This is a genomic window from Beijerinckia sp. 28-YEA-48, assembly GCF_900104955.1.
Classification (GTDB): Bacteria; Pseudomonadota; Alphaproteobacteria; order Rhizobiales; family Beijerinckiaceae; genus Terripilifer.
Map to the genome: position 1 here is coordinate 3,131,459 of NZ_FNSI01000001.1, position 56,546 is coordinate 3,188,004.

A 56,546-nucleotide genomic window follows, 5' to 3' on the forward strand; every position below is an offset into this window, starting at 1 on the left:
CCAGATTGGGGAGATGCTATGATAGCGGGCCACCAGAATGACCCGCTTAATTCGCGCCTAGAGGCTCATGTCTGCCAGAGCATTGCGCATCGCGGTACTCTGGATACCGAAGAAGCCGCCGTAGGGCACATCCAGATCGACAATGACAAACATCACGCTGGCAATCGAGACGACGCCGATTGCCAGGACTATCCAGCTTAGCTTCCGCCGGGGAACCTGCAATCCAAAGCTCAGGAACACCAGTGACAACCAAAAGCTGATGATGCGGATAAAGCGGCCAGCTGATGGCCGCTGTGCATCCTCGATCACCGCCCAACGGCTCACCTGCATGAGACCGAAATCCGTGCGACAGCGGGCTGCGGTGTTTGCGGAGGCCGCATCGGCCCCGCCGGCAGCATCAAGACCTCTGGCGACCGCACTCATGAGGCGGGTGAGTTCGGAATCTTCACCGGTCACCGCCATGAACCGTGTATCGGGCATGCCGGCAACGACGGGGATAGGCTCACGAGGCCATGTACTCGCGATGACTGCGGCCGTGTACTGCCGCAGCTTCAACCGCGTTTCGTCGAGCGGCGGCCCCAGATCCCGCAGGCAATGGCCGAGCCTAGCGAGTTGGCCTGCATAGAGCGAACGATTTCGCTCTGCATCGCTAAAGGACGTGCGTGACGAGGACAACTGAAGACTCAAGACCAGGGCTGCGAACGTCACCAGCAGGCCCGTTACAAGCCTGAGCGCATCCATGTTCTCCTTCGAGAGATGGTTCTCGTCTAACCTGCCGCGCAACAGCGCGCCGACGAGTGCACTGAAGCAAAAAAGCAGAAGGAAGCCGAAACCTGCGAGCATTTCCATACCATCCCCCTTAATATTGGGAGATAAAAGCAGAACTCACTGGGCAGCAACTGACAGTGATTTAAACCGGCGCGATCGTCTCCGGATCGTCATCGCCTTCACCGCTCTTGTTGACGGGCTTCGAGACGATCCATTCCTGCATGGCGCGCGGCGGCTTCTACAAAAGACCTCGCCGCCTTCGCCGTTAAACGAATGACCTAAATCGGGCCCCCTACCACACGAACTTTGAGTCGAACGATAGCCGATGCAATTCGTCCTCCGAACTCCCAAGTCGTTTTATATGCTATTTCATCAAGCCCTAATTTTTCGGATTCGTAATAGGCTCGGTATTTGTTCAGCATACGAAACTTGCCGAGCTTAGAGGGAGTTATGATTTCGCGCCTTAAAAGCATTCCGCTAAGGCGAAAATCTCGAATACATCCTCTAGTGGGCCTTTCTTGGCCAATCCTCTGGATTTTCCTCCCTTGAACGCTAGTTACCGTCCACTCAATCGTTTGATCGGCACCGTCGTACAGAAGCAGCCCAGGCGCCTGACAATATGTTTCAGTCGCAAACGCGATAGTCGGGAAGCAAACAGCGGCGGCTAAAATGGCGATAGTCTTTGACATGGTACCCCCCGGACGGAAGGTACGATGGCGCCACGAAGCATGCAACGAATCGACCTACGATCAATCAGAAAGCGGCTGGATCGTCATCGCCTTCGCCGCTCTTATTCACGCGCTTCGACACGATCCATTCCTGCATGGCGCGCGGCGGCCTCATCAGCAGTTCCTTCCCGCCGGAACCGTTAGGCGAGCGCGTGGGTATGCTTCAAGCCACGCGCTGCCGCGCGTGATCAACTTGATCAGTTCTCAGTCAGAAGTTGGTCGGCCCGGTCGCTCATCGCACGGCTTAATTCGAGGCAGGCTCCAGCAGGGCCTGCTCGATGGCGGTGATGATCTGAGGATCGTCCGGCGCGACATTGCTGGCAAAGGCCGCCGCGATATGGCCGTCCCGACCGATGAGGAACTTGTGAAAATTCCACGCCGGCGCCTCCTTCGGGCGCTCGCTCACCGCCCATTTGTAGAAGCGATGGGCCGATGGTCCTTTGACGACCGACTTCTCGGTCATCGGAAATTGCACTTTGAAGCTTTGCGCCGTCGCCGTGATTTCCGCCGGGCCGCCCGGCTCCTGGCCGCCAAAATCGTTGGAGGGAACGCCGACCACAACCAGGCCGCGATCGCGATAGCGCTCATAAAGCGCTTCCAGCGCTGAATATTGATTGGTGTAGCCGCAGAAACTCGCCGTGTTGACGACCAGCACCGGCTTGCCGGCGTAATCAGCGAACCGCACCTCGCCGCCGTTGAGACCGGCGAAGGAAAAGGCATAGGCGGTCATGCGGCTGAATTCCTGCGCCGACAGGCGCGCCGGCAAAACGCTGACGGCAAGCAGGCCCAGCATCCCCCTGCGATCGAGTTGCATCTGATCCTCCACCATTACCGCTTGATGCAGTCTATACGCCGACAGAGGGGTTTTGGATGCCGCGGTGATGGCTTTTGTCGGTTCCGCCGAAAGCTTGATCAAAACCGTGATCAGAAACTTGGCCAAACTCTCCGAGCATGCAAATGTCAAAACAACAATATGGGGGAGGAAACAATGGTCTCGAAATGGCCCGGACAGGCTTTTGCGCTGATATCTCTAACGGTGGGCACAGCTCTGGGCGGGATTTGGCCCCTTGCCGCCATGGCGCAAAGCGACGGCTACTTCAAAGGTAAAACCTTCACCATCAATGTGGGCGGCACGGCCGGCGGCGGCATCGACATCGGCGCCCGGATGGTGGCGCGCTACATCGTCCAATATCTGCCGGGGCACCCCACCGCGCTGGTGCAACTGGTGCCGGGCGCGGGCGGCGTGCGCCTCGTCGAGCAATTGTTCTCGGTCGCGCCCCGGGACGGCACGGTGATCGGCGCTTTCGCCACGGGCCCCTTGATCGAACCGCTGATCTCCAGCCGCAAGGTCGCTTATAAAATGACCGACTTCACCGCCGTCGGCGCCCTGGAAAACGACGTCAATTTCTGCGCCACCTTCCACACCTCGCCGACCAAGACGCTGGAGGACGCCAAGACGCGCGAAACGACCATGGCCGGCACCGGCGCGGCCTCCTCGACCGACATCTATCCGCTGGCGCTGAATGCCACGCTTGGCACCAAATTCCGCGTCATCACCGGCTATGTCGGCACCCAAGAAACCATCATGGCCATCGAGCGCGGCGAGACGGATGGGCGCTGCGGTTGGGGCTATTCGAGCCTGAAATCCTCGAAACCGGACTGGCTGCGCGACAAAAAAATCAATTTCCTGGTGCAAATGTCCCTAAAGAAGCACCCGGACGCCCAAGACGTGCCGCTGGCGCTGGACCTGATGCGCACCGAGGCGGACCGCCAGATGATGCGCATCCTGGTGGCGCCGCAGGAAGTCACCCGACCCTATCTGGCGCCGCCCGGCCTGCCGCCGGAACGGGCGCGGGAGGTGCGCGCCGCCTTCTGGGCCGCCATGCAGGACGAGACCTACCGAGCCGAGTATACCAAGGTCATGGGCGAGGCGCCGACGCCAACCTCCGGTGAGGACATGCAGAAGCTGCTGGAGACCATTTACGCCACCCCGGAGCCGGTAGTGGACAGATTGCGGACGATTTTGAAGCCCTGACCCGTCGGTTTGGCGCGGAAATCGGGCCGTTTTTGCGGTCGACTTCCTTGCGAAAGCGCCTGCGAACTGTTAGATAGCCCACGTTTCCGGGGTTTCCGCTCCGGGAACAGAACCGCTTTCATGCGCTGGCACCACGCCGGCCCGCCGCGAGGCGGAGGTTCGTCTGGGAACGGGCGATCTCTGGCGCAGGAAAGTCACCCGTAACTCAAACCCAAGCCGGCGATTCGGTCCGTGCCCCCGCGAAAGAAGCGACCCGGACCTCCCAGGAGAAACAATGGCAAATACGTTGTCTAGCTTTGCGCCGTCGCGCGAAGATTTCGCCGCCATGCTCGATGCAAGCTTTGGCGAGAACGATGCCCTCGAAGGGACCGTCATCAAGGGAATCGTGGTCGCCCTTGAGAAAGACGTGGCGGTCATCGATATCGGCCTCAAGACTGAAGGCCGTGTCGCGATCAAGGAATTCACCGGCCCCGGCCGCGATCAGGAACTGAACGTCGGCGACGAAGTCGAAGTTTATCTCGAGCGTATCGAGAACGCGCTCGGTGAAGCCGTCATCTCGCGCGACAAAGCGCGCCGCGAAGAGAGCTGGGTCAAGCTCGAGAAGGCTTTCGAAGCCAAGGAAAAGGTCGAAGGTATCATCTTCAACCAGGTCAAGGGTGGTTTCACCGTCGACCTCGACGGCGCCGTGGCCTTCTTGCCGCGCTCGCAGGTCGACATCCGTCCGATCCGCGACGTCTCGCCCCTGATGGGCCAGCCGCAGCCGTTCGAGATCCTCAAGATGGATCGCCGCCGCGGCAATATCGTCGTGTCGCGCCGCACGGTTCTCGAAGAGAGCCGCGCCGAACAGCGTCACGAGATCGTTGGCAAGCTCGAAGAAGGCCAGATCATCGAAGGCACCGTCAAGAACATCACCGATTACGGTGCGTTCGTTGACCTCGGTGGCATCGACGGCCTGCTGCATGTCACCGACATCGCCTGGCGTCGCGTCAACCATCCGAGCGAAGTGCTCAACATCGGCCAGACGGTTCGCGTGCGCATCGTGAAGATCAATCACGAAACGCACCGCATCTCGCTGGGCATGAAGCAGCTGCTCGACGATCCGTGGCAGGGCATCGAAGCGAAGTACCCGCTCAACGCCCGCTTCCATGGCCGTGTCACCAACATCACCGACTACGGTGCGTTTGTTGAACTCGAGCCGGGCATCGAAGGCCTCATCCACGTCTCCGAAATGTCGTGGACGAAGAAGAACGTGCATCCGGGCAAGATCGTTGCGTCGAGCCAGGAAGTCGATGTGCAGGTGCTCGAAGTCGATCCGGTCAAGCGCCGTATCTCGCTCGGCCTCAAGCAGACGCTGCAGAACCCGTGGGAAGCCTTCGCTGAGAAGTTCCCGAAGGGCTCCGTGGTCGAAGGCGAAGTCAAGAACAAGACCGAATTCGGTCTGTTCGTCGGCCTCGAAGGCGATGTGGACGGCATGGTCCATCTCTCCGACCTCGACTGGAAGCGTCCTGGCGAGCAGGTCATCGAAGAGTACAAGAAGGGCGATGTTGTCAAAGCCCAGGTGCTCGACGTCGACATCGAGAAGGAGCGCATTTCGCTCGGCATCAAGCAGCTCGGCACCGACCCGTTCGTCTCCGCCACCACGACCTCGGAAGAGGGTGGCGAGATGCGCAAGGGCAGCGTCGTGACCTGCGAAGTGCTGGAAGTGAAGGAAGGCGGCCTGGAAGTGCAGATCGTCGGTACCGACCTGCAGACCTTCATCAAGCGCAACGAACTCGCGCGCGATCGTGGCGACCAGCGTCCGGACCGGTTCTCGGTCGGCCAGAAGCTCGACGGCCGCATCACCGTGTTCGACCGCAAGGCGCGCAAGGTCACCGTCTCGATCAAGGCCCTCGAAATGGCCGAAGAGAAGGAAGCCATCGCGCAGTTCGGTTCGGCTGACTCCGGCGCCACCCTCGGCGACATCTTGGGCACCGCGCTCAAGGCTCGCGAGAACGCCGAAAAGAAGAAGTAAGCCGGTTTCACCGGCCATAGAGACCCGCGCGGAGCGATCCGCGCGGGTTTTTTATTTGTGCCTGGATGATCGCTTCACGAGGCTTTTCTTTATCCGCGCGGGATCAACTCTGTGCGGGCTTTTTGTTTATCCCTGTTCGTCCTACGATTTGCCGTAATTTGCCGCCAGTCGAGAAGCTTGTCTTCGACGCGCCGCACGGGAGAGTTGCATGGCCACTGAATATCCCGCCGATTATCTGATCGACCGCAGCCGGCTGCGCCGCAAGCTGTCGTTCTGGCGCGTCGCCACCGTCGCCCTCTTCCTGGTCGCCGCCGGCGTGGGCGCCTATCGCTGGAGCGACGGCCTGAGAAGCGCCACCAGCAGCAGCCATATCGCGCGGTTGAGCTTGGGCGGCGTGCTCACCGGCAACCAGGACACCCTGAAGCTCATCGACGACATCGGCAAATCCAACGCCGCAGGCGTCATCGTTTCGATCGAAAGCCCCGGCGGCACGACAACCGGCGCCGAGCGCATCTATGATGAACTGCGCCGCCTGTCGGAGAAGAAGCCAACCGTCGCCGTTGTCGGCACGATGGCGGCGTCGGGCGGTTATATCGCGGCGATGGGCACCGATCGCATTTTTGCTCGCGGCACCTCCCTGGTGGGCTCGATCGGCGTGCTGTTCCAGTTCCCGAATGTCTCGAAAGTGCTCGATACCGTCGGCGTCAAAATGGAGACGATCAAATCCTCGCCGCTGAAGGCCTCGCCCGACGGCTTCGAGCCGACGAGCCCGGAAGCGCGGGCCGCCATCGCCTCCATCGTCAGCGATTCGTATGATTGGTTCAAAGGACTGGTGAAGGACCGCCGCAAACTGGACGATAAGGAACTGGCCGTTGTCGCCGATGGCCGGGTGTTCACCGCCCGCCAGGGCCTGCCGCTGAAACTGGTCGACGAGATCGGTGGCGAGCGGGAGGCGATCGCCTGGATGGAGCGTGAACGCCATGTCGCCAAGGACTTGCCGGTGCGCGAGTGGCGCCGTTCGTCCGCCACCAACTATCTGGGCCTGTTCGGATCAGCCGCCGATCTGGCCGATGCGGCCGGCCTTGGCAGCATCGCCCAGGTGATCCGTTCGGTGGGCAGCAATGCGGAAGCACACATGCTTGACGGTCTGGTGGCCGTCTGGCATTCTTCGGACCTGTATTGACGATTGAAATGATTGCAATTATTGCCAATTTGCAAGCTCAAGCTCGACCGAAGGAATGGCGCCAATGATCAAGTCCGAACTGGTCCAACGAATTGCCGATAAGAACCCCCATCTCTATCACCGGGATGTCGAGAATATCGTCAATGCCATCCTCGGAGAGATCACCAACGCGCTGTCGCGCGGCGATCGTGTTGAGTTGCGCGGCTTCGGCGCCTTCTCGGTGAAGCGTCGTGACGCGCGCGTCGGCCGCAATCCGCGCACCGGCGAACATGTGTCCGTCGAGCAGAAATCCGTGCCCTTCTTCAAGACGGGCAAGGAAATGCGCGAGCGTCTCAACACGCAGGGCTGAAGACAGTCGCGCACGGAGCAGCAGTGATGAAACGTGCGCTCAGGTGGCTGGTCTTTCTGCCCTTTGCCATTATCGCCATCGTCTTCGCGGTGGCCAATCGACATAACGTTCCCTTCGTTCTCGATCCGACCGGCTTGCTCGGCGACTGGGCAATGCAGATCCAGGCGCCGCTCTTCCTGATCGTTTTCGTCTCCATCATGATCGGCGTGGTGCTGGGCGGCTGCGCCACTTGGTTTGGCCAGAGCAAGCATCGCCGGGCGGCCCGGGACGCGCGCAGCGATGCGCGCCATGCCCGCGACGAGGCCGCGCAAGCGAAGGCGCAATTCGCCGCTTTGCCGCTGATGTCGCCGCCCTCCAAACGCTGAGCGCGACACACTTATCTCAAGCTTTGCAATTTTCCCTCAGGCGCGCTTCATTGGCGCAAAGACGCGTGCGCATTGCCGCGTCGAGACCACCGGGAGATTTCATGCGCGCCCAAGAACGCATTTGCCGCAAGCCCAGCGGACTGGTTGGGCTGGTCGCCCTGGTACTGGCGCTGGCCACCGCGCCGCTGGCGATGGCGCAACCAGTCGATCGGCTGGCTGAACTCGTCGCCGGCCCGCAGCGCAGCCCCGCCAACACGGCGCGCGATCCCTATCGCAAACCCTATGAAGTGCTGAAATTTTTCGGCCTGCGCCCCGACAGCACGGTGGTGGAAGTGCTGCCTGGCAGCGCCGGCTATTGGACCGAGATCGTCGCGCCCTATGTGCGAGACAAAGGGCTCTACATCACCGCCGGCCGTGACGAAAACGCACCGCCGGGCTATCTGCAAGACCATGCCCGCATGCTGAAGAAATATGCCGATGATCCGGCGACCTTCGGCAAAGTGCAGGTGACGAAATTCCTAGCCGATCGCTACGAGATCGCGCCGCCAGGCAGCGCTGACCTCGTGCTGACGTTCCGCAACCTGCACAACTGGCTCGACCGCAACGAGATCGACGGCGCGCTGAAAGCGTTTCACACGGCGCTGAAGCCCGGCGGTATCCTCGGCGTCGCCGACCACCGCGGCCGCGCCGACATGACGCAAGAAGCGCAGATGCGCACCGGCTATGTGCGCCAGGACTTCGCCATCGGCCTGATCGAGAAGGCCGGTTTCAAACTGATCGGCACGTCGGAAGTGAAAGCCAATCCGAAAGACACCAAGGATTATCCAGAAGGCGTCTGGTCACTCCCGCCCACCTATCGCGAAGGCGACAAGAACCGCGAGAAATATGCCGCGATTGGCGAGAGCGACCGCTTCGTGCTGATGTTCATCAAACGATAGACTCACCGATCAGGGGCGCTTCACCGTGAGAGTAGCGCTGCATGATTGCCGCGCATCCATCTTATATTTTGTCCCGAATAGCATTCTACCGCTTGCTCTGGATCCCCGCTCAACCGCTACGCGGCTGTCGGGGATGACACCTGTCCCGATCGTAGACAGTCGCAGGCGAGACGACGAAATCAAACCTGTGCCGGCTCGCGCACGTCGATCACCGTCAAACGTTTAAGATCGCCGCCACGTGTTTCCCAGTTGATCGAATGCCCGGCGCGCATTCCGATGAGCGCCGCGCCAATGGGCGTGAGCACCGAGATCTTGCCCAGCGAAATGTCGGCTTCGCCGGGATAGACGAGCGTCACCGTCTGCACTTTGCCGGTCGTGTCATCACGAAATTCGACTTCGCTTCCCATGAAGACGGTGTGCGCGGGATGCCGTCCCTTGGCAAGAATATGCGCGCGATCAAGCTCTCCGGTGAGGATAGCCGCGGCATCCTGCGCCGCCCCGCTCGCGGTGCGCGCCAGAGTCGAAAGCCGTTCATGGTCTTCGGCAGTCAGAACGATCCGCGGTTTGCGATTGTCCGTGACGGGGGTGCGTTCACTCATCATTTTCATCTCCTGTTCAATGCGTTCAATGGTCGAAACGATCCGATCCGCGCGGCAGCAGCAGCCAGCCGGCACCCGCGACGCTTGCAAGCGCAATGCGGGCCGCGGCAGCGGCCTGAGGGATCGAAACGATGGAATGTTGGGAAAAGCGTCGTGTCAGATGTCAGAATGGCTGGAATGCAGCATGGCGTGACAAACCCCGAGCCCGGAGCGACGACGCACACCCGAACCCGAGGCTAAAAACCTGCGATGAGATTACCGGAGCGCAGAAGGCCCGCGCGAAAGGCTGCAAAGTTCAACATGACGAGATAAGACTTGGGTATTCACCGGCAAAAGTCAAATGCGACATTTCGCCGATGCAATTCCCCTCTTATTCAGCCGCTTGCTGCAATACGCGCCATTGGCTGAGCAGAGCCCGCAGCGCCGCTGGGCGAACCGGCTTGTTCAGCAGGCGCACATTCTGTTCGGTGCAGAGATCGCGCACTTCCGGCGAGCGGTCAGCGGTGATCAGAACGGCCGGCACATATTTGCCGAGGCGCTCGCGCACCGCCGCGATACAGGCAAGGCCATCGCCTTCGTCCAGATGATAATCGGCCAGAATGACATCAGGCGCGTCATCGTCTTGCATCAAGGCCTGCATGGTTTCCCTGACGTCGGCTGCTGTCAGCACCGTACAGCCCCACCCCGACAGCAAGATCTGCAAACCATCGAGAATGCGCGGCTCGTTGTCGATCGCCAGAATCTTCATGCCATGCAGCGGCAAATGCGGGCTCGGCGCCTGTGACGACGGTTGCGCTTGGTGCAACACCGGCCCACCGATGGCGATCGGCACGGGCACGCGGAACACGGAGCCTATGCCCGGCCGTGATGACAGCGAGATCGGGTGATCGAGCACACGGCTGATACGTTCGACGATGGAGAGGCCGAGCCCGAGGCCGCGCGCCGTGCGCGCTGCTGCATCGAGCCGTTCGAACTCACGGAAAATATCGCCCTGCTTACTCTCGGGAATGCCGATGCCTGTGTCCCAAACCTCGATCCGCAGGTTCCCACCACGCTTTCGACAGCCGACGATGACCCGGCCCTTCGGGGTATATTTGATCGCGTTGGAAATCAGATTTTGCAACAGGCGACGCAACAGCCGACGATCGGAGAGAACGCTCAGCGAACACGGCATGAAGGTCAGCTTCAGGCTATTTTCCGCGGCCAAAGGCGCGAACTCGACGCGCAATTGCGCCAACAGATCCTCGATCGCAAAGACCGACAGCTCCGCCTTCATGGCGCCGGCATCGAGCCGCGAAATATCGAGAAGCGCGGTCAATATTTCCTCGACCGCTTCGAGCGACAGATCGAGATTGCCAGCGAGAGCGACCGACCCGTTCTCACCTGATATGACGCCTTCACGTGCCCGCTCGAGCAAGGATGTCGCGTAAAGCCGCGCCGCATTGAGCGGTTGCAGAATGTCGTGACTGGCGGCGGCGAGAAAGCGCGTCTTCGATAGGTTCGCTTCATCGGCCAAAAGCTTGGCCCGCTCGAGTTCATGGTTGAGCCGCACCAATTCCTCGGTGCGTTGGCGAACGCGCTGTTCAAGCGTCTCGTTGGTGCGCTCCAATTCCTCTTCCGCCGCCACGGCCTGGGTGACATCCGTATAAGTCGTGACGATGCCGCCGTCGGGCATGCGGGCGGAACGGACTTCGATCGTATCGCTTGAATGATGCAGGCGCAGACGCACTGGATCCGCTTCATTGACGAGCAATTCGATGCGAGAAGCGACATGGCTATCGATCGGGCCTGCGCCATAGACGCCGCGCTCGGCATTGAAGCGCACGACCTCCTCGAGCCCGATGCCAATACGCAGCCGATCAGGCGGGATATTGAAGAGATCGCGGAATTCGCGGTTCCAACAGATCAGCCTGAGATCGCGGTCGAACACGGTAATGCCCTGACGGGCGAAGTCGAGCGCGTGCTGCAGGAGATCGCGGTTATATTGCAGGGTCGCCGAGGATTCATCGATCAGTTTGAGGGCCGCTTCACGCGATAGATTGCGCCGGCGCAGCAGCAGCGACAGGACGAGGCGTGATGACGAGGCGCCGATGGCGGAGGCCAGAAGATGTTCGGCGTAGCGCAGCAGATGAATATCCGCTTCCTGCGTCGGCGACAAAGAGGCGCCGCGCGCGCGCATGAACTCTTCAAACGAACGGCGGGTCTGTGGGCCGCCGAGATAGCGCGCCACCGCATCCTCAAGCTCGCTGACGGTGACATTGGCGCCCCAAAGCCGCAGGGTCTGCGACATCGGCGCCGCCGGCGAAGCCCCGACGAAGATGTTGGCCTGCAGGCGTTCGATCGTCGTCGTGTGTCGCGACAGGGAGAAGAAGACGAACGCCAGGAAGTTCGCTGACAGGCTCCAGACCACGCCATGCACCAGTTGCGGCAGCTCGACACCAAAGAGCGCCGTCGGCTTGAGCGGCGCCAGGCCGAGCGGCCCGTTGGCGACGATGCTGGCGAGCCAGGAGGTCTCGGTGGCAAGCGAAGGCAAGAGCAGCGTATAGGCCCAGATGACAATGCCGGTCAGCAATCCCGCCATGGCGCCGCGCGCCGTCGCCCGTGTCCAGAACAGGCCGCCAAAAAAGGCCGGCGCGATCTGGCTGATCGCCGCGAAGGAGAGCAAGCCGATCGAGGCCAGAGCCGAGGGCGCCGAATTGACGAAATAGACGTAAGCCAGCGCGATGATGACGACGATGGCGCCACGTCGGATCATCAGGATGAGCGACACGGGATCGCCGGCCTCGACGCGCTCGCGCGTTGAGCGGCCCCGCAGCAAAAGCGGCATCACCAGCTCGTTGGAGATCATGATCGACAAGGCAATGGACGCGACGATCACCATGGCGGTAGCCGCCGACAGGCCGCCCACCATGGTAATGACGGCGATCGTACTGGCGCCGGCATGCAGCGGCAGCGCCAGAACCGTCATGTCGAGATCGAGCGAGCCATCGAGAAAGGTCAAGCGACCGGCAATGGCGAGCGGAATGACGAAAAGATTGATGAGGACGAGATAGAGCGGAAACAGCCAGGCCGCCGTCTTCACGTCACGTTCGTCGCGGTTCTCGACCACGGTGACATGAAACTGGCGCGGCAAGAGAATGATCACGCAGGCCGATAGCAAGGTGGTGACGATCCACACCGGCGCATCGGGTTGCTTGCCGATATCGGCCTTGATGGCGACATTTTCAGCTGCCCTGAGGCTCAGATCGCCAAGCCCATCGAACATCCACCACGTCGCGTAGACGCCGACCAGGATGAAGGCGATCAGCTTGACCAGAGATTCCATGGCGATGGCGAGCACCAGGCCATCCTGATGCTCGGTCGCGTCGATGTTGCGTGTGCCAAACGCCATGGCGAAACAGGCCAGCAGGAACGCGACGATCAGAGCCAGCGAGCCTGCGGTGCCGCCCGACACCACGACCTGACCCGCATCGAGCGAATCGAGCACCATGACGATAGAGCTGGAGATCGCCTTCAACTGCAGGGCGATATAGGGCACGGCGCCAATGACGCAGATGATCGTGACCAGCCGGGCGACCTGATCGGACTTGCCATAGCGAGAGGCGACAAAGTCGGCGACCGAGGTGATGTTCTGCGCCTTGGCCAGCCGCACGATGCGCAACACCAGCGGCGACAGCAGGCCGATGACAATGAACGGCCCGATGTAAATCGGCAGGAACTCCAGCCCGCTCTGAGAGGCAAGGCCAACGGAACCGAAGAAGGTCCAGGAGGTGCAATAGACCGCCAGCGTCAGCGCATAGATGATCGGCCGGGCGCGGGAGGAAATGAAATGACGCCCTGAAGTGTCGCCGTAATGGGCCACGGCAAAGAGGCCACACAGATACACCAGCCCCGTCAGAATGGCCGCGCCGCCTGCGCTCATGGTTCTGTTCGTGCTCCCTCGCCGTTGGCCAAATTCCTGACCAAAGCCCCTCGCCGAGAATTTAGCACTGTTTAGCACAGGCGGCGACGGTTGGCGGGTTTGCCGGCCTGCCGACCGATGGTAGCCTGTCACCTTCGCTGTCGGTCGGCGGCGGAATCAGGGTTGGAGGCCCGAACGGGGGATCTCAGATGTTAGAAGAATTCAAAAAATTTATTATGCGCGGCAATGTCATCGACTTGGCGGTCGGTGTCATCGTCGGCGCGGCTTTCAGCAAAATCGTCGACTCCTTGGTCGGCGACCTCATTATGCCCATCGTCGCAGTGCTGACGGGTGGCGGCGTCGATTTCTCGAACCTCTTCGTCCCCTTGTCCAAGGCGGTGACGGCCGCCGGCCTGGAGGAAGCCAGACGACAGGGTCCGGTCCTGGCCGTCGGCAATTTCATTACGGTCGCCATCAATTTCATCCTGCTGGCCTTCGTCATCTTCCTCTTCGTCAAGCTGGTGAACAAGATGCGTGGCCCGGATCCGGCCCCCGCCGCGGCCCCGCCCCCGCCCCGTTCGGAAAAGCTGCTCGAGGAAATCCGCGACGCGCTGGTGAAAAAATAGGCTGCAAAACAAAAGGGCTCCCGCGGGAGCCCTTTTCAATTCGGCTTTCGTAAGCCCGAAGTTACTCGGCGGCGACTGCGCCAAAGCCCGCGGCCGAGATATTTTGCGGCACCTTGCGCGGCAGGCCGAGACGTTGCCAGACATCGCGCACCGCTTCCACCAGATGCTCGATGTGGGCTTCGGTGTGCAGCGGCGTCGGCGTGATGCGCAGACGCTCCGTGCCACGCGCCACGGTCGGATAATTGATCGGCTGGATGTAGATGTGGTGGCGCTCCAGCAGCATGTCGCTCGCCGTTTTGCACAGTTCGGCGTCGCCGACGAACAACGGCACGATGTGGGACGTGTTGTCCATCAGCGGCAGATTGGCGTCGCGCAGCGCCGCTTTGGTGAGTGCGACCTGGCGCTGATGGCGCTGGCGTTCCTCGGTCGAGGCCTTCAGGTGGCGCACGGCGGCATGGGCGCCCGCGGCGACCGCCGGCGGCAACGCCGTGGTGAAGATGAACGACGGCGCATAGCTGCGCACGGCGTCGATGATGATGCTGTCGGCGGCGATATAACCGCCGAGGGTGCCAAAGCCCTTGGCGAGCGTACCCTCGATCACGTCCATCTGCTTCATCACGCCTTCGCGCTCGCAGATGCCACCGCCATGATCGCCATACATGCCCACCGCATGGACTTCGTCCACATAGGTCAGGGCGCCGTATTTCTTCGCCAGTTCGGCGATGCGACCGACCGGCGCGATATCGCCGTCCATCGAATAGAGGCTTTCGAAGACAATCATCTTGGCCCGCTCGGGGCCGGCCGCGTCGAGAAGCTCTTCCAGATGCACCAGATCGTTGTGGCGGAAGATCTGCTTCTCGCAGCCCGAGCGCTTGATACCCTCAATCATCGAATTGTGGTTCAGCGCGTCGGAGATGATCAGGCAGTTGGGCAGCAGCGGCGCGATCGTGCCGATGGCGGCTAGATTGGAAATCCAGCCCGAGGTGAAGGCGAGCGCCGCCTGCTTACCGTGCAGGCCAGCAAGCTCAGCTTCCAGCCGAACCAGCGGATGATTGTTGCCGGAAATATTGCGGGTGCCGCCGGCGCCAGCGCCGTGCTGTAGGACCGCTTCCGTGGTGGCCGCCACGACCACCGGATGCTGGCCCATGCCGAGATAATCGTTGGAGCACCAGATGACGATGTCGCGGGCGGTGCCGCTCAGATCGCCGACATTGGGGTACCAGGTCGCATGGGGAAAACGGCTGGCGTCACGTTCAAGATCGGCAAAAACGCGGTAACGGCTCTCGCCCCTGAGCTGGCCGATCGCGGCACTGAAAAAACGCCTGTAATCCATTTCAGATCAGTCCTCGCCCCGTCCACGGCCTATGGTGTCCGGCCCTGTTCCGGCCACACCGCCGGAACCCGCAGTTTAGAACGTCTATTATTTGATCACATATCTGTTTTGGCGTCGAGGCGCGAGGGACAGATGGTCTCACCTCGCCATGTTTTGACCGGATTCGGGGGATTTTTCCGCGTTAAAATAGCGCAAGCTCAACCTTTCCTGCTGGGTCCTATTTCCAGCGCATCAGCGACAGCTCGCTGCCGAAGACGTTGAGCGAGCCGGTGGCGATCTCCAGGTCCCGGGTGTGGACGAAAACGTCCGGCTTGGTCGAGATCGGCAGCACATAGGCTTGCGCGTTGGCGCGGTCGAAAATCCGGGCATAGAGGCGGCGGCGGATCACCTCATCAACGGTCGACAGCGCCTCATGGGCGAACGTGTTGATTTCCGGGTCGCGCCAATAGTCACGATCGCCATTGTTGAAAAAGAAATCGGCTGTCCCCGACACATCTGGAAAGCCACCATTGGTCCACTGGCCGACGAGAATCTGCTGCTTGCCCTCGCGCTGGCGCTGGCGATAGGCGCCAAAGGTCAGCCGGGCAACGGTGGCGCGCACGCCGACGCGACGCAGTTCGCCAGCGATCGCCTCGCCCAGATCGTATGAACCGGGCGTAGCATTGATCTCGACATCGAAGCCATTGGGATAGCCTGCGTCCACCAGGAGCTTCTTCGCCGCCGCGACATCGTAAGGATATGGCTTGTTGGTGAAGCTGCACCCACGCTGGATAGGAAAGCAGAAGGAATCAACGGGCCGCACCGCGTCACCACCGGGCACGACGCTGGCCGCCAGACGCTGCCGGTCGAGCGCCTGGACCAAAGCCTTGCGCACATCGAACTTCTGCAGCGCGGCGTTGCCAGAACGGCCAATGGCATCCATCGCCATATAGTGGAACGTGATCGCCTGACTGGCGGTGACGGAAAACGCAGGATTGCTTCCCAGCATCTCCGCCTGGTCGCGGGTGGTGATGCGGATGAGATCGACGCCATCGGTCATCAATTGCGCGATCTGCGTCTGCGCATCCGGGATCGGAATCAGATGCACGCGCTCGATGCTCGGCTTCGGCGTGCAGGCGCCGCCTTGCGGATAATCGGGATTGCGCACCAGCATGATGCCGCGCGTCGAATCAATAAATTCGACGCGATAGCCACCGGTGCCGATGGGAGACTTGCGGCCAAAATCGCCGCTCTCGCCAAAACCGCTGTGCTTGTCCGACGGCAGCATGGGCGCGCCCGTCGACAGGCGCAGCAACGCCAGCGGGCTCGGGAATTTTTCGATGATGCGAATGGTATAGCGGTCGACCTTTTCGGCCTTCTGCAGCCAGTCGAAATTGCCGCCGAAGCGGATGTTGTTGCGTGGATCGACAAGCCAGTTGAGCGTATAGACCGCATCGTCGGCATCGAACGGCGAGCCATCGTGGAATTTCACGTCCTCGCGCAATTTCATCTCGATGATCCGCTCACCGACATGCGTCCAGGACGTGGCCAGCATCGGTTTCAGCTCGCCATTGGTGCGATCAAAACAGAGCAGCGTGTCGAACACAGCCGCCGAAGTCAGGCCGGTTTCCGGCTTTGGATCGTCGTGGAGAAGCGCTGAACTGATCGGATCGGTAAAGGCGATCCGCAGCGTGCCCTTGGCTTTCTGGGCAGCAGCCGGAGAAACGGCCAAGAGAAAAACGAGACTGGCAGCAGCAAGTCCAGACCGCATCGACATAAGGTTTCCTCCAAAAGGCCGCGCTTTTGCGCGTGCCCATATGATTGACGCGCACGGTACCCTCGCCCGGCCTCAAGTCAACGCGACATCGGTTTATATGAGAATATTACTCGTCTTCGCCGAAGCGGTTGGCCACCAAACCGGCCAGCGCGTCGATGGCCTCACGGGCCTCGCTGCCCTGTGCGGCGACGGTGATGGACGTGCCAAGGCCGGCGCCCAGCGTCAGGATGCCCATGATCGAGGTGCCCCCCACCGTCTCACCGCACCGGTAGACGGAGACCACCGCATCAAATTGCTCGACGCATTGAACGAATTTGGCTGTGGCGCGAGCGTGCAGGCCCTTACGATTGATGATCGGCATTTCCCGGACGATACAGCCGGGAAAATCTGGGGTCGGCGGACAATCTTCCAAGATGTCGTCTGTCATTTCCCGTTCAAAATCCGGCTGGCTACGGAAATGTATTTCCGTCCCGCATCTTGCGCCTGAATCACCGCCTCCTCAAGTCGGGCGTCGTCACGGACCGACGCGAGCTTGATCAGCATGGGCAGATTGATCCCGGCCACGACGTCCACCTTGGCGCCGTCCATGATCGAAATCGCCAGATTGGAGGGGGTGCCGCCGAACATATCGGTGAGCACCACAACGCCATCGCCGGTGTTCACACCTTCGACCGCGGAGACGATGTCCTTACGCCGACTCTCCATGTCGTCGTCGGGACCAATGGTAATCGTTTCGAGCTGCTTTTGCGGACCGACCACGTGCTCAAGTGCAGCACGGAACTCCGTCGCAAGGTGACCATGTGTCACCAGGACCATTCCGATCATTGGGACTGACCGTCCATAAATATTCCCGCCAATTCTGGCACAAACCAGCCTGACCAGGAGGCCGGCCGGCGGAAAGCGGGCAATAATGTGCATTGCAGCGATTTTATCAAGTGACAAATTCTAGCCATCCTTATTCGCCCCCCTGACATTTTGCCGCTGGACGAAGGATATCACCTGAGAGGCCGTTTCTGGCCCAAAACTGTGGCTTAACAGGGCCAAGCGTGGCAGCTCGACCCCACAAACCTGGGTAACTAATTCTGTATCCGATGGAATTCGGGCTGGTTTTGCTGTGCACAAATCGACCACGGCCGCCACTACGGCGGCCGGTTCGGCGCCCACGGCATGGAGTCCCTCGCCGCGTTGCTCGACCAATCCGGCGATCGCGGGATGGCCGCGGACGATCAGGCGACCGCCGGCGGCAGCGAGACTGACCCGATCGTCGCCCACGAGACGGACGAAAAAACCCGCCAAGGCGCCGTGATCCAGCAGCATATGCGCGAGGGTTGATTTGCCGGCTCCGGAGTCGCCCCGGATCACCACGGCCTGCTCGCCGACGATCACCGCCGTCGCGTGATGATAGGCGGCACCGCTCATTTGCCGACCGGCAGCCAGACGACGAACCGTGCGCCGCGGATTTCCCCGTCGCTAGAGGCGGTGCGGTTCAGGGCACGGATATGGCCGCCGTGGGCTTCGATGATCTGACGAGAGATCGACAATCCGAGCCCCGAGTTCTGGCCAAAGCCCTGGTTCGGCCGGTCGGTATAGAAGCGCTCGAAAATACGCTCGAAGGCATGGGCGGGAATCCCCGGCCCGTCATCGTCGACGATGATCTCGACGCCGTCCTCGAGTTCTTTGGCGCGACCCATGTCGCGTACACTGCGCAAAGCGACGCGCACATTGCCACCGGGCGGCGAGAAGGAGCGCGCATTGTCGATGAGATTGGTGACCACCTGCCCCAGACGCGAATCATGACCGAGGACGTGATAGGCGTTGGGCTCGTCGCTTGGCGCCACGTCGATGGTGAATTTCACCTTGTCAGCGCGGTTCACCTCGTTGGCGACACTGACAACAGCCTGCACCAACTGCACCAGATCGACATCCCCCATATCGGCGCGCGCCAATTCGGCGTCGAGGCGCGAGGCATCGGAAATATCGCTGATCAACCGATCGAGCCGGCGCACGTCATGCTTGATGACATCGAGCAGACGGCCGCGCGATTCATCGGTGCGGGCGATCGGTAATGTCTCAACGGCGCTGCGCAGCGAAGTCAGCGGATTTTTCAACTCATGCGCCACGTCGGCGGCGAAACTCTCGATCGCGTCGATACGAGCGTAAAGCGCCGAGGTCATGTCGCGCAGAGATCCCGAGAGATGGCCGATTTCATCGGAGCGCTCGGTGAAATCAGGAATCTCCTGACGCGATTTAATGCCGCGCCGGACGCGCTGAGCGGCTTCGGCCAGACGCCGCATCGGCTCGGCGATTTGCCGCGCCAGGAACAGCGACAGCACCAGCATGACGGCGAAGAAGACGATGAACAGCCGGATCATCGTCCAACGTTCCGCCGTGATCACCTTGTCGATATCGCCGCCTTGGGTGGAGAGCAGCAGTGCGCCACGCACGACACGGAAACGCTGCACCGGAATGGCCACCGACACGATGGTTTCGCCGGCGGAGTTGACGCGCACGATCGAGCGATTGGACCCGCGCAAGGCCGACTGCACCTCGGGATAGGCACGGCCATTGTTGAGGCCGATATCCTCGTAGAGGGGAAGGTTCGGTTCGCCGAACCAACTCAACACCCCTGTCCATATCCGCTTCACGAAACTGACCGTCGCTTCCTCCTTGCCGCCATCGGGCAAGTCGAAGCGCAGGATCGTCGAGCGATCGGTCATCGAGCGGGAGTCGAGCAGCAGATAGCCGTCGCGGTCGTAGATGCGGGCGCGGGTGCGGGTTGGCCCGACGAGGCGGCGCAGCACCGGGCCGATGCTGTCGGGATTGATGGAAAACTCCAGCGCATCGCTGTCTTCGCCAGGGCCCGTGCTTTGGCCCGGCGCCAGTTGCAGCAGCTTTTCCGGATCAACGGTGATGCTGTCGGTCTCGACGGTGGCGGAGGCTGAAATGGCCGCAGCGATGATTTCGCCCTGGGTCTTCAGCGTCTCGATACGCGCGTCGATCAGGCCTTCGCGAAACTGGTTGAGATAGAGAAACCCGATCAGCAGCGCGACGAGGCCACCGAGGTTGAGCGCCACGATGCGGCGCGTGAGCGACGAGGCGAAGGGCGCCGCGAGCGTACGCCGCAGCAGTCGTGTTCGGCCCGCCAAACTGCGACGGCGCGGAGCCGGCGCAGAGGCCGTTGCCGGAATCTCGCCATCCTGTGCTTCGACGCTCATTGCTGTCGTATCCGGCAGTCTTTGTCCGCAGCGCGCCCGCTGGCCAGGCTCACATCAATCCGGCCAGCGATCTGCCTGCGTCCCTTACGCTTCCTTGAAGCGGTAGCCAACGCCATACAGCGTCTCGATCATTTCAAAGTTGTCGTCCACAACCTTGAACTTCTTGCGCAGCCGCTTGATGTGGCTGTCGATTGTCCGGTCATCAACATAAACCTGATCGTCGTAGGCCGCATCCATCAGGGCGTTGCGACTTTTGACCACACCCGGGCGCTGGGCCAGGGCCTGGAGGATCAGGAATTCGGTGACGGTGAGCGTGACCTGCTCATTGTTCCAGGTGCAGGTGTGACGCTCCGGGTCCATTTTGAGCTGACCGCGCTCGAGGATCCGCGCCTCGGTTTCCTTGGCGGTGGCGGCTTCCTTCGGGTTGAAGCGGCGCAAGATCGCCTTGACGCGCTCGACCAGCAGACGCTGGGAAAAGGGTTTGCGGATGAAATCGTCGGCGCCCATTTTCAGGCCGAACAGCTCGTCGATTTCCTCGTCCTTGGAGGTGAGGAAGATGACGGGCAGATCGGACTTCTGACGCAGGCGGCGCAGCAGTTCCATTCCGTCCATGCGCGGCATCTTGATATCGAAGATGGCGAGATCAGGCGGATTGGTGCGCAAACCATCGAGAGCGCTGGCGCCGTCGTTATAGGTCTGGACCCGGTAGCCTTCACCCTCAAGGGCGATGGACACGGAAGTCAGAATGTTGCGATCGTCGTCTACAAGCGCGATGGTCGGCATTGAATCCTCTGGTGGTGGCGCCGTACCAACGGCGAAGAGCCATACGGCAGTGCATCATCTGGACGCGGCGGCAAAGTCCGCACGATTACAGGCAGAATTGTGACGCTACTCGCGATGTCGCCTGGCGAAGGGGGCGAACAGCCTGCACGGCAACTCATCGCCACAATATAGGCCATTATCGGGAAAAAGCACGCATCCGATTGTCACGACAGCGAGAAATGCTGTGCAGGCAAGCGACAATCGTAGCGTTTCCCATTCATTTTGGGCCAAAATGCGCCGTTTTCAGACGGATTTCCGGGGGGAGGACTGAGCACCCGTCAGATTAACGATTCGTCATCTGGCCGTTGCAGCGACATTTCCGGGCTTGATCGCGCCTGTCGCGGCGCAGATATCGGCTAGGCTGATCCGGACCTTATGCCGCGCCTAGAAAAGATGGGCGGTTTCATACGCACCGGCACGCCTACGGAATTCGCTGAGATAATCGAGGGCCAGCGTAAAACCGTAAAAACGACCCTGAAAGCCACCGGAGGACTGAAGCCTGATGCCAGCCGATACCGTCCCATCTGCCGAGCCGCGCCCGACCGTGCCGGAGGGGTACGACGCCATCGCCGTGTCGAAGGGGCTCTTGCGCAGTATCCGCGCCGGCGCCCTGGCGACGCTGGCCAAGGACGGCTTTCCGTTCTCGACGTTGGTCAATGTCGCGACCGATTACGATGGCACGCCGATCCTGCTGCTGTCGGGACTGGCCATCCACACGCGCAATCTGGCCACCGATGCGCGCGCGTCCCTGCTCTTGGCTGAGACCGGCAAGGGTGATCCGCTGGCCCATCCGCGCCTGACCATCACCGGCACCGTGCGCAAAAGCGCCAGCGAGGCCGAACGCGATCGCTTGAAGCAACGCTTCCTTGGCCGCCATCCGAAATCCCAGCTCTATGCCGATTTCGCCGATTTCGGTTTCTACCGGCTCGAAATGGCGAACATCCACCTCAACGGCGGGTTCGCACGGGCCGCCGATTTCGAGAGCACAGCACTGCGCACGTCACTCGACGGCGCCGATTCGATGATCGCGGCTGAAGCCTCGGCCATCGCCCATATGAACAGCGATCATACGGAGGCGGTGCGACTCTACGCCACAAAGCTCCGCCGGGCGGCCGACGGCCCGTGGCGGATCAGCGGCATCGACCCCGAGGGCGTCGATCTCGCCTGGGGCGAAAGCACAGAACGAGTGACGTTTCAAAGCCCTGTCCTGACTGCGGAGGCGCTTCACCGGACGCTCGTGCAGCTCGCCGTTGCAGCGCGGAGCGAGAATTGATGCGCCGCACAATGGGTTATCGCGTGCGTCTTCTGCCAAAAATCGTTAATCCCAACGTCATGTGAGGTCACGCTAAACCTTGCTCAGGGAGGCTGGGCCGACTAAAGGTGCGGCCCTCAATTTCGGCAAGGGCCCGCCATACGGGCCATCGGGACCGCCAACGCGGCAAGTGTCGGATCAGTTCGGAGACAGCGATGAAACAGGTGGGCGCGTTCAACACCTCCTACGGGGTTGATAAATTTGGCCTCAAAAATCTCGGCACCGTATTTTACAATCTACATGCGCCGATGCTGTACGAAGAATCGATCCGCCGCGCTGAAGCGGTGGTCATGCCAGGTGGGGCGATCAACGCGGAAACCGGCATCCACACGGGCCGCTCGCCAAAAGACAAACACACCGTCCGCGACGCGCTCACCGAGGACAAAGTCTGGTGGGCCAATAACAATTCGATCACTCCGGACCAGTTCGAGGTTCTCCTCCAAGACTTCCTCAAACATGCCGAAGGCAAGGACCTGTTCGTCCAGGACCTCCACGGCGGCGCCGATCCCTCTTTCCGGGTCAAATCGCGCGTCATCACCGAATTCGCTTGGCATTCGCTGTTCATCCGCAATCTGCTGATCCGTCCCGACAAGACCGAACTCGCCGCTTACGTTCCTGATCTGACGATCATCGACCTGCCCTCGTTCAAGGCCGACCCGAAGCGCCACGGCTGCAAGAGCGAAACCGTCATCGCCCTCGATTTCTCCCGCAAGATCGTCCTCATCGGCGGCACCAACTACGCCGGCGAAATGAAGAAGTCGGTCTTCACCTGGCTGAACTGGACCCTGCCGGCGCAGAACGTCTTGCCGATGCACGCCTCCGCCAATGTCGGCGACGATGGCGACGTGGCGATCTTCTTCGGCCTGTCGGGCACCGGCAAGACGACCCTGTCCCAGGATCCCGACCGCACGCTGATCGGCGACGATGAGCACGGCTGGGGCAAGGACGGCGTCTTCAACTTCGAAGGTGGCTGCTACGCCAAGGCGATCCGCCTGTCGCGAGAAGCCGAGCCCGAGATTTACGCCACGACCGAGCGCTTCGGCACGGTGCTGGAAAACGTCGTCTACGACCCGCTGACCCGCGAGCCTGACTTCGACAGCGAAGCCAAGACCGAGAACACCCGCGTCGCCTATCCGCTCGACTTCATCTCGAATGCGTCGAGCTCCGGCCGCGCCGGCCAGCCCAAGAACATCATCATGCTGACCTGCGACGCCTTCGGCGTGCTGCCGCCGATCGCCAAGCTCGATCCGGCCCAGGCCATGTATCACTTCCTCTCCGGCTACACCGCGAAAGTGGCCGGCACCGAGAAGGGTGTCACCGGTCCGGAAGCGACGTTCTCGACCTGCTTCGGCCATCCGTTCCTGCCGCTGCATCCGTCCGTCTACGGCAACATGCTGCGCGATCTGATCGCCAAGCATTCGGTCGATTGCTGGCTGGTCAACACCGGCTGGACCGGCGGCAAGGAAGGCGTTGGCCGTCGCATGCCGATCCGCGTCACCCGCCGTCTGCTCACCGCCGCTCTCGATGGCTCACTGAGCAAGGCGACCTTCCGCACCGACCCCTATTTCGGCCTCGCCGTGCCGACCTCGGTGCCGGGCGTCGAGCCGCATATCCTCGAGCCGGTGAAGACCTGGTCGAACAAGGCGGAGTTCGCCTCGACCGCGAAGCATCTCGTCGAAATGTTCCGCAAGAACTTCGTCACCTTCGAGAGCCATGTCGACGCCAAGGTGCGCGAAGCCGCACCGTTCTCGCGCCTCGCCGCGGAATAAGCAGCGCACTACTTTTAAAGCAGAAGGCCCGGAGCATCGCTCCGGGCCTTTTCGTTTGGGTCTCAGCAGAGCGGCTTAAAAGAACCGCTTAAAAGAATGCCTGCAAGCCCGTCTGCGCGCGACCGAGGATCAGCGCGTGCACGTCGTGTGCGCCTTCATAGGTGTTGACCGTCTCCAGGTTCTGGAGATGGCGCATGACGTGATATTCGCCATGGATGCCGTTGCCGCCGTGCATGTCACGGGCGACGCGGGCGATGTCCAAGGCCTTGCCGGCATTGTTGCGCTTGATGAGCGAGATGGCTTCCGGCGCGGCGCGGCCTTCGTCAAAGAGACGACCGACGCGCAGGCAGGCCTGCAGGCCAAGCGTGATCTCCGTCTGCATGTCGGCGAGCTTTTTCTGCACCAGCTGGGTGGCGGCCAGCGGCCGGCCGAACTGCTTGCGGTCGAGCGTGTACTGGCGCGCGCGGTGCCAGCAATCTTCCGCCGCGCCCATGGCGCCCCAGGCGATGCCGTAGCGGGCGCGGTTGAGGCAGCCGAACGGGCCTTTCAGACCCGAGACATTCGGCAACAGGTTTTCTTCCGGAATGACGACGCCATCCATGACGATTTCGCCGGTCACCGAGGTGCGCAGCGACAGCTTGCCATCGATCTTCGGCGCGGACAGGCCCTTCGTGCCCTTCTCGATCAGGAAGCCCTTGATCTCGCCCTTGTGCGCGTCCGACTTCGCCCAGACGACGAAGAGATCGGCGACCGGTGCATTGGAAATCCACATTTTCGAGCCAGTGAGGCGATAGCCGTCGGAGACCTTTTCGGCGCGCGTCTTCATGCCACCCGGATCGGAACCAGCGTCGGGCTCGGTAAGGCCGAAACAGCCGATCATTTTGCCGCTGGCGAGCTTGGGCAGGTATTTCTGCTTCTGCTGGTTGTCGCCATAGGCATAGATCGGATGCATGACGAGGGAAGATTGAACGCTCAGGGTCGAGCGATAGCCGGAATCGACCCGCTCGATTTCACGCGCTACGAGACCGTAGGCGACGTAATTGGCGCCAGCCGCGCCATATTCCTCAGGGATCGTCACGCCGAGCAGGCCGAGCTCGCCCATTTCGGGGATGAGGTCGTGGTCAATCGTCTCTTTCGCATAGGCATCGACGACGCGCGGCAGCAGTTTGTCCTGGGCATAGGCGCGGGCCGCGTCGCGAATCATCCGCTCGTCTTCCTGCAACTGGTCCTCGATCAGGAACGGATCTTCCCAGGAGAAGGCAGCACGGTCGGCGTGCGAGGTCGGAGCGGCGGCGGATGCGGATGAGGACACGACAGTCTCCAGTTCAGTTTCCCATACAATTTTGCAGGGTCGTTTTGGCGAATAGCTCGTTGGGCGGCGCACCATGTATTATATTACATGATCTGGCAATATGCCGGGCGACGCAGTTTGACCGATTCATCCCCATGTTGCGTTTCTTTTGCCACTCTCTCACAGCTGTTGTCGGCTTGCGACCGAGCGGCCGGCGAGATGCAATATATTACATGATCCGGCAGTCATTCCGATAGGTTAGCGGCCCGATAGGTGGGCGCGGCATCAGCCAGCCCAACCATCAGACCCTCGCCGCCGGATCATAGTCTTCACGGGTCCATCACGTCACCCTGAAACCTTGTGATGTGCATCCGATCGGCCAAACGCCTAATCTCCGGAAAAATACAAAGATCGGGAGGCGGGCATGACCGTGAGCGCAACGACGTTTTCGAATCCACCGATCCCCAAGATGGCCGTCCTCGGCAAACTGTTTGCCGGCGGCCTGGCGGGACTGATTGTCTGGGAATTTTGGGCCCGGGTGCTCACGCCGCCGATCGCCGGCTTTCCGCTTGAGCCCCCGGCCCTCGTCGCCACCCTGATCGCCCGCTGGACCGGCATCGAAGTGTCCTGGACGACAGCGACAGCCCTGCACTATGCGGTGGGCATTATTGGCTATCCGATCGCCTATTGGGTGATCTCGCGCGGCTTTCGCGCTTGGGCGGCAACCTTCGATATCGCCGTCTGGGTGCTGTTTACCCTCGGCGTTGCCTGGCTCGCGGCCTCCAGCAACGCGACGCTGTTCATCGGCTTTTTCTGGCTTCTCGTCACGGCGCTTTCGGCGACACGCTTGATCAACCGCCACGCGCTGAGCGCCGATGCGCTGAGCTGGGGCTCGTTCACCTGGTTCAATGCGCTTGGCATCATGGCGCCGCTCGCCGGCCAGCCGTTTTTGCTGCTGTCCGATTATCCGGCGCTCTCCTTCATGAGCTGGGGCGGCCACGTGATCTATGGCGCGATCGCGGTTTACGTGTTTGAGCTGCTATACCGTGGAACACGCGGCTAGACGGAATCGCAACGCGATTTCGTCTAAAATCTTTTTTGATGGGTCATTGTTGCGTTTGATGGGTCCATCCAACGCTACAAAACGCTATATGCACTTGAACCCACGCTCCCGCTTCGTCATCTTAAGGTCATGGCCGCATCCTTCGACCGCCCAACTGCCGACACTGCCTCGCTCGCGAAGCTAAATGCCCGTTCGCGCGAGATTTTTCGGCATATTGTCGACAGCTATCTGGAAACCGGCGATCCCGTGGGATCGCGGCACCTGTCGCGCATCATGCCGATCACCCTGTCGCCGGCGTCGGTTCGCAATGTCATGCAGGACCTGGAAGACGCGGGCCTCGTCTATTCGCCACACACGAGCGCCGGCCGGCTGCCGACGGAACTCGGCCTGCGTTTCTTTGTCGACGCCATGCTCGAAGTCGGCGACCTCTCCATCGAGGATCGCAGCAGCATTGAGGCGCAGGTGAAGGCCGCCTCCACCGGCCAGACCCTTGAGGGTGTGCTGACGGAAGCCTCTTCGCTGCTGTCAGGCCTGTCGCGCGGCGCGGCCGTCGTCCTCACCTCCAAAGACAATGCGCGGCTGCGGCAGATTGAATTCGTCCGCCTCGATCCTGACCGGGCGCTCGCCGTGCTCGTCGCCGAGGATGGATCGGTCGAGAACCGCATCCTGCCGATCCCGCGCGATCTGCCAGCCTCGTCGCTTGTCGAAGCCGGCAACTATCTCAACGCACGGCTGCGTGGCCGCACGCTTCTCGAATTGCGCGCTGATATCGACGCCTCGCGGCAGGCGGCGGAAGCCGAACTCGATCAACTGACGGCACGCCTGATCGATGCGGGCCTGGCCAGCTGGACCGGCCCCGGCACGAACCAGCAATTGATCGTGCGCGGACAAGCCAATTTGCTCGAAGACCTGAAAGCGGTCGAAGATCTTGAGCGCATCCGCCTGCTGTTCTCGGATCTCGAAACCAAGAAGGACGTGATCGACCTTCTGGCCCGCGCCGAGACGGGCGAAGGCGTGCGCATCTTCATCGGCTCGGAGAACAAATTGTTCTCGCTCTCCGGCTCGTCGATGATCGCGGCGCCGTTTCGCGACGGGGCGCAGCACATCGTTGGCGTCGTTGGTGTCATCGGCCCGACGCGGCTCAATTACGCACGCATCGTGCCGATGGTCGATTACACCGCGAAAGTGGTGTCGCGCATGATGGAACGGCGCTGAGCGCCGCTCTCCTTACGCACCAATGCTGCGGCGATAGTTGATCAAGCCAGCGGTCGAAGCATCGAGACCATCGGTCGATTTCGTTTTATCGGAGACGATCGGCGCCAGGCGATTGCACAATTCCTTGCCGAGCTCGACCCCCCACTGATCGAAGGCATTGATATCCCACAGCACCGATTGCACGAACACTTTGTGTTCATAGAGCGCGATGAGGCGGCCAAGGGTGCGCGGATCAAGGCGCTTGTACATGATCGTGCTGGTGGGGCGATTGCCGGCGAAAACCTTGTGCGGCGCCAGTTTCGCGATCGCAGCCGCATCGAGACCTTGTTTTTGCAATAGCACTTCAACCTCAGCGCGCGAGCGCCCACGCATCATCGCCTCGCTCTGCGCCAGGCAATTGGCGACGAGCAAATCATGATGATGAGCATCCGCATCGGTCGGCTCCGCCGCGACGATGAAATCGACCGGAATGATATCGGTGCCCTGGTGCAACATCTGGAAGAAGGCGTGCTGACCATTGGTGCCAGGTTCGCCCCAGATGACCGGCGCCGTCGGCTGCGCCACCGGCGCGCCGGAGCGCGTCACCGACTTGCCGTTCGATTCCATTTCGAGCTGCTGCAGGTAAGCCGAGAAACGCCCCAGACGTTGATCATAGGGAATGACCGCCTGCGAGCCATAGCCCCAGGTATCGCGATTCCAGACGCCGATCAGCGCCATCAGCACTGGGATATTACGCTCCAGCGGCGCATCGACGAAATGCGTATCGACCTCATGGGCGCCGCGTAGAAAAGCTTCGAAATGATCGCGGCCGATGGCGATGGCCAGCGACAGGCCGATGGCGGCCCAGATCGAATAGCGACCGCCAACCCAATCCCAGAAGCCGAACACCCGCTCCGGCTTGATGCCGAATTTGGCGACGAGATCGAGCTTGGTCGACACCGCAGCGAAGTGATCGCCGACGGCGGCCTCGCCCAACGTCTTTGCGATGACGGCACGCGCCGAAGCGGCGTTGGTCATCGTCTCCTGGGTCGTGAACGTCTTCGACGAGATGATGAACAGAGTGCGGGCCGGATCGAGCGTCTTCAACGTGTCGGCGAGATCGGCACCATCGACATTGGAAACGAAATGGGCGCGCGGCCCCTGCCCGCTAAATGGCGACAGCGCCCGCGCGGCCATGGCCGGGCCGAGATCGGAACCGCCAATGCCGATATTCACCACATCGGTGAAGGTCTCGCCGTTGGCGGCCCGGATCGCACCACTGCGCACCTGTTCGGCAAAGCCGATAACTTTCTCGCGCTCGGCGACCACGTCGCCCATCACATCGTGGCCATCGATGATCACCGGCCGGCCGGAGACATTGCGCAGCGCCATGTGCATGGCGGCGCGACCTTCGGTGAAATTGACGTGTTCGCCGGCAAAGAGCGCCTTGCGCCGGCCCTCGACATCGGCTGTGCGCGCCAAAGCGAACAGCTTTTCCATGGTCTCGGCGGTAACCCGGTGCTTGGAATAGTCGAACAGCAGATCGTCGAGCCGCGCGTGGAACTTCTGGAACCGACCGGCGTCTTTGAACAGATCGGCGGTGTGGACGCCCTCCATTCCGGTCTTGTGCGCCTTGAGGGCGGCGAAAGCGGCGGCAATTGACTGCTCGGCCATAAACTCTTCTCCAGAAACGCTTTTGCGGCGAATCGGGGCAGGTTAGAGGCTGCCGCCGCAACAATTGATGAACGAGCAATCGGCCAGGGCCCCAAGAGTTCCCCAAGTGGTTCCCGAGGCTGGGTTCCGCAGGCCGCCTTTGAAGGGTTCCTTCCTGGGGCAAAGCAGGCTACGGACAGCCAGCTTCAAACCCAACAGATTGATCAATGGCCGCGCCCCCGCTTCTCCTTCTGCAAGATATCCGCCTGACGATCAGCGGCAAACCGCTCATCGAGGGTGCCGAACTGTCGGTGGCACCGGGCGAGCGGCTGGCCCTGGTCGGCCGCAATGGCTCGGGCAAATCGACCCTGCTGCGCATCGCCGCCGGTGAATTGGAAGCTGATGGCGGCACTCGCTTTTTTCAGCCGGGCGCCAGCGTGCGCTACCTGCAGCAGGAGCCGGACCTGTCGGCCTTCGACACAGTGCTGGCCTATGCCGAGGCTGGCCTTGGCCCCACCGACGATCATTACAAGGCGCGTTATCTCCTGAATGAGCTCGGCCTCTCGGGCGACGAGAACCCGGCCAATCTGTCTGGCGGCGAGGCGCGCCGCGCTGCGCTGGCGCGGGTGATCGCCGCGGAACCCGATATCCTTCTCCTCGACGAGCCGACCAACCATCTCGATCTGCCCGCCATCGAATGGCTGGAAAAGGTCTTGCGCGCCTCGCGCTCCGCCCTGGTGCTGATCAGCCACGATCGGCGCTTTCTCGAAAACCTGTCGCGCACCACCGTCTGGCTCGATCGCGGCCGCACACGCCGGCTCGAAAAAGGCTTCGGCTCTTTCGAAGCCTGGCGCGACGAAGTGCTCGAGCAGGAAGAGCTGGAACTACACAAGCTTGACCGGCGCATCGTCAATGAGGAACATTGGGTGCGCCACGGCGTGTCGGCGCGGCGCAAGCGCAACATGCGGCGCATGGGCCGGCTGCAAGACCTGCGGAGCGAACGACGCGACGCCCGCAAGGTCACCGGCACGGTGAAAATGGAAGTCAGCCAGGCGCAGCTGTCCGGCAAACTCGTCGTCGAAGCTGAGCAGGTCAGCAAGAGCTATGGCGAGCGCGCCATCGTGCGTGATTTCTCCACCCGCATCATGCGTGGTGATCGTCTTGGCGTTGTTGGCGCCAATGGCGCCGGCAAAACCACGCTGATCAAAATGCTGATCGGCGAACTGGCGCCCGATGAAGGCAAGGTGACACTGGGCGCCAATCTCGAAATCGCTTCGCTGGATCAGCGGCGCGTCATGCTGCTCCCGGATTGGACGGTGAAAGACGCGCTGACGGGCGGTGGCGGCGACTGGGTCGACGTCAACGGCCAGCGCAAGCATTTCGCCGGCTATATGAAGGACTTTCTGTTCCAGCCCGAACAGGCGCGCACGCCGGTGACGAAATTATCCGGTGGCGAACGCGCCCGCCTGATGTTGGCGCGCGCCCTGTCGCTGCCGTCGAACCTGATGGTGCTCGACGAACCGACCAACGATCTCGATCTTGAAACCCTCGACCTGCTGGAAGAGTTGATCGCCGACTATCCCGGCACGGTCATCGTCGTCAGCCATGATCGTGATTTCCTCGACCGGGTCGCCACCTCGGTGGTGGTCAGCGAAGGTGATGGCCGCTGGATCGAATATGCCGGTGGTTACACCGACATGCTGTCGCAACGCGGTTTTGGTGTCGGCGGCGAACCGCTCGCGCGCGAGGTAAAAACCAAATCAGCCCCGGCGGTCTCATCGCAATCTTCCGGCGCGAAAAAGCGGCTGTCGTTCAAGCAGAAGCATGCGCTCGAAACATTGCCGAAGCGCATGGAAGAGTTACAGGCACAGCAGGCCACGCGACAGAAGGAACTCGACGACGCATCCTTGTATGCGCGCGATCCCAAGCGCTTCGCCGAATTGTCGCAAGCCTTCGCCAAGGCTGCCGACAAGCTGGTGAAGGCCGAAGAGGAATGGCTGGAGCTGGAAATGCTGCGCGAGGAGATCGAGGGGTAGTACACCCTCGATCGTTCCTGACGGAAGCGGTTGCCCCTGGATACCGGATCACGCCTTCGGCGTGTCCGGCACGACACCAAGGTTCGCGCAACGACCAATTCGCCCATACGCTCCGAGCTTTTTTTTGCAGCCCGCTGCATAAGGCAGAACGTTGATATTCAGCGATTAACGGCTCGCAAGCTCATCCATGCTCCAGCGCCACATCGTGCTCGCTACACAATAATTGAAGCGATGCCTCATCTGAATGCTCGGCCCGGTCGTATCACTGATGCGAACCATCGCAGAGCATCGCAATTCGTTGCGATGACAGGGAGCTTCAAATGAAAATTCATCACGCACTGTTGGGCGCCGTCGTTTCGACGGCGATCCTAGGATCGGGCCTTGCTTACGCAAAGGACGTCATGGTCGGCGGCGCCGCCATGTCGGATGGCAAGACCATCGCCGAAAATGCACCCAACGCGAAGAACCTCACCACGCTGGTTGCTGCCGTTAAAGCCGCTGGTTTGGTCGATACATTGAATGGCGCCGGCCCCTTCACAGTGTTCGCGCCAACGAACGCTGCTTTCGAGAAACTGCCTAAAGGCACGGTCGAAACGCTTCTCAAGCCAGAGAACAAGGATAAGCTGAGAGCGATCCTTCTTTATCATGTCATTCCCGCCGATGCGACGGCTGCGACCGCGATGAAGATGGTCAAGGATGACGGCGGCTCTCACATGGCCAAGACGGCGGAAGGCGAAGCGCTGACGCTGAAGACGAGTGGTGGCAAGCTGACCGTGACCGATGCTTCCGGCGGCACCGCGACGGTGACGCAAGCCGACGTGATCCAAAAGAACGGCGTCGTCCATGTCATCGATCGCGTTCTGCTTCCGAAAATGTAAGCAGACGTTTCACGTAGATCGCAGGAATGGGAGTTCCGTGCTTCGAGAAAGCACGGGACATTCCCCGCAGCTATTTGTGCTGTTGCTCCAGCCATTGCGCCACCACGCCAGCGATCTCGTCCGAATTCTTCTCGATCATCAGCATGTGGCCGTTGCCGCGAATGCCTATGTCGGCGAGATAAATATGATCGAGCGCCACGCCCGCCTGGCGCAGGAAGATCGCCGTGCAGTGATCGTAAGGCGCGTGATAGGACGCCTCGGCGGTGAGCATGAGTATTTTCACTTGCGCCAACTGAGGCAGTTGCCTGGCTGGCGCCTGCTGGCTCCAGCAACGCACGCAATCGGGCCGTGACGCCTCTGCCTCCTGTACATAGTCGAGCCGCTCCCCCTCGCCCAAGGGCGGACCCCAGGTCAGCTGGATGTCGCCGAGGCCAGAGATTTTGTAGCGGCCTTCGTCGGCGAACCAGTCGGGCGCGCCGAGATTGGCGACATCGCGCAGCGGCGGGCCATTCGGCTCCAAGGCGATGAGGGCGGCCACCAGATCGGGCCTGCGGTCAGCGACCACCCAGCCGAAGGCGCCCGATTGGGAATGCACCATCAAGACGGCTGGTCCGATGCGCTCGAACAAAGCCAGCAGCGCGGCGCTGTTGAGCCGCTGCTGTTCGGCATAATCGGCGAGCGAGGGCGTCTGCGTCGCGATGAAAGCGTCATAATGGGGATCGCCTGCGGTGGCATCGCCCGGCCACTGGCTATGCAGGCGCGCCTGGGGCCAATGCTCGAATCGCCCGGGTGCGGCAAAACGCCTGTCGGCGAATTCGCGATCGAGGGACGCCAGCGGGCCCTGGACGTCGGGATGCCAGGGCGAGCGGCCCCGCGCCACCTGGTCGACCACATAGACCGCATGGCCCTGGCGCAGGAAATACTGCGCCCACCCTTCGCGGCCATCGGGCGTGCCCGTCCAATTGGTGCCGTTTTGCTGGCCGCCATGCACCATCACGATCGGGTGTGGCGCCTTAAGCTGTTGAGGAATCTGGTATTCGACGTACATCTGACCGACGAAGGGCGCGCCGGGAGAACTGTCACGATAAGAGCCGCCGGCGTAAAAATAGCCTTGTTTGGCAATCACAAGTGGCTCTCTGTCCACCGGTTTCGGCCCTGCCATGGTTTCCTCCGACATGATTTCTGCGACATCCTACCCGCCCTATCCCGAGCGGGAAGCACTTCCCGAGACACTTGCCGAGACACTTGCCGAAACACTTGCCCCCTCCTCCCACAGCCGGTAACCCCACGCCATGTCTTCTACCGGCCCGACGAAATCCGCCCCGGACCCCTGGCTTCATTCCGACACGCCGAACATGCTGAAGCGGCTGTTCCTGGACCACGGACGCCAACATATCGGCTCTTACGTGATGGCGGCGCTGCTGCTGTCGGTCGGCGCCGGCGCCACGGCGCTGTCCGCCTATCTGCTGAAGCCCGTGCTGAACGGCATCGTCGATGGCGAGCGCTTCCACGAATTGCGGCTGCTCGCCTGGGCCGTCTTCGCCCTCTTCGCCGTGCGCGGCCTTGCCACCTATCTGTCGCTCATCGTTCTGTCGCGGACCGGCAATCGCATCATCGCGGAAGTGCAGGCACGGCTGTTCGATCACCTGCTGTTGCAGGACATGCGCTTCTTCCATGACCGGCACTCGTCGGATTTCATGACGCGCATCGCCCAGGCGCCGAATTCCATCCGCGACACCTTGCAGGCGCTGATCACGGCCTTCGGCCGGGAACTGCTGACCCTCATCGGCCTGATCGTCGTGATGTTCGTGCAGGACCCGATGCTGGCGGCCCTCTCGCTCCTGACCTTGCCGGCGGCGGCGCTGCTGCTCGGACGCATGATCGGCAAGGTGCGCAAGTTCGCCCGCCGCTCTTTCATGGGGAATTCGCAGATCCTCGAAACGATGCAGGAGACCGTACAGGGCAGCCGCATCGTCAAATCGTTCAATCTCGAAAGCACGATGCGGGCGCGGATGGCGACATCGATCCGCGAGGTCGAGCGTTCGATGAACCGCGTTGCCGCCGGCATGGCCGCTTCAAGCCCCATCGCCGACGCGCTGGCCGGCTTTGCCATCGGCGCGGTGATTTTCTACGGCAGCTGGAAAGTGACCGTGCAGGGCGCCGACGCCGGCTCGTTCTTCTCCTTCGTCGCCGCGTTGTTGATGGCCTATGAGCCGGCTAAGCGGCTGGCGCGGTTGAAACTGGAAATTCAGAACGGCCTTGTCGGCGCTAAACTGGTCTATGAAGTGCTTGATCGTCCGGCGAGTGAAACGCCGCAGCCAGGCCTGCCGACCCTGCAGGTTGGCGCCGGGCGCATCGAGACGCAGAGCGTGCGCTTCAGCTATCGCGATGACGAGGACGTGTTGAGCGGCCTGTCGCTCACCGTCGAGCCCAATGAGACGACGGCATTGGTTGGCCCCTCCGGTGGCGGCAAATCGACCATTATCGCGCTGCTGCAGCGGTTCTATGTGCCGGACGCTGGCCGCATTCTGATCGACGGGCAGGACATTGCGCAGGTCAATCTCGCCTCGCTCAGGGCGCAGATCGCTTTCGTCTCCCAGGATGTCTTCTTGTTCCGTGGCACGATCCGCGAAAACATCGCGCTCGGCCGCCTCGGCGCCACCGACGACGAGATCATCGCTGCGGCGAAGAAAGCCCATGCGCATGATTTCATCATGGGCTTCGGCAGCGGCTACGAAACCAATGTCGGCGAGCACGGCGCGCAACTGTCCGGCGGCCAGAAGCAACGCATCGCCATCGCGCGCGCCATTCTCAAGAACGCGCAGATCATCCTGCTCGACGAACCGACAGCGGCGCTCGATTCCGAATCCGAGCGCGAGGTGCAGAAGGCGCTCGATGAAATGCGCATCGGCCGCACCACCCTGGTGGTGGCGCATCGCCTGCAGACGATCATCAATGCCGACCGCATCTATGTGATCGAAAGAGGCCAGGCGGTGGAGTCTGGCACGCACAGCCAGTTGATCAACGCCAACGGCACCTATCGCGCCTTCTTCGCTTCGCAGTTCGGCGAGAGTGTTGAAAGTTTCCGAGCATTTTCGAGCGAAGCGACGAGCGGTTCGCGCGAAGAAAACGCATCAACACGAAGATCCTAGGCAAAATCGCGTTTCGATAAAAACGCGATTTACTCTAGGGCCGCGGCCGTAGCACCGGCGCGTCCGTCACCACGCGCGCCGCCGGCCGCACCGTGCGCGCCTGGGCATTGATGACGCAGGTGAAGCTGATCGTTGAAATGCAGATCAGAGTGATCCACCAGATCTGCATGGTCGCAAGCCCCGAGAAGGCCACGACCAGGATGCAAACCACGCCCGCCAGCATGAAGGACGCCGCCGGCACCGGCAGGCGGCCAGCCGCCCGCAGACCGAGCGAGACAAATGTCGCCATGGCGATGGCGCCGACAATGCCGAGATCATACCAGACTTCAAACAGCAGGCTGCGCGGCGTGAACGCCGGCAGATAGCCCGAGGCGAGGCCGCGCACCGTCATGTCGAACCCATGGCCGGTCAGCACGCGCCAGCCTTCCATGCGGATCAGTTCGGCCCACAGGAAATAAGGCTGCGCCCAGACGGAGACCGCCGGCGGCAAGTGGCCGGCGAGGAAATACTGGCCGAGCAGCGCCAGGGCCGGTGCGAACAGAATCAAACCGGCGCAAATGACGACGAGAATTCTCGACACGCGGCGCGGATTGGACGAACCGATCGAGAAAACCAGGGCGGAAACGACCATGGCAGCCAAAGCCGCTGGCACCCAGACGACGGTCGCGGCCCCTGCCGTGGCCACCGCCAGCGCGCCGGCCGAGGCCCAGCGCTCGCGCACCGCCAGCGCGCCCAGCGCCGGCCAGACCAAGACGACCAGGCCAAGGGCGGCACGCTCAATCGACGTGCCCTCGGGATCGGGCAATTCACGCAGCTCCGGCGGCAAAGCGATGGCGACGGCGATCGTGGCGATGGCGGCGATGCCGACGCCGATCGGCATCAGGTTCAGATTGGAAGTGCGCGTGCGCCCCGGCAGCATGAAGATCGCGGCCACCGCCAGCGCCACCGTCGCCGCCGTCTTGCCATAGCGCTCCAAGGCCAGCCCCTGAAATGGTGTCCACAGCAGGGACAGGCCGACCCAGACCAACAGCAGGACCAGCGCCTGCACGACCGGCGAGAACATCACCTGTCGGGACGGCAATAGGGTGTGGCGGCTGGGGGCCAGCAGAGCGCCGAGCAGGATCATCGCGACGCCGACAGGCACGAGCGTGAACAGGAGCCGCCGCGAATAGATCGCCCCGGTTGGCACGACGATCAAAATGATCGCCAATCCAAGCCTCAGCATCAGTTGCGCGGCTTCGGCGGCAAAATCGGCCTGCTGGTGGCGGGCTGTGGCGGGCATGACGTGACTGCGAACTGTGAGAGCAACACTGCAATTTCGCGACGCCGAAACGTCGCCTTGATGACTTTACACAGCTTGGTGCCCAGGAACTGTGCGATTGCAGCAACAGTCGTGGCAAAAGCGCAACGTGATCCGTGACTTCTGTCAGTCGTCCTTAACCGGGGTGCGGCGCAGCGATTTTCGCTGCGAATCCTGTTTTTTACCATCCAGACGGCGACGTTTGGAGGCCAGGGTGGGACGCGTCGGCCGTCGCGGGATGGGGGCGATCGACGCCTCGCGGATGAGCGCGCACAGACGCTCCATCGCATCGGCGCGATTAAGCTCCTGGGTGCGGAAACGATCGGCACTGAGCACCAGCACGCCATCGCGGGTGATCCGGCGCCCGCCCAAGGCCACGAGTCGCTGGCGAACGTCGTCGCTTAGGTTTGGCGATCCAGCAACATTGAAGCGAAGCTGGACGGCGCTCGCCACTTTATTGACGTTCTGCCCACCGGGACCGGAGGCGCGGACGAAATTGAGCTCGATCTCGTTATCGTCGAGGACGATGGAGCGGGTGACGCGGATCATGCCAGGCCACTCCTCCGTTGCCTCAGGCCAAAACGGCGAACACCTCGTCGCCGACGACTTTCACTTCATAGATTTTCAGCGCCACACTGCAAGGGGACTGACGCGGTTCGCCGCTGGGAATGTGAAATGTGCCAAAATGCATGGCGCATTCAATTTCATCATCGACGATTTCCCCTTCCGACAGACTGGACAGGCCGTGGGTGCACCGGTCGGAGGTCGCGTAAAACTGACCGTTGAGATTGTAGACGCAGATATCGCCATCGTCACAGGCCACCCGCTTCTTGTCGCCGGGGCTCAATTCGTCCTGCCGGCACAGCAACACCAAATTCGCTTCAGACACCGTTTCCTCCGGCTATTGTGAGTTCCGCCTCGCTTACTGAGCGCCGCCGCCGCTGGCAAGCCTGCCGGGCGGGCCTGCATTATTGTGCCCCAAGCGGTTCTCGCCGGAATGGTTCTTGCCTGAACCTTCTGATCGATTGACGGGACCAGACGTCCTCCCTATAGCCCTGTTAGGCAGTTTTTGGCTGTTCATCATAACATCGGACAGCCCGGTCCAGGGATGGAGACCACAGACAATGACGCTGGCGCCAGGCCTGACGAAAGGGATAGCCAGTCGGCTGGCCATCGAGCCCAAGCACGGGCTGCGCCAGCGCCTCATTCTCCTCTACACAGTGCTTCTGACGGCTAACATCGCCGCCTGGCTCTGGGCCTTCGCGGTTTTCCGCGACCAGCCGGTCATGCTCGGTACGGCCTTCCTCGCCTATGTGCTGGGTCTGCGCCATGCGGTCGACCCGGATCACATCGCCGCCATCGACAATGTCACCCGCAAACTGCTGCAGGACGGTGGCCGGCCGGCGACCGTCGGCTTCTGGTTCGCACTCGGCCATTCAACGGTCGTCATCATTGCCTGTCTCGTCATCGCCTTCCTGGCGTCGGGCGCCAATGGACTGATGGAAGAGTTTCGCGACATCGGTTCGCTGATCGGCACGATGGTCTCGTCCCTGTTTCTGCTCGTCATCGGCATCGCCAATCTGGCGATCTTCATCGGTGTGTGGCGGACCTTTCGCAATGCCCAGCGCACCAGACGCTATCGCGAGGAGGATCTCGACGCCGTCGTCGGCCGGCACGGCTTCCTGGCACGCCTGCTGCGGCCGCTGTTCGCGCGCATTTCCAAGAGCTGGCACATGTACCCGCTCGGCTTCCTGTTCGGCCTCGGCTTCGATACCGCCACGGAGATCGGCCTGTTCTCGCTCGCCGCCGCCAATGCGGCCGACGGCGTGTCCCTCTCAACGGTGATGGTGTTTCCCGTGCTGTTCGCCGCGGGCATGGCGCTGGCCGATGCGACCGATGGCACCTTGATGCTGGGCGCCTATGAATGGGCCTATGTCAATCCGATCCGCAAGCTGTTCTACAACCTCGTCATCACCGGCTTGTCGGTGTTCATCGCTTTGATCATTGGCCTTATCCAAGGCATGGGGCTGATCGCCGAGAAGCTGGAATTGAGCGGCACGTTCTGGACAGAACTGGCCGCTGTGCGTGATCATTTCGATATTCTCGGCTTCATCATCGTTGGCCTGTTCATCGCCGTCTGGGCGATCTCGGCCCTCGTCTACAAGCTCGGTGGCTACGACGCGATCCAGCTCGAGAAGGAAGCCTGAGCAAGCCCGTTAGCGATTGCGTGTCGCCCAAAGGTGGGCTCCTGCCCCGTTCTTTCGTCTGCTGTCTGATCATGTGCGCTATGGTATAGCCGCATAGACAATCGTCTTCCGATTGACGATAAGTCCCTCAATATCAGCCAGCCTGAAAAGACAGAATGGCGACGGGGGGACGCATGCAGAACTTCCAAGGCAAGACGGCCTTCATCACCGGAGCTGGCTCCGGCATCGGCCTCGGCATGGCCCGCACCTTCGCTCGCAATGGCATGAATATCGTCCTATGCGACATCCGCCGCGATGCGCTCGACGATGCTCTGGCGCAGGTGAACAAGCTTGGCGCCCAGGCGATCGCCATAGAAGTCGATACCTCCGTGCGTGCCTCCGTCGATGCGGCGACGCAACAGGCACTCGATGCTTTCGGGAAAGTGCATGTCCTGTGCAACAACGCCGGCATTTCCATGCATGGCGTGCCGATCGAGAAACTCCCGGTGCGCGATTGGGAATGGGTGATGGGCGTCAATATCAACGGCGTCATCCATGGCTTCCAGAATTTCATTCCGCACATGCGCGAACATGGCGAAGAGTGCCATATCGTCAACACCGCTTCGATCGGCGGCTTTCGCATCCAGCCCGGTTGGGACACCGGCCCCTATTCGATGACGAAATATGCGGTGGTGGCTTTGTCGGAAGCGTTGGAACAAGATCTCGAGGGCAGCAATATCGGCGTCTCCGTACTCTGCCCCGCCGCCGTCAAAACCGGCATTTTTCTCTCCGGCCGCTCTCGACCGGAACGCATGGGTGGCTCCTTCAACCGTCAGGAGAGCGAACAATTCTCGCATCTCCTCAATGAAGGGTTTGAGCCGGACATGATCGGCAAGCGCGTGCTGCGCGCCATCCGCAACGGCGAGTTCTTCATCTTCACCCATCTATGGCCGCGCGAATTGATCCAGGCGCGCCATGATCGGTTGGTCCGGGCCTTCGACGACACCCAGGCCTGGATGGACGAGGAAGGCATCGTCAACGAAGAAGCAGCGCCGAAATCAAACTAACGCCCGCACCACTCTTTTCAACAACGGACCCACCTATGCATTTCTCATTCTTTCATCTGATGCCGTGGACCGAGCTCGACGAGGCCCCGACGCAATGGCCGGCGCGCAACGCGCCGTTCCGCCCCGAGCGCGGCACCGAGCTCTACGACACCTATCTTACCACCATGGCGCATGCGGAAACCTGCGGCTTCGACTGGGTCGGCGCCAACGAGCATCATTTCTCGCCCTACAGCATGATGGCGAATTGCAATCTTGTCGGCGCGGCGATGACGCAGCGGACCAAATCGATCAAGCTCGCCATGCTCGGCAATCTGCTGCCGCTGCTCAACCCGGTCCGTGTCGCTGAGGAATATGCCATGCTCGACGTGATGAGCGGTGGCCGGCTCGTCGCGGGTTTCGTGCGTGGCATTCCGCATGAATATATCGCCTATAATGTCGCGCCCGATGAATCGCGCGGGCGCATGCGCGAAGCTCTAAACATCATCCTCAAGGCATGGACCGAGCCGGAGCCCTTCGGCTGGGAAGGCGAGTTCTATCAATATCGCGCCATCTCGATCTGGCCAAAGCCGCGGCAGACGCCGCATCCGCGCATCTTGATGTCCGCGAGTAATCTCGAATCGGCGCAGTTCGTCGGTGAATTCCCGTCGATGGTCGGCCTCACTTTGGTCAGTGACCTTGATGTCGCGCGCTCCATCATCGACGGCTTCCTCGCCAGCGCCCACGCTCACGGCCGCACGCCCGGCCCCGAGGACATCCTTGTCGGCCAGCAGACCTGCATCGCCGAGACGGACGCGGAAGCCGAAGACATCATGGAAAAAGCCCTGGCTTATTTTCATGGCGTGCTGATGCGCCCGCAACAGGACGCCCAGCGCATCGTCATCCAGAAAACCCGCTTCTTTGGCCAGGAAGGCGCCGGCGAATATTTCATGAAGCGCTTGCAGACCCTGAAAGGCCGCTCCATCAAGGAACAAATCGAGGCAGGCTCGATTCTCTGCGGCAGCCCGCAGAGTGTGGTGAAACAGATCAAACGGCTCAAGCAGCATCTTGGCGCCGGACACATCAATATGAATATGAAGCTCGGCAACATGCCTGACGCTGCCGTCATCAAGGGCATGGAACTCTTCCGTGACAAAGTTTTGCCGGAAGTACGTGCACTTTGAGCGCCATATTTTTAGCAACGAATAGGATTTCGACGTGACTGATATTTCATTCACCGAGCGTGATATCGCCCTTTCAAGCGGATCGTTGCGTGTCCGCACGGCCGGCAAAGGCCGTCCTCTGCTTCATCTGCACAGTGCCGCCGGTCCCCGCGTGTCGGGTATGGTGGAAGCCCTCGCCGATCATCATCTCGTGCACGCGCCTGTCCTGCCCGGGTTCGATGGCACGGCGAAACATTCGTCGGTGACGACGATGACGGGCCTTGCTGATCTGATGGCAGAGTTCATCACCAAGGAATGCGGCGGCGAAGCCGACATTGTTGGCGAAGGCCTTGGCGGCTGGGTCGGACTATGGCTGGCGCAGCGTCATCCAGCGCTCATTGGTCTGCTTGTGCTCGAAGCGCCGGCTGGCCTGCGCCGCGACGAGCTGATCGCCCGCCCGGCCAACGACGAGGAGCGGCTGCAGCTTCTGCATGCGGTGAGCGCCAATGTGCCCAAGGAGACGCGCACGCCGCAAATGCTGCAGAATAATCGCAAGGCGCTGCAGGATTACACGCAGGGGGTCGATTTCGATGAGGCGCTGGCAGCCCGACTGGGCGAGATCAAGGCGCGCGCGCTGATCCTGATGGGGGCGCTTGACAAGATGGTGCCGCGCGAAACCGGCCATATTCTTAAGGCCGGTATTCCGCAGTCGCATCTAACCTATATTTGGGGCGCGGCGCATGCGATCGAATTTGATCAGCCGCAACGCACAAGCGCGCTCGTGCTCGATTTTCTCGATCGCGGCGAAAGCTTTCTCGTTCGTCAGGCGGCTGGAGCCGCCTGACGAGACGTCCAATCACTTCACGGCGACGTTCATCTCGCCGATCTTCTCGATCCAGCAATGCATGACATTGCCGGATTTGACTTCGCTCACGCCTTCGGGTGTGCCGGTCATGATGATGTCGCCGGGATAGAGCGAGTAGATAGCCGAGGCTCGGACGATCAGATCGCGGACGTCGACGACCAAGTCCTTCGTATTGGCGCGCTGGCGTACTTCGCCGTCCACCTCGATGCCAAACTCCAGCGCATCGGGATCGGGAATTTCATCGGCGGTGACGAGCCAGGGGCCAAGCACCGAATAGGTGTCGGCGGACTTACGCCAACTGCGATCTTCCGTGCCGCGCACCACCATGTCGAGGCCAATGGCATAGCCAGCGACATGATCGAGCGCCTTGTCGCGCGAGATGTTCTTGCCGCCCTTGCCGATGATCAAGGTCAGTTCGATCTCGTGGTCGTTGCGCCGATCAGGCCAATGCAATTCGACCTTTTCGCCAGCACCGATGAGGCCGGTTTGCGACTTGAGGAAGAGGCCCATTTTATCGATTGGCGTGGCAAAGCCTTCAAAGGTCGGCATGTGGACGCCGTGGTGGATCGCGGGGTCGTGCGCTTCCTTCGCATGCAGCAGGTAGTTGACTGGCGCGGCAATGACACGCGGCGGATTGGCCACGGGCGCGTCAAGCTTGATGGACTTCAGCGGGATTGACTTCGCCAACTTGGCCGCTTCGCGCATCGCCGGCAGCAGTTTGTCGAGATTGGCGATGAACTGATCGCCGGTCGGAACCGGCCAGCGCAGCGGCGGCAAAGCCTCCAGCACGCTTGTCACATCGCGGACGTTATCGCCCTCGACCACGCCAATACGACCATTGTCAAAACGACAGATTTTCATGGGTTCGTTCTTTCCCTGATTTGCGCATGGCGGCTCGCAAGGCCCTCGCGCTTATGCGGTGCGGGTAGCGAAACCTCGCGGCCTTTGCAAGGCAACCACAGGCGGGCAAGGCGCGCCGCGCCGGCCTCGACGGCCTTTGTAGATTCACGTCCCACGCCGGGGGACCGCTCCGTGTATACACGGAGCATCGGCCAGGAACTGACCGGGCTCATCGGGACGAGATATCCATACCCGTGCTCGCCTGGTGCGCGAGTGACGCGCACCAGGCCAGAATGCGAAATAAATTTTCGCCCAAGGGCCTCAGACAGCCCGAAAATGCCCTTTATAGTTAAGTTCAAGATCGAATTCGTCCAGAAAACGCGTCGCCAGGCGGACTCCGCCGCACTGCCCCTTTCGCGGCTGGTTAACGGATGATATCCCCCGCCCCATGACCACCCACAGAATCGAAAATATCCGCAACTTCTCGATTGTCGCGCACATCGACCATGGCAAATCGACCCTCGCCGACCGGCTGATTCAAACCACCGGGACGATGGCCGAACGCGACATGGTCGAGCAGGTGCTCGATTCCATGGATATCGAGCGTGAGCGTGGCATTACCATCAAGGCGCAGACCGTGCGGCTCGAATATCGGGCCAAGGACGGCAAGGATTACGTCCTCAATCTGATGGACACGCCCGGCCACGTCGACTTCGCCTATGAAGTGTCGCGCTCGCTGGCGGCCTGCGAAGGCTCGCTCCTGGTGGTCGACGCGTCCCAGGGCGTCGAGGCGCAGACATTAGCCAACGTCTATCACGCGCTCGATGCCGGCCATGAGATCGTGCCGGTGCTCAACAAGGTCGACCTGCCAGCGGCAGAGCCGGATCGGATCAAGCAGCAGATCGAGGACGTGATCGGGCTCGATGCCTCCGACGCCGTGCCAATTTCGGCGAAGACCGGCCTCAACATCGACCTGGTGTTGGAAGCCATCGTCACCCGCCTGCCACCGCCGCAAGGCGACGAGAAAGCGCCACTGAAGGCCCTGCTCGTCGACAGCTGGTATGATGCCTATCTCGGCGTCGTCGTGCTGGTGCGCGTCATCGATGGCGTGATGAAGCGCCACCAGAAGATCAAGATGATGGGCACCGACGCCCATTACGAGATCGAGAAGATCGGCGTATTTCGGCCGAAGATGCAGGACGTGGCGCAGCTCGGCCCTGGCGAGATCGGCTTCATCACGGCGCAGATCAAACAGGTGGCCGACACGCGCGTCGGCGACACCATTACCGAAGAACGACGCGAGACGGCCTCGGCCCTGCCCGGCTTCAAACCGGCGCAACCTGTCGTGTTCTGCGGCCTGTTCCCGGTCGATGCGGCCGACTTCGAAGATCTGCGCGCCGCCATGGGCCGCCTGCGCCTCAACGACGCCAGTTTCTCCTACGAAATGGAATCCTCCGCCGCGCTCGGCTTCGGCTTCCGTTGCGGATTTTTGGGCTTGCTGCATCTGGAAATCATCCAGGAGCGGCTGCACCGTGAGTTCAATCTCGATCTGATCGCGACGGCGCCCAGCGTCATCTACAAGATTCACATGAACGACGGCGAAGTGATCGAGCTGCACAACCCCGTCGACATGCCCGACGTGGTGAAGATCGACACGATCCATGAGCCGTGGATCAAGGCGACGATCCTGACGCCGGACGATTATCTCGGCTCCGTGCTGAAACTGTGCCAAGAGCGGCGCGGCTTACAGGTCGACCTCTCCTATGTCGGCAAGCGCGCCATGGTGGTCTATGAACTGCCGCTCAACGAAGTGGTGTTCGACTTCTACGACCGGTTGAAATCGATCTCGAAAGGCTATGCCAGCTTCGACTACCAGATCACCGACTATCGCGAGGGCGACCTCGTGAAAATGTCGATCCTGGTCAATGCCGAGCCGGTCGACGCGCTCTCAATGCTGGTGCATCGCAGCCGCGCCGAGATGCGCGGACGCGTGATGGTGGAGAAGCTGAAAGAGCTGATCCCGCCGCACATGTTCCAAATTCCGATCCAGGCGGCCATCGGCGGCAAGATCATCGCGCGTGAAACCGTGCGCGCCCTGCGCAAGGACGTGACGGCGAAGTGCTACGGCGGCGACGTCACCCGCAAGCGCAAGCTGCTCGAGAAGCAGAAAGAGGGCAAGAAGCGCATGCGCCAATTCGGCAAGGTGGAGATCCCGCAGGAGGCGTTTATCGCCGCCCTGAAGATGGACAGCTGATCGGCCTGTCTTCCGTGTCGGTGATCATGCTAGCGTAGCCAAAAGAGAAGGACACGCCCATGATCATCCGACCGCTCGGCTCCATTCCCTCAGTCCGCGCCCCGGCCTCTTACTTCACCGGCACCGTGTGGCAGGATCCGATCATTGAAGCCCCCGAGCCCGCCGGCCAGCGCGCCGTGCGCGTCGCCTTCGAGCCGGGCGCCCGCACCGCCTGGCACACCCATCCGCTCGGCCAGACATTGTTCATCACCTCAGGCGTCGGCCTGGTGCAGGTGTGGGGCGGAAGCGTGCGGGAAGTGCGCGCTGGCGACGTCATTTATTTCGCGCCGGAAGAAAAGCATTGGCACGGCGCTGCGCCGAAGATCCGCATGGAACACATGGCCATGCAGGAGGCCAAGAACGGCAAGCATGTCGATTGGCTCGAACATGTCACCGACGAACAATACGCGGTGAAGCCTGGCGACTGAGCGGCTTCGCCGGGCGCGCCGAGCTATCGCGAGAGCGTGTTCAGTCTGGCAGCGCGGCCGTCACTTCCACTTCGATCAGCATGCCGGGGATGGCGAGCTGGCTGACGTTGAGAAATGTATGCGGCGGATAAGGCCCGTCGCCGAGCGCGGCTTTCTTGCAGCTGTTATTGGCGGCAAGGCTGCGCGGATCGGTGACATAGGTGACGATCCGGACAATATTTTTGACCGAACCGCCCTCACGCTCGAGGATCGTGCGGACGCTGTCCCAGGCCGCTTTGCACTGCGCTGCAAAGTCACCGACGTACTGAACCTTGCCTTCCTTCTCCTCCTCCGATCCAACGCCGGAGAGAAAAAGCCAACGGCCCGGCCGCTTCACACTTGCGGCTTGCGAAAACCCCACGCGAGCCTGCCAACTACCCCAGTTGAGATAACGCAATTCAAAGCCAGGGCCTGTCTGCGCCAAGGCTGGACCATCCCGAAGCACAAATCCGCCAACCACGCTCAATAGAGCCGCTGCGGCAACCGCCCCCTTCAACTTGTATGTCATAGCCTTTGCTCCCCAATACATTGGTGTATGCATGGAATCATATTATGCATGCACTTGTATCTAACTGTCCACACCAATTCTCGTGGGTGGATGGGAGCCACGCCAGACCACAGTCACGCGCACAAGCGTCCTTGGCGACGCCCATGTAGCGCCGAGGTGCAACGAACGAACGGGGAGGTTTGCGGAAGCTTGGGCGGCCACGCGGGCCGCCTCAATATGCCGGCGCGAACTAGCTCTTCTTCTCTTCGAACGGGAAATGTTCCTCGCGTTCGATCTTGATGCCCTTGATGACTTCCTTGACGATACCGCTGAGCGGCAAGCTGACACGCAGCCGGTCCGCCTCCGTCAGGGCGATCATCATATCACGCTCGGCCGACGGCATGGCATAGCGCTGGGCTTGTGTTTCCAGCGCCCAGTTGGCGGCACTGCTGTCGAGTAGCATCTCGCGCATGACGACGTCATCGACGCCATATTTCCCGGCCAGTTTGAAGCCTTCGTGATTGGCCGAAACGCAGGTCCAGAGGATCAGATTGTTGACCATCTTACCGACCTGGCCCGAGCCGACGTCGCCCAGGCGATAAACGGAGCTGGCGAAGGTGGAGAAAGCCTTCCGGCAAGCGTCGAACACCGCCTTCTCGCCGCCGCCGGTGATCAGCAGCTTGCCCGCCTCCGCCGGCCGCTCGCCCCGGCAGATCGGCATGTCGAGGGGCGCCAGTTCATGTTCGCGCAACCGCGCGCCGAAACGGATCATGCTTTCGGGAGAAATCGTCGTGGCGATACCGACGATCGTTTCGGGCTTGGCGCGTGCCACGACGCCATCAGGCGCGAAGAGGACTTTTTCGACCTCCTCTTCCTGGGCCACCAGGACGATCACAAGATCGGCTTCAGTGACTGCCTGCCCCGGCGATGTCGCAACGGCAATGCCTTTGCACGCGGCTGACTTGCAGGCCTTAGCATCGACATCGAAGCCGGAAACGACGAAACCGCCGTTCAACAGATGGCGCGATATCGGATTGCCCATCTTGCCCAAGCCAATCACCGCGACATTTTTGATGTTGCGTGGGGCCATGCGTTTTAGTTTCCGCCCGTTTCGCCGGCGCCCTATGCACCGGCTTTCTTGGTTGGGCGATACTGTCGCCACGCGGACGTGACCTTGTCAATGGAAAGAAGATTGGGAAAGAAGGTTGGGCGAGAAGGCTCGGACACAGGGGCGGAGCAGCAGGGAGAGAGAATGGCGGCGACCGCTTGCTTTGCCGCGATGCCACCTTCATCCTGCCGCCAACGAACGGGAGGCAAGATGGCCAGGGTTGAAGATATCTTTGCGGTACAAGGCAAATCCATCGTTGTGACGGGCGCCGCCAGCGGCATCGGCCTTGCCATCGCCGAAGCCATGGCGACCAACGGCGCCAAGGTGACCATGGCGGATCGTGACGATGCGGCGGTGAACCGGGAAGCCATGCGTTTGCGCGATGCCGGATATGCGACCAACGCCATGATCGCCGACGTCACCAAGGATGCCGAACTCCGCCAGCTGTTCGACAGCGTGATCGCGCGCGAAGGCCGGCTCGACGTGGTTTTCGCCAATGCCGGGATCAGCGGCGGCCCTGGCTTCCTACGTACCGATAACTCCCGCAATCCGGACACGGCCTTCGAGGCGCTCGGCGACGACCTCTGGGAGCGGGTGATCGACACCAATGTCCATGGCGTGATCCGTACCCTGCGGGCGGCGATCCCGCAGATGAAGAAGCAGGGCGGCGGCAAGATCGTTGTCACCAGCTCGATCTCATCGATGAAGATCGAGCAATATGTCGGCTCGAGCTATGTGGTTTCAAAAGCGGCGGTGGGACAGATCGTGCGGCAGGTCGCCATCGAACTGGCGCGCTACAACATCAACGTCAACGCCATCGCGCCCGGCCCCGCGATCACCAATATCGGCGGCGGCCGGCTGAAAGACGCGGAGGCTCGTGCGCCGTTCGAAAAAGCCAATCCGATGCACCGCCTGGCGACGCCGCAAGACATGCAGGGCGCGGCGCTGTTCCTGGCCTCGCACGCTTCCGACTATGTCACCGGCATTCACATCGTCATCGACGGCGGCCTGGTGCTGGGATCGGCGGATTGAACAGCACGGATTAAAACAGTCTCGGGGGGACACGTGAAAATCGTCAAACTGGAGCAGTTCCACGCCGACATGGGCTGGCGGCCGGCTTCCTTTCTCAAGATCACCACCGACGAAGGCCTCGTCGGTTGGGCTGAATACGCCGAGAATTTCGGCGCCGGCGGCGTCAGCGATCTGCTGCGGCGCTTCGCCCCGATCATCCAGGGACTTGATCCCCGGGAAGTGGGCAAGCTCACCGCCTCGCTGCAGGCGATCACGCGGCTGGCGGCGGGCGGTCTCAACAATCAGGCCATCGCCGCCATCGAGAATGCCTGCCTCGACATCAAGGCGAAGGCGCTCGGCGTGCCCGTCTATGCTCTATTCGGAGGCCCCTTCCGCACCCGCCTGCCGGTCTATTGGTCCCATTGCGGCAGTTTCCGCGTCCGCTTCGCCGATCTGTTTGAGAGCTGGGGCAAGCCACGGATCGAAACCCTGGACGATCTCAAGACGCTCGGACAAGAGGCGACAGCGCGCGGCTTCACAGCCATCAAAACCAACCCGCTGTTTCAAGACGGCGGCAAGCTCAAAATGTTCGAAGGCGGCTTCCGCCTCTATCCCAAACTGCTCGAGCGCAATATCGACAGCACCTTCATCGGCGCGATTACCGACATGCTCGCCGCCTTCCGCGAGGGCCTTGGCCCGCAAACCGGCCTCATGCTCGACATCAATTTCAGCCAGCGCACGGAAGGTTTCCTGCGCATCGCGCGAGCGCTGGAACCGTTCGATCTGACGTGGTTTGAAATCGACATGCACGATCCGCAGGCTTTGGCGCACGTGCGCCGTTCAAGCCGGGTGCCGATCGCCTCGCTGGAATCGATCCATGGCCTGCGAGGATATCGGCCCTATTTCGAGGAAGGCGCCGCCGATGTCGCCGTCGTCGACGTGCCGTGGAATGGTCTCTGGGAATCCGTGCGCATCGCCACCCTCGCCGATGCTTATGAAGTGAATTGCGCGCCGCATAATTTCTACGGCACGCTCGCCAGCATCATGAGTGCGCATTTTTGCGCCGCCATTCCCAATTTCCGCATCATGGAACTGGAAGTGGACGATGTGCCCTGGCGCGACGAGTTCGTCACTGTGCCGCCCACACTTGATAACGGCGAATTCGTTCTGCCCACCGGCCCCGGCTGGGGCACTGAGGTGAACGAAGAGGCCCTGCGCGCCCGGCCCTGGCCACGACGCTAGAGCAAATCGCGTTTCGACAGAAACGCGATTTTGCCTGGTATCGTCGGACGCGCTACAAACGCTGAAACACAAGCGCCCTATCGCGCCCGGAGGAATTCGCCATGAATGTTAATGCGCCGAAAGCGCAGTTCAGGCCCAACAGCAAGCTCGCGCTAGTCGATTGCGATATCCATCCGCGCCTGCGCGCGCCAGAAGACCTGAAGCCTTACCTGTCGTCGCGCTGGTGGGACACGTGGCAGACCTATGGCCTGCGCAAGCGGCACGGCTTCGTCAAAGGCCATCCCTATCCCAAATCACAGCCAGGCGATGGCGCGCGGCGCGATGCCTGGCCCACCAATGGCGATCCGCCCGGCAGCTCCCTGCAACTGATGCAGGAGCAGCACCTCGATTATCACGGCGTCGACGTCGGCATCATGAATCCGCTTTGGCCGGGATCGGGCGACCAGAACCTCGATCTCTCCGCCGCGCTGGCTTCCGCCCATAACGACTGGCAGCTCGATTTCTGGCACGCCAAGGAGCCGCGCCTGCGTCCCTCCATCGTCGTGCCTTACGAGAACATCGAAGCGTCGGTGGCGGAAATTCACAAGCGCGCCGCTAACAAGGCGTTCTGCCAGGTGTTTCTCCTAAGCCGGACCAACGAGGCTCTGGGCCGGCGCAAGTATTGGCCGATCTATGAAGCGGCGGTGGAACACAACCTGCCAATCGGCATTCATGTGTTTGGCTATTCCGGCATTCCGATTTCCAATTCGGGCTGGCCGTCCTTCTATATCGAGGAAATGGCCGAACACGGCACCGCCTGTTCAGCCCTTATCTCCTCGATGATCATGGAAGGACTGTTCGAGCGCTTTCCCACGTTGAAAGTGGTCATGATCGAAGCTGGCTTCGGCTGGGTGCCTTCGCTGGGCTGGCGGCTCGACAAGCATTGGCAAAAGATGAAGGACGAGGTGCCGCATCTGAAACGGCCACCGTCGGAATATCTGAAGCAGAACGTCTACGTCACGACGCAACCGATCGAGGAGCCGGAGAAACCGGAATATCTCGTCGATCTGATCGACTGGATCGGCTGGGACCGGGTGATGTTCGCCAGCGATTACGCCCATTGGGACTTCGACGATCCGGTCTTCGCCGTGCCGACGAACTGGAGTGAGGAGCGCCGCCGCAAGCTGCGCTTTGAAAACGCCATGGGCGTGTTCCGCCTCTAGCAGCACACGCGAATACCTTCCCGTCATTGCGAGCGAAGCGAAGCAATCCAGGATTCGAGGTGTATAATCATAGTGAATACGCCTGCACCAGAGGCACTTCTTGACACTCTACCACGCGCCCCTGGATTGCTTCGTCGCGATGCTCCTCGCAATGACGGTGAGGGTTCGCCCGCCTGCTAACAAAAGACTTTTCGACAACCTGCTAGCCCCTTTGCTGCTGGAGCCCCCAAGGTGAATCTGTCCAATATCCGCGCGATCGATTGCGACGTGCATCCCACCGTGCCGAGCATGCAGACGCTGCTGCCTTATCTCGACGACCATTGGCGTGAGTCGGTGATCGAGCGCGAAATCACCACGCTCGATACCATCAGTTATCCGCCGCTGGCGCCGATCACCGCGCGCGCGGATTTTCGTAGCGAAGGCGGACGCGCGGGGCTCAGTGCCCACGAGGTCGGGACAAAGGTTTTCGGCGACTGGCAGGCTGATATCGCCATTCTGAATTGCCTCTATGGCGTGCAACTCGTCTTCAACGAGGACATGGCGCACGCCTTCGCCCGCGCGATGAACGATTGGGTTGTCAAAGAATGGCTTGATCGCGACCCGCGCCTGCGCGCCTCCATCGTCGTGCCGTTGCAGAATGTCGAACACGCGGTCGATGAGATCGAGCGCTGCGCTGTCGACAAGCGGTTCGTGCAGATCCTGGTCCTCTGCATGGGCGAGACGCCGCTGGGGCGCCGGCAATTCTGGCCGATCTATGCGGCGGCGGAACGCCACAACCTGCCGCTCGGGATCCACGCCGGCAGCGCCTATCGCTATCCGGTGACGTCGCTGGGCTGGCCGACCTATTATGTCGAGGATTATGCGGCGCAGTCGCTAGGCTTTCAGTCGCAGCTCGCCAGCCTTGTCTGTGAGGGCGTGTTCGTCAAATTCCCGAAGCTGAAAGCGGTGTTGATCGAATCCGGCGTCACCTGGCTGCCGGGCTTCGTCTGGCGCCTGTCGAAATTCTGGCGTGGCGTGCGCGCCGAGATTCCGTGGATCGACCGTTCGCCCAACGAGATCGTGCGCGATCACTTCCGCTTGACGATCCAGCCGCTCGATACGCCCGACAATCCCGACATCGTGGCGCGCGCCATCGAACATTTTCAGTCCGACGACATGCTGCTCTATTCTTCGGACTATCCGCACTGGCAATTCAATGGCGACGAGATCATGCCACCTGGCATTCCCGCTGGCCTGCACAGGCGCATCCTCGTCGACAATCCACTCGCCACTTATCCGCGGCTGGGACTCTGACCATGGGCAAACATATCGTCGCCGCGGTGAAGGATCTGCCGCCGGGCAGCCGCAAACTGGTCGAGGTCAACAACCGCCAGATCGCCGTGTTCAACGTCAACGGCGAATTCCATGCGCTTGGCAATCGCTGCCCGCATGAGGGCGGCCATCTGATCGACGGCAAGCTTGTCGGTCTGGTGGAATCGAAAATGCCCGGCGAATATTGCTATTCGCGCAAGGACGAGTTTGTGAAATGCCCGTGGCACGGCTGGGAGTTCGATCTGCGCACCGGCCGCGCCCAATGCGATCCAAGCCGGGTGCGCGTGCGCCACTATCAGACTGCCGTCGTGCAAGGCGCTGAGATCGATCTCGACGCGCCGCCAAAAGCAGCCGAGGTCTTTCCGGTGCGGATCGAGGACGACTACGTCATCGTCGAAGTCTGAAACGGCGTAGCGCGGCTTACTCGGCCGCATTGCGCAGCGGTGCCGTGCCAGCAGTTGGGGCGGTCTGCGGATCAAGCTCGAGCTGGTCAATGCGGGAACCGCGACGCACCAGTTTCTCGGTGGAGGTGGTGATCTGCGCCACGTCCTCCTGCGCCTGACGGAAATGCACGTCGAGCTTGGCAACACGGTCGCCGAGGCGGCGCAGATCATCGAGCAGACTACGCACCTCGCGCTGGATCAGATGAGTCTGTTCCTGCATGCGCCGATCGCGCACCAAGCTCTGCATCACCTGAATGGCCATCATCAAGAGCGACGGCGAGACGATGAGGACGCGGGCCCGATTGGCACGCTGGATCACATCGTCGAAATGGCTGCTGAGATCGGCGTAGATCGATTCAGAAGGAACGAACAGCAAAGCTAGATCCTGGGTCTCGCCGGAGAGCAGATATTTGTCGGCGATATCCTTGATGTGTTTGCTCAGATCGGCGCGCACGCGGCGGCCGGCTTGCTCGCGCTCGGCATCGTTGGCCGCATCCTTCAGGGCCGTGAACGCTTCCAGCGGAAACTTGGCATCAACCGCCATGGCGCGCTCATCGCCCGGCAGGCGGATCAAGCAATCGGGCCGGCTGCCATTCGAGAGAGTCGCCTGAAATTCGTAGGCCGCAGGGTGCAGGCCATCGCGAACGATCGCCTCCATCCGCCCCTGGCCGAAAGCGCCGCGCGACTGTTTGTTGGCCAGAATATCCTTCAGGCTGACCACTTCCTGGGTCATGCCCGTCAACTTTTCCTGCGCCTTGTCGATGACAGCGAGGCGCTCGGAGAGCTTGGTCAATTGGTCGGCCGCGAAACGGCCATTCGATTCGAGCCCTTGGCCGACCCGATGCCCGACGGCATCGAGACGCTCGGTCAACAATCGCGCCAGTTCGCCCTGGCGGCTGGTGAGCGCATCGCCCATGCCGCGCAACCGACCGGCCAGTTCAGCGTTGATCTGGCTAAGCCCAGCCATCTTGTCGTCGATCTCGCGCTGCCGCTCGGCCGCGAGCTCGGCTTCCAGCCGGCGGGAGCCCCCGGCCCGGAGCAGGCCAATGGCCATAATGAAGAGGACAAGCGCGCAAAAAGCGACGCCGCCTGCGGCAATTTCGAGCAGGCCGATCGGGTATCCGGACAATAGAAATAGCGGGTGCGTCATCCTATATGCATACCGCGATTCGTCCCGGGTTCCGAACAGAATAAGAACAACAGGGCGATTGACGAGGAAAACCCGGCATTCCGCCATTTTTAATTGGAACAGTGTGCGTTGCACAAAAACATCTTGCTGCATTGCACTGTTGCTGTATACTGAGTCGTATAGATATGAACCAAGATGAGGCTGCCATGAAGCGCGCCCCCGCGAAAAAGACTGTCGACCCGAAGACGCTGCCGCCGATCCGGATTAAGAAGTGCCCGCCGACCATTGAGGAAGCCATTTTGGCTGCCCAGGGTTTGACCGACGATCTCGATCATCAGGCCTATATCGCCGCCGGCTTCATGGACGTTTCCGTCGACGAAGTCCGTCCGCTTGTGGCCAAAGCCGCTGCGGAAGCCGCTTCGCGCGAAACCCGCGTCGTCGCCTCGCGCAATGGCGCCGAGCGCGCCGTGGTTGTGGAACGGGCCCGTCCCCGCACCATCATCCCGACCGGCACCGCTCGCCCGGCGATCAAGCTTGAGCCACGCAGCCGCCCGACCGGCGCTGTGGTTGTCGAGCGCACCCGCCCGCGCATCCAGCTGACGCCGCGCGTCCGTACATTCGACCTGACCCGTCAGCCGGCCTGAAAATTTCACGCTGATTGACGCCTTAAAATTGACCTCGCCCGCCGGGATGCATATCTCAGGCGGGCGTTTTCATATTGGACGGTACCTGTTTCCATGTCGCTGAAGCCCATCATTATCCTGCCCGACACGCGGTTGCGCGCGGTTTCCACGCCCGTAACCCTCGTGGATGACGGGATACGCACCTTGCTCGACGACATGTTGGAGACGATGTACGACGCGCCGGGCATCGGCCTGGCTGCGATCCAGATCGCCGTGCCCAAACGCGTCATCGTGGTCGACGTGGCCAAGCGCGAGGAAGACGACGAGACGCCGGAGAAGAAGGACCCGATTTTCCTGATCAATCCGGAAGTCGTGCTCGCCTCCGAGGAAACCTCCGTCTACGAGGAAGGCTGCCTGTCCATTCCCGAATATTACGCCGAGGTCGAACGGCCGGCGCGGGTGCGGGTGCGCTATCTCGACCGGATGGGCGTCCAGCAGGAGCTGGATGCCGACGGGCTCCTCGCCACCTGCCTGCAGCACGAGATCGATCATCTCAATGGCGTGCTGTTCATCGACCATATTTCCCGGCTGAAGCGCGAGCGGGTGGTGAAGAAGTTCACCAAGGACGCCAAGCGCCGCCCTGACGAGGCCGAGGCGAACTAGGCCGAGACAAACTAGGCCGACCTGCCCTTCGCGTAAAAATGCTGTAGAACCCGGCCAGATTTCCGTCCGGCTCGCCGGCATTTCAGGTTGATCGCATGCGTATCGTCTTCATGGGAACGCCCGACTTCTCGGTGCCGGTCCTCACCGAAATTATTGGCCAGGGCCATGAGGTCGTCGCCTGCTATACGCGCGCGCCCAAGCCCGCCGGGCGGCGCGGCCTCGAACTGACCCGTTCCCCGGTTCACGTCACGGCCGATCGTTTCGGCATTCCGGTGCTGACGCCGAAAACCCTGCGCAACGAGGCCGAGGCGCAAGCCTTTGCCGCTTTCGACGCCGATGTCGCCGTTGTCGTCGCCTATGGCCTCATCCTACCGCAGCCGATCCTCGAAGCGCCCGCTGAAGGCTGCCTTAATCTGCATGCCTCGCTGCTGCCGCGCTGGCGCGGCGCCGCGCCGATCCAGCGCGCCATCATGGCCGGCGACAACGAAACCGGCGTCATGGTGATGCGCATGGACGAGGGCCTCGACACCGGGCCCGTGGCCATGGCCGAGCGTATCGCCATCGGCGACAATATGACCGCGGGCGAATTGCACGACGCGCTGATGGGCGTCGGCGCCGATCTGATGGTGCGTGCGCTCGCCGCTCTGTCGCGCGGCTCATTGCAGTTTCATGCGCAAGCCGAGAACGGCGCTGTCTATGCCAGCAAGATCGACAAGGCCGAATGCCGCATCGATTGGGCGAAGCCGGCGACCGACGTGCACAATCATATTCGCGGCCTCTCGCCGTTTCCGGGCGCCTTCTTCGAGGCTGATTTTGGCAAGGGCCCGGAGCGGGTGAAAGTGTTGCGCAGTGCGCTCGCAAAAGGCCAGGGCGAAGCGGGTTCGCCCATCGGCAGCGATCTTACAATCGCGTGCGGCCAGGGCGCGGTGCGCCTGCTCGACGTGCAGCGCGCCGGAAAATCGCCGATGAGCGCCGAGGAATTCCTGCGCGGCGCGGCCCTGCCGCCCGGCACCCGGCTCACCTGATGCCGCGTTACAAGCTCACCATTGAATATGACGGCACACCGTTCGCCGGCTGGCAGCGGCAGGCCAATGCGCCCTCAGTGCAGCAAGCGCTGGAAGAAGCGGTCCATGCCATGAGCGGCGAAACCGTTGTCGTGCATGGCGCTGGGCGCACAGATGCCGGCGTCCATGCCCTTGCACAGGTAGCCCATATCGATCTGTCGCGCGAATGGCGCACCGACAAGGTCCGCGACGCGATGAACGCCCATCTGAAACCGCAGCCTGTCGCGGTGCTGCTGGCGGAAGCGGTGGACGACACCTTCGAGGCGCGCTTCTCGGCGAAAGCCCGCCACTACGTCTATCGCATTCTCAATCGCCGCGCGCCGCCAACGGTGATGCGCGATGGCATCTGGCACGTGAAGCGGCGGCTCGATGCGCAAGCGATGCATGACGCGGCGCAGGTGTTGATCGGCAAGCACGACTTCAGCACCTTCCGCGCCGCGGAGTGCCAGGCCAATTCACCGCTGCGCACGCTCGATCGCCTCGATGTGGTGCGCACCGGCGAGACGATCGAGATCTTCGCCTCGGCGCGCTCGTTCCTGCATCATCAGGTGCGCTCGATCACCGGCTCCCTTGAACATGTCGGCTCGGGCAAATGGAGCAAGCAGGATCTGAAGGACGCGCTGGACGCCAAAGACCGCGCCCGCTGCGGCGTGGTCGCGCCAGCGAGCGGGCTCTATATGTTGCGCGTCGATTATTGAGAATGCGCGGCAGCCTTTGGATGACACAAAGGCTTCGGCGAAGTGTTAGGCGAAATAATTCGCCAGCACGCGAGTGTAGATCGCTTCCAGCTTCTCGACATCGGCCACGGCCGTGCGCTCGTCGATCGCATGCATGGTTTGGCCGACGAGGCCGAACTCAACCACCTGTGCATAATTGCAGATGAAACGCGCGTCGGACGTGCCACCGGTTGTCGACAGCACCGGCCGCCGCCCCGTCTCGGCCGCGATGGCCTGTGACATGGCTTCCACGAACGGCCCCGGCTGCATCACGAAGGCCAGGGCATTGGTCGGCTTGAAGTCGAGCGTATAGCGCGCGCCTTGCGCGGCGGCTTCCACACGCCGGCGCACTTCGGCGGCCAAGGTGTCGGGTTGCCAGAGATCATTGAAGCGAATGTTGAAAGCGGCGCGCG

Annotated in this window: 52 protein-coding genes (1 of these 52 cut by a window edge); 30 read left to right on the top strand and 22 right to left on the bottom strand. The window is 61.6% G+C overall.

Features of this window, described 5'->3' with window-relative positions:
• Nucleotides 1–57: 57 nt before the first annotated feature.
• Together BLW50_RS14890 and BLW50_RS14895 are read right to left on the bottom strand one after the other, a co-directional pair.
• On the bottom strand, nucleotides 58–849 hold the full coding sequence (locus BLW50_RS14890; RefSeq protein ID WP_090703933.1) for a bestrophin-like domain: 792 nt from the start codon (nucleotides 847–849) through the stop codon (nucleotides 58–60).
• A gap of 891 nt (nucleotides 850–1,740) precedes the next feature.
• On the bottom strand, nucleotides 1,741–2,310 hold the full coding sequence (locus BLW50_RS14895; protein WP_090709165.1) for a glutathione peroxidase: 570 nt from the start codon (nucleotides 2,308–2,310) through the stop codon (nucleotides 1,741–1,743).
• Nucleotides 2,311–2,484: 174 nt separating this feature from the next.
• Between BLW50_RS14895 and BLW50_RS14900 the strand changes: the two genes are divergently transcribed.
• From BLW50_RS14900 to BLW50_RS14925, 6 genes are all read left to right on the top strand, one after another.
• The gene (locus BLW50_RS14900; RefSeq protein WP_139267629.1) at nucleotides 2,485–3,531 is read left to right on the top strand and encodes a Bug family tripartite tricarboxylate transporter substrate binding protein; all 1,047 of its coding nucleotides are present in this window, start codon (nucleotides 2,485–2,487) and stop codon (nucleotides 3,529–3,531) included.
• A gap of 274 nt (nucleotides 3,532–3,805) precedes the next feature.
• Nucleotides 3,806–5,542 (top strand): 30S ribosomal protein S1, encoded by a 1,737-nt coding sequence (rpsA, locus tag BLW50_RS14905; protein WP_090703939.1) that lies wholly within the window; start codon nucleotides 3,806–3,808, stop codon nucleotides 5,540–5,542.
• 208 nt (nucleotides 5,543–5,750) lie between these two features.
• Nucleotides 5,751–6,725 (top strand): signal peptide peptidase SppA, encoded by a 975-nt coding sequence (sppA, locus tag BLW50_RS14910; protein ID WP_090703943.1) that lies wholly within the window; start codon nucleotides 5,751–5,753, stop codon nucleotides 6,723–6,725.
• 64 nt (nucleotides 6,726–6,789) lie between these two features.
• Entirely contained in the window at nucleotides 6,790–7,074 is a 285-nt protein-coding gene (locus BLW50_RS14915) for an integration host factor subunit beta (protein WP_090703946.1), read from the top strand.
• Between the two features lie 26 nt (nucleotides 7,075–7,100).
• On the top strand, nucleotides 7,101–7,439 hold the full coding sequence (locus BLW50_RS14920) for a lipopolysaccharide assembly protein LapA domain-containing protein (RefSeq protein ID WP_090703950.1): 339 nt from the start codon (nucleotides 7,101–7,103) through the stop codon (nucleotides 7,437–7,439).
• Between the two features lie 101 nt (nucleotides 7,440–7,540).
• Nucleotides 7,541–8,377 (top strand): class I SAM-dependent methyltransferase, encoded by an 837-nt coding sequence (locus BLW50_RS14925; protein ID WP_090703954.1) that lies wholly within the window; start codon nucleotides 7,541–7,543, stop codon nucleotides 8,375–8,377.
• A gap of 179 nt (nucleotides 8,378–8,556) precedes the next feature.
• Here the strand turns inward: BLW50_RS14925 and rnk are convergent, their stop codons facing one another.
• Nucleotides 8,557–8,976: a nucleoside diphosphate kinase regulator gene (gene rnk, locus BLW50_RS14930; RefSeq protein ID WP_090709168.1), complete on the bottom strand. Its 420-nt coding sequence runs from the start codon at nucleotides 8,974–8,976 to the stop codon at nucleotides 8,557–8,559.
• A gap of 370 nt (nucleotides 8,977–9,346) precedes the next feature.
• The gene (locus tag BLW50_RS14935) at nucleotides 9,347–12,898 is read right to left on the bottom strand and encodes a hybrid sensor histidine kinase/response regulator (protein ID WP_090703958.1); all 3,552 of its coding nucleotides are present in this window, start codon (nucleotides 12,896–12,898) and stop codon (nucleotides 9,347–9,349) included.
• A gap of 188 nt (nucleotides 12,899–13,086) precedes the next feature.
• On the opposite strand from BLW50_RS14935, the gene mscL reads away from it, so the two are divergent.
• The gene (gene mscL / locus BLW50_RS14940; protein ID WP_090703961.1) at nucleotides 13,087–13,503 is read left to right on the top strand and encodes a large conductance mechanosensitive channel protein MscL; all 417 of its coding nucleotides are present in this window, start codon (nucleotides 13,087–13,089) and stop codon (nucleotides 13,501–13,503) included.
• Nucleotides 13,504–13,564: 61 nt separating this feature from the next.
• On the opposite strand, the gene hemA is transcribed toward mscL, so the two are convergent.
• The 7 genes from hemA to BLW50_RS14975 all read right to left on the bottom strand — a co-directional run bounded on the left by hemA (nucleotide 13,565) and on the right by BLW50_RS14975 (nucleotide 20,590).
• The gene (gene hemA, locus BLW50_RS14945; RefSeq protein ID WP_090703963.1) at nucleotides 13,565–14,836 is read right to left on the bottom strand and encodes a 5-aminolevulinate synthase; all 1,272 of its coding nucleotides are present in this window, start codon (nucleotides 14,834–14,836) and stop codon (nucleotides 13,565–13,567) included.
• A 217-nt stretch (nucleotides 14,837–15,053) separates the two neighbouring features.
• A complete protein-coding gene (locus BLW50_RS14950) occupies nucleotides 15,054–16,592 on the bottom strand; it encodes an ABC transporter substrate-binding protein (RefSeq protein ID WP_090703966.1) in 1,539 nt (512 codons plus the stop codon).
• Nucleotides 16,593–16,698: 106 nt separating this feature from the next.
• Nucleotides 16,699–17,019 (bottom strand): HPr family phosphocarrier protein, encoded by a 321-nt coding sequence (locus BLW50_RS14955; protein WP_090703970.1) that lies wholly within the window; start codon nucleotides 17,017–17,019, stop codon nucleotides 16,699–16,701.
• On the bottom strand, nucleotides 17,016–17,417 hold the full coding sequence (locus tag BLW50_RS14960) for a PTS sugar transporter subunit IIA (RefSeq protein WP_090703973.1): 402 nt from the start codon (nucleotides 17,415–17,417) through the stop codon (nucleotides 17,016–17,018). The genes BLW50_RS14955 and BLW50_RS14960 overlap by 4 nt, the downstream gene beginning before the upstream one ends.
• A 120-nt stretch (nucleotides 17,418–17,537) precedes the next feature.
• Nucleotides 17,538–18,011 carry an HPr kinase/phosphorylase gene (locus BLW50_RS14965; RefSeq protein ID WP_090703975.1) on the bottom strand — a complete coding sequence of 158 codons (474 nt, stop codon included), beginning with the start codon at nucleotides 18,009–18,011 and terminating at the stop codon, nucleotides 17,538–17,540.
• The gene (locus BLW50_RS14970) at nucleotides 18,008–19,807 is read right to left on the bottom strand and encodes a sensor histidine kinase (protein ID WP_090703977.1); all 1,800 of its coding nucleotides are present in this window, start codon (nucleotides 19,805–19,807) and stop codon (nucleotides 18,008–18,010) included. The genes BLW50_RS14965 and BLW50_RS14970 overlap by 4 nt, the downstream gene beginning before the upstream one ends.
• Nucleotides 19,808–19,891: 84 nt before the next feature.
• Nucleotides 19,892–20,590, bottom strand: a complete 699-nt coding sequence (locus BLW50_RS14975) for a response regulator transcription factor (RefSeq protein ID WP_090703980.1) — start codon at nucleotides 20,588–20,590, stop codon at nucleotides 19,892–19,894.
• 541 nt (nucleotides 20,591–21,131) lie between these two features.
• Here BLW50_RS14975 and BLW50_RS14980 point away from each other — a divergent pair.
• Together BLW50_RS14980 and BLW50_RS14985 are read left to right on the top strand one after the other, a co-directional pair.
• Nucleotides 21,132–21,902 carry a HugZ family pyridoxamine 5'-phosphate oxidase gene (locus BLW50_RS14980; protein ID WP_090703982.1) on the top strand — a complete coding sequence of 257 codons (771 nt, stop codon included), beginning with the start codon at nucleotides 21,132–21,134 and terminating at the stop codon, nucleotides 21,900–21,902.
• A gap of 194 nt (nucleotides 21,903–22,096) precedes the next feature.
• Complete coding sequence (locus BLW50_RS14985) at nucleotides 22,097–23,710, top strand: phosphoenolpyruvate carboxykinase (protein ID WP_090703984.1); 1,614 nt, start codon at nucleotides 22,097–22,099, stop codon at nucleotides 23,708–23,710.
• 88 nt (nucleotides 23,711–23,798) lie between these two features.
• Here BLW50_RS14985 and BLW50_RS14990 read toward each other — a convergent pair whose 3' ends face one another.
• Nucleotides 23,799–25,022, bottom strand: coding sequence for an acyl-CoA dehydrogenase (locus BLW50_RS14990; RefSeq protein WP_244544254.1), 1,224 nt, complete (start codon nucleotides 25,020–25,022; stop codon nucleotides 23,799–23,801).
• A gap of 403 nt (nucleotides 25,023–25,425) precedes the next feature.
• Between BLW50_RS14990 and BLW50_RS14995 the strand changes: the two genes are divergently transcribed.
• Both BLW50_RS14995 and hrcA read left to right on the top strand, forming a co-directional pair.
• Nucleotides 25,426–26,064: a hypothetical protein gene (locus BLW50_RS14995; protein WP_090703987.1), complete on the top strand. Its 639-nt coding sequence runs from the start codon at nucleotides 25,426–25,428 to the stop codon at nucleotides 26,062–26,064.
• Nucleotides 26,065–26,193: 129 nt separating this feature from the next.
• Nucleotides 26,194–27,279: a heat-inducible transcriptional repressor HrcA gene (hrcA, locus tag BLW50_RS15000; protein WP_090703989.1), complete on the top strand. Its 1,086-nt coding sequence runs from the start codon at nucleotides 26,194–26,196 to the stop codon at nucleotides 27,277–27,279.
• Between the two features lie 12 nt (nucleotides 27,280–27,291).
• Here the strand turns inward: hrcA and pgi are convergent, their stop codons facing one another.
• On the bottom strand, nucleotides 27,292–28,932 hold the full coding sequence (pgi, locus tag BLW50_RS15005; protein WP_090703990.1) for a glucose-6-phosphate isomerase: 1,641 nt from the start codon (nucleotides 28,930–28,932) through the stop codon (nucleotides 27,292–27,294).
• Between the two features lie 206 nt (nucleotides 28,933–29,138).
• Here pgi and BLW50_RS15010 point away from each other — a divergent pair, with 206 nt between their 5' ends.
• Together BLW50_RS15010 and BLW50_RS15015 are read left to right on the top strand one after the other, a co-directional pair.
• Nucleotides 29,139–30,947: an ABC-F family ATP-binding cassette domain-containing protein gene (locus BLW50_RS15010; RefSeq protein ID WP_090703992.1), complete on the top strand. Its 1,809-nt coding sequence runs from the start codon at nucleotides 29,139–29,141 to the stop codon at nucleotides 30,945–30,947.
• A 320-nt stretch (nucleotides 30,948–31,267) separates the two neighbouring features.
• Entirely contained in the window at nucleotides 31,268–31,825 is a 558-nt protein-coding gene (locus BLW50_RS15015) for a fasciclin domain-containing protein (protein WP_090703994.1), read from the top strand.
• Between the two features lie 70 nt (nucleotides 31,826–31,895).
• Here the strand turns inward: BLW50_RS15015 and BLW50_RS15020 are convergent, their stop codons facing one another.
• Complete coding sequence (locus BLW50_RS15020; protein ID WP_139267630.1) at nucleotides 31,896–32,987, bottom strand: alpha/beta hydrolase; 1,092 nt, start codon at nucleotides 32,985–32,987, stop codon at nucleotides 31,896–31,898.
• A 130-nt stretch (nucleotides 32,988–33,117) separates the two neighbouring features.
• Between BLW50_RS15020 and BLW50_RS15025 the strand changes: the two genes are divergently transcribed.
• Entirely contained in the window at nucleotides 33,118–34,977 is a 1,860-nt protein-coding gene (locus BLW50_RS15025) for an ABC transporter ATP-binding protein (RefSeq protein WP_244544255.1), read from the top strand.
• A gap of 34 nt (nucleotides 34,978–35,011) precedes the next feature.
• Here the strand turns inward: BLW50_RS15025 and BLW50_RS15030 are convergent, their stop codons facing one another.
• From BLW50_RS15030 to BLW50_RS15040, 3 genes are all read right to left on the bottom strand, one after another.
• Complete coding sequence (locus tag BLW50_RS15030) at nucleotides 35,012–36,259, bottom strand: hypothetical protein (RefSeq protein ID WP_090704000.1); 1,248 nt, start codon at nucleotides 36,257–36,259, stop codon at nucleotides 35,012–35,014.
• A 144-nt stretch (nucleotides 36,260–36,403) separates the two neighbouring features.
• Nucleotides 36,404–36,826 (bottom strand): alternative ribosome rescue aminoacyl-tRNA hydrolase ArfB, encoded by a 423-nt coding sequence (arfB, locus tag BLW50_RS15035; RefSeq protein ID WP_090704001.1) that lies wholly within the window; start codon nucleotides 36,824–36,826, stop codon nucleotides 36,404–36,406.
• A 22-nt stretch (nucleotides 36,827–36,848) separates the two neighbouring features.
• A complete protein-coding gene (locus BLW50_RS15040; protein ID WP_090704003.1) occupies nucleotides 36,849–37,166 on the bottom strand; it encodes a non-heme iron oxygenase ferredoxin subunit in 318 nt (105 codons plus the stop codon).
• Between the two features lie 235 nt (nucleotides 37,167–37,401).
• Here BLW50_RS15040 and BLW50_RS15045 point away from each other — a divergent pair, with 235 nt between their 5' ends.
• The 4 genes from BLW50_RS15045 (at nucleotide 37,402) to BLW50_RS15060 (ending at nucleotide 41,513) form a co-directional block, all read left to right on the top strand.
• Nucleotides 37,402–38,484 carry a HoxN/HupN/NixA family nickel/cobalt transporter gene (locus BLW50_RS15045; protein WP_090704005.1) on the top strand — a complete coding sequence of 361 codons (1,083 nt, stop codon included), beginning with the start codon at nucleotides 37,402–37,404 and terminating at the stop codon, nucleotides 38,482–38,484.
• Nucleotides 38,485–38,657: 173 nt separating this feature from the next.
• Nucleotides 38,658–39,530 (top strand): SDR family NAD(P)-dependent oxidoreductase, encoded by an 873-nt coding sequence (locus tag BLW50_RS15050; RefSeq protein WP_170850164.1) that lies wholly within the window; start codon nucleotides 38,658–38,660, stop codon nucleotides 39,528–39,530.
• A 35-nt stretch (nucleotides 39,531–39,565) separates the two neighbouring features.
• On the top strand, nucleotides 39,566–40,690 hold the full coding sequence (locus BLW50_RS15055; protein ID WP_090704008.1) for an LLM class flavin-dependent oxidoreductase: 1,125 nt from the start codon (nucleotides 39,566–39,568) through the stop codon (nucleotides 40,688–40,690).
• 34 nt (nucleotides 40,691–40,724) lie between these two features.
• Nucleotides 40,725–41,513 (top strand): alpha/beta fold hydrolase, encoded by a 789-nt coding sequence (locus tag BLW50_RS15060; RefSeq protein ID WP_090704010.1) that lies wholly within the window; start codon nucleotides 40,725–40,727, stop codon nucleotides 41,511–41,513.
• Nucleotides 41,514–41,525: 12 nt separating this feature from the next.
• On the opposite strand, the gene BLW50_RS15065 is transcribed toward BLW50_RS15060, so the two are convergent.
• Nucleotides 41,526–42,395, bottom strand: a complete 870-nt coding sequence (locus BLW50_RS15065) for a fumarylacetoacetate hydrolase family protein (protein ID WP_090704012.1) — start codon at nucleotides 42,393–42,395, stop codon at nucleotides 41,526–41,528.
• A 427-nt stretch (nucleotides 42,396–42,822) separates the two neighbouring features.
• On the opposite strand from BLW50_RS15065, the gene lepA reads away from it, so the two are divergent.
• Both lepA and BLW50_RS15075 read left to right on the top strand, forming a co-directional pair.
• Complete coding sequence (gene lepA / locus BLW50_RS15070) at nucleotides 42,823–44,628, top strand: translation elongation factor 4 (protein WP_090704013.1); 1,806 nt, start codon at nucleotides 42,823–42,825, stop codon at nucleotides 44,626–44,628.
• Nucleotides 44,629–44,687: 59 nt separating this feature from the next.
• A complete protein-coding gene (locus BLW50_RS15075; RefSeq protein ID WP_090704014.1) occupies nucleotides 44,688–45,095 on the top strand; it encodes a (R)-mandelonitrile lyase in 408 nt (135 codons plus the stop codon).
• 40 nt (nucleotides 45,096–45,135) lie between these two features.
• On the opposite strand, the gene BLW50_RS15080 is transcribed toward BLW50_RS15075, so the two are convergent.
• A complete protein-coding gene (locus BLW50_RS15080) occupies nucleotides 45,136–45,642 on the bottom strand; it encodes a RidA family protein (RefSeq protein ID WP_170850165.1) in 507 nt (168 codons plus the stop codon).
• 229 nt (nucleotides 45,643–45,871) lie between these two features.
• Nucleotides 45,872–46,711: an NAD(P)-dependent oxidoreductase gene (locus BLW50_RS15085; RefSeq protein ID WP_090704018.1), complete on the bottom strand. Its 840-nt coding sequence runs from the start codon at nucleotides 46,709–46,711 to the stop codon at nucleotides 45,872–45,874.
• Nucleotides 46,712–46,939: 228 nt separating this feature from the next.
• Between BLW50_RS15085 and BLW50_RS15090 the strand changes: the two genes are divergently transcribed.
• From BLW50_RS15090 to BLW50_RS15110, 5 genes are all read left to right on the top strand, one after another.
• On the top strand, nucleotides 46,940–47,761 hold the full coding sequence (locus BLW50_RS15090) for an SDR family NAD(P)-dependent oxidoreductase (RefSeq protein WP_090704020.1): 822 nt from the start codon (nucleotides 46,940–46,942) through the stop codon (nucleotides 47,759–47,761).
• Between the two features lie 33 nt (nucleotides 47,762–47,794).
• A complete protein-coding gene (locus BLW50_RS15095; RefSeq protein ID WP_244544256.1) occupies nucleotides 47,795–48,982 on the top strand; it encodes a mandelate racemase/muconate lactonizing enzyme family protein in 1,188 nt (395 codons plus the stop codon).
• Nucleotides 48,983–49,083: 101 nt separating this feature from the next.
• Entirely contained in the window at nucleotides 49,084–50,184 is a 1,101-nt protein-coding gene (locus BLW50_RS15100; protein WP_090704023.1) for an amidohydrolase family protein, read from the top strand.
• Nucleotides 50,185–50,421: 237 nt separating this feature from the next.
• The gene (locus BLW50_RS15105; protein ID WP_090709171.1) at nucleotides 50,422–51,477 is read left to right on the top strand and encodes an amidohydrolase family protein; all 1,056 of its coding nucleotides are present in this window, start codon (nucleotides 50,422–50,424) and stop codon (nucleotides 51,475–51,477) included.
• Between the two features lie 2 nt (nucleotides 51,478–51,479).
• Nucleotides 51,480–51,899: a Rieske (2Fe-2S) protein gene (locus tag BLW50_RS15110; protein ID WP_090704025.1), complete on the top strand. Its 420-nt coding sequence runs from the start codon at nucleotides 51,480–51,482 to the stop codon at nucleotides 51,897–51,899.
• 16 nt (nucleotides 51,900–51,915) lie between these two features.
• On the opposite strand, the gene rmuC is transcribed toward BLW50_RS15110, so the two are convergent.
• On the bottom strand, nucleotides 51,916–52,809 hold the full coding sequence (gene rmuC, locus BLW50_RS15115) for a DNA recombination protein RmuC (RefSeq protein ID WP_244544257.1): 894 nt from the start codon (nucleotides 52,807–52,809) through the stop codon (nucleotides 51,916–51,918).
• On the opposite strand from rmuC, the gene BLW50_RS31080 reads away from it, so the two are divergent.
• From BLW50_RS31080 to truA, 5 genes are all read left to right on the top strand, one after another.
• Nucleotides 52,780–53,070 (top strand): hypothetical protein, encoded by a 291-nt coding sequence (locus BLW50_RS31080; RefSeq protein ID WP_244544258.1) that lies wholly within the window; start codon nucleotides 52,780–52,782, stop codon nucleotides 53,068–53,070. The genes rmuC and BLW50_RS31080 overlap by 30 nt on opposite strands.
• Nucleotides 53,071–53,273: 203 nt before the next feature.
• Nucleotides 53,274–53,711, top strand: coding sequence for a hypothetical protein (locus BLW50_RS31085; RefSeq protein WP_244544259.1), 438 nt, complete (start codon nucleotides 53,274–53,276; stop codon nucleotides 53,709–53,711).
• A 93-nt stretch (nucleotides 53,712–53,804) separates the two neighbouring features.
• Nucleotides 53,805–54,353 (top strand): peptide deformylase, encoded by a 549-nt coding sequence (def, locus tag BLW50_RS15125; RefSeq protein ID WP_090704029.1) that lies wholly within the window; start codon nucleotides 53,805–53,807, stop codon nucleotides 54,351–54,353.
• Nucleotides 54,354–54,448: 95 nt separating this feature from the next.
• Entirely contained in the window at nucleotides 54,449–55,378 is a 930-nt protein-coding gene (gene fmt / locus BLW50_RS15130; protein ID WP_090704030.1) for a methionyl-tRNA formyltransferase, read from the top strand.
• Complete coding sequence (gene truA, locus BLW50_RS15135; RefSeq protein ID WP_090704032.1) at nucleotides 55,378–56,115, top strand: tRNA pseudouridine(38-40) synthase TruA; 738 nt, start codon at nucleotides 55,378–55,380, stop codon at nucleotides 56,113–56,115. The genes fmt and truA overlap by 1 nt, the downstream gene beginning before the upstream one ends.
• 45 nt (nucleotides 56,116–56,160) lie before the next feature.
• Here truA and dapE read toward each other — a convergent pair whose 3' ends face one another.
• Nucleotides 56,161–56,546 carry the 3' end of a succinyl-diaminopimelate desuccinylase gene (gene dapE, locus BLW50_RS15140; RefSeq protein ID WP_090704034.1) on the bottom strand. 763 nt of this gene lie beyond the right edge of the window, so 386 of the gene's 1,149 nt are visible here — the last part of the coding sequence; its start codon lies off the right edge, out of view; the stop codon is at nucleotides 56,161–56,163.

What these genes read in the sequence shown, in the direction of transcription:
- BLW50_RS14890 (WP_090703933.1), bottom strand. Translation starts at nt 849, where the DNA reads ATGGAAATGCTCGCAGGTTTCGGCTTCCTTCTGCTTTTTTGCTTCAGT.
- BLW50_RS14895 (WP_090709165.1), bottom strand. Translation starts at nt 2,310, where the DNA reads ATGCAACTCGATCGCAGGGGGATGCTGGGCCTGCTTGCCGTCAGCGTT.
- BLW50_RS14900 (WP_139267629.1), top strand. Translation starts at nt 2,485, where the DNA reads ATGGTCTCGAAATGGCCCGGACAGGCTTTTGCGCTGATATCTCTAACG.
- rpsA (WP_090703939.1), top strand. Translation starts at nt 3,806, where the DNA reads ATGGCAAATACGTTGTCTAGCTTTGCGCCGTCGCGCGAAGATTTCGCC.
- sppA (WP_090703943.1), top strand. Translation starts at nt 5,751, where the DNA reads ATGGCCACTGAATATCCCGCCGATTATCTGATCGACCGCAGCCGGCTG.
- BLW50_RS14915 (WP_090703946.1), top strand. Translation starts at nt 6,790, where the DNA reads ATGATCAAGTCCGAACTGGTCCAACGAATTGCCGATAAGAACCCCCAT.
- BLW50_RS14920 (WP_090703950.1), top strand. Translation starts at nt 7,101, where the DNA reads ATGAAACGTGCGCTCAGGTGGCTGGTCTTTCTGCCCTTTGCCATTATC.
- BLW50_RS14925 (WP_090703954.1), top strand. Translation starts at nt 7,541, where the DNA reads ATGCGCGCCCAAGAACGCATTTGCCGCAAGCCCAGCGGACTGGTTGGG.
- rnk (WP_090709168.1), bottom strand. Translation starts at nt 8,976, where the DNA reads ATGAGTGAACGCACCCCCGTCACGGACAATCGCAAACCGCGGATCGTT.
- BLW50_RS14935 (WP_090703958.1), bottom strand. Translation starts at nt 12,898, where the DNA reads ATGAGCGCAGGCGGCGCGGCCATTCTGACGGGGCTGGTGTATCTGTGT.
- mscL (WP_090703961.1), top strand. Translation starts at nt 13,087, where the DNA reads ATGTTAGAAGAATTCAAAAAATTTATTATGCGCGGCAATGTCATCGAC.
- hemA (WP_090703963.1), bottom strand. Translation starts at nt 14,836, where the DNA reads ATGGATTACAGGCGTTTTTTCAGTGCCGCGATCGGCCAGCTCAGGGGC.
- BLW50_RS14950 (WP_090703966.1), bottom strand. Translation starts at nt 16,592, where the DNA reads ATGTCGATGCGGTCTGGACTTGCTGCTGCCAGTCTCGTTTTTCTCTTG.
- BLW50_RS14955 (WP_090703970.1), bottom strand. Translation starts at nt 17,019, where the DNA reads ATGACAGACGACATCTTGGAAGATTGTCCGCCGACCCCAGATTTTCCC.
- BLW50_RS14960 (WP_090703973.1), bottom strand. Translation starts at nt 17,417, where the DNA reads ATGATCGGAATGGTCCTGGTGACACATGGTCACCTTGCGACGGAGTTC.
- BLW50_RS14965 (WP_090703975.1), bottom strand. Translation starts at nt 18,011, where the DNA reads ATGAGCGGTGCCGCCTATCATCACGCGACGGCGGTGATCGTCGGCGAG.
- BLW50_RS14970 (WP_090703977.1), bottom strand. Translation starts at nt 19,807, where the DNA reads ATGAGCGTCGAAGCACAGGATGGCGAGATTCCGGCAACGGCCTCTGCG.
- BLW50_RS14975 (WP_090703980.1), bottom strand. Translation starts at nt 20,590, where the DNA reads ATGCCGACCATCGCGCTTGTAGACGACGATCGCAACATTCTGACTTCC.
- BLW50_RS14980 (WP_090703982.1), top strand. Translation starts at nt 21,132, where the DNA reads ATGCCAGCCGATACCGTCCCATCTGCCGAGCCGCGCCCGACCGTGCCG.
- BLW50_RS14985 (WP_090703984.1), top strand. Translation starts at nt 22,097, where the DNA reads ATGAAACAGGTGGGCGCGTTCAACACCTCCTACGGGGTTGATAAATTT.
- BLW50_RS14995 (WP_090703987.1), top strand. Translation starts at nt 25,426, where the DNA reads ATGACCGTGAGCGCAACGACGTTTTCGAATCCACCGATCCCCAAGATG.
- hrcA (WP_090703989.1), top strand. Translation starts at nt 26,194, where the DNA reads ATGGCCGCATCCTTCGACCGCCCAACTGCCGACACTGCCTCGCTCGCG.
- pgi (WP_090703990.1), bottom strand. Translation starts at nt 28,932, where the DNA reads ATGGCCGAGCAGTCAATTGCCGCCGCTTTCGCCGCCCTCAAGGCGCAC.
- BLW50_RS15010 (WP_090703992.1), top strand. Translation starts at nt 29,139, where the DNA reads ATGGCCGCGCCCCCGCTTCTCCTTCTGCAAGATATCCGCCTGACGATC.
- BLW50_RS15015 (WP_090703994.1), top strand. Translation starts at nt 31,268, where the DNA reads ATGAAAATTCATCACGCACTGTTGGGCGCCGTCGTTTCGACGGCGATC.
- BLW50_RS15020 (WP_139267630.1), bottom strand. Translation starts at nt 32,987, where the DNA reads ATGGCAGGGCCGAAACCGGTGGACAGAGAGCCACTTGTGATTGCCAAA.
- BLW50_RS15025 (WP_244544255.1), top strand. Translation starts at nt 33,118, where the DNA reads ATGTCTTCTACCGGCCCGACGAAATCCGCCCCGGACCCCTGGCTTCAT.
- BLW50_RS15030 (WP_090704000.1), bottom strand. Translation starts at nt 36,259, where the DNA reads ATGCCCGCCACAGCCCGCCACCAGCAGGCCGATTTTGCCGCCGAAGCC.
- arfB (WP_090704001.1), bottom strand. Translation starts at nt 36,826, where the DNA reads ATGATCCGCGTCACCCGCTCCATCGTCCTCGACGATAACGAGATCGAG.
- BLW50_RS15045 (WP_090704005.1), top strand. Translation starts at nt 37,402, where the DNA reads ATGACGCTGGCGCCAGGCCTGACGAAAGGGATAGCCAGTCGGCTGGCC.
- BLW50_RS15050 (WP_170850164.1), top strand. Translation starts at nt 38,658, where the DNA reads ATGCAGAACTTCCAAGGCAAGACGGCCTTCATCACCGGAGCTGGCTCC.
- BLW50_RS15055 (WP_090704008.1), top strand. Translation starts at nt 39,566, where the DNA reads ATGCATTTCTCATTCTTTCATCTGATGCCGTGGACCGAGCTCGACGAG.
- BLW50_RS15065 (WP_090704012.1), bottom strand. Translation starts at nt 42,395, where the DNA reads ATGAAAATCTGTCGTTTTGACAATGGTCGTATTGGCGTGGTCGAGGGC.
- lepA (WP_090704013.1), top strand. Translation starts at nt 42,823, where the DNA reads ATGACCACCCACAGAATCGAAAATATCCGCAACTTCTCGATTGTCGCG.
- BLW50_RS15075 (WP_090704014.1), top strand. Translation starts at nt 44,688, where the DNA reads ATGATCATCCGACCGCTCGGCTCCATTCCCTCAGTCCGCGCCCCGGCC.
- BLW50_RS15080 (WP_170850165.1), bottom strand. Translation starts at nt 45,642, where the DNA reads ATGACATACAAGTTGAAGGGGGCGGTTGCCGCAGCGGCTCTATTGAGC.
- BLW50_RS15085 (WP_090704018.1), bottom strand. Translation starts at nt 46,711, where the DNA reads ATGGCCCCACGCAACATCAAAAATGTCGCGGTGATTGGCTTGGGCAAG.
- BLW50_RS15090 (WP_090704020.1), top strand. Translation starts at nt 46,940, where the DNA reads ATGGCCAGGGTTGAAGATATCTTTGCGGTACAAGGCAAATCCATCGTT.
- BLW50_RS15100 (WP_090704023.1), top strand. Translation starts at nt 49,084, where the DNA reads ATGAATGTTAATGCGCCGAAAGCGCAGTTCAGGCCCAACAGCAAGCTC.
- BLW50_RS15110 (WP_090704025.1), top strand. Translation starts at nt 51,480, where the DNA reads ATGGGCAAACATATCGTCGCCGCGGTGAAGGATCTGCCGCCGGGCAGC.
- BLW50_RS31080 (WP_244544258.1), top strand. Translation starts at nt 52,780, where the DNA reads ATGCCCGACGGCATCGAGACGCTCGGTCAACAATCGCGCCAGTTCGCC.
- BLW50_RS31085 (WP_244544259.1), top strand. Translation starts at nt 53,274, where the DNA reads ATGAAGCGCGCCCCCGCGAAAAAGACTGTCGACCCGAAGACGCTGCCG.
- def (WP_090704029.1), top strand. Translation starts at nt 53,805, where the DNA reads ATGTCGCTGAAGCCCATCATTATCCTGCCCGACACGCGGTTGCGCGCG.
- fmt (WP_090704030.1), top strand. Translation starts at nt 54,449, where the DNA reads ATGCGTATCGTCTTCATGGGAACGCCCGACTTCTCGGTGCCGGTCCTC.
- truA (WP_090704032.1), top strand. Translation starts at nt 55,378, where the DNA reads ATGCCGCGTTACAAGCTCACCATTGAATATGACGGCACACCGTTCGCC.